The sequence below is a fragment of the Sutcliffiella horikoshii genome (genome assembly GCF_008180725.1).
Classification (GTDB): domain Bacteria; phylum Bacillota; class Bacilli; order Bacillales; family Bacillaceae_I; genus Sutcliffiella_A; species Sutcliffiella_A horikoshii_B.
The window spans coordinates 57,672-115,342 of record NZ_VTEV01000002.1 but is presented as its reverse complement, the minus strand read 5'-3'; the positions used below and the strand labels follow the sequence as shown (position 1 = coordinate 115,342).

Below are 57,671 nucleotides of genomic sequence, written 5' to 3'. Positions count from 1 at the left end.
TCCAGTAAACTCTTTCCGGATATTGAGCATCTCCACTACATAGTCCATAGAGTGATTCTCCCTTTTTTGTTTTTGGTTTTTTAGCAAAGGTTGCCGTTTATATGCTGTCCCGTTTCTTTTCGTTGCAGCCACTTGCTTTCATCGGGGAGGGCCGAGAGCCTCCTCGGCTTTGCCAAGGCCACTGAAAAAGTCTTTGAATCTAGATATTGTTTAAACGTCGCTGTGGATTTCCGCAATTGGCTTCGCTTTCCTAGGGGCGCTGCTGGAGCCTCCTCGGCTTCGCCTGCGGGGTCTCCACCTAGCGCTATCTCCCTCAGGAGTCTACGCCTATTGCTCCAATCTACAGCTCGAAAATACAAAATACTAAATAATATCAATTTTTCATTGGCCTTGCTTTGCCCTGGGTCTCTCGTTTCCCTCTATCTCCCGCAGGAGTCAAGTGGCTTCCACTACAATCCACTAACATCCAACACTTTTTAAATCTCGACAAACTTTGCCAAAACAGTTTATTTATCCCAAGAGGACAGACAACTAACCTCTTACATTTGCATTAAAAAAGGCGGGTCACCCCGCCTTTTCTTTATCAATCTGAATCTAGCAAACGAGTTTGCTTTAGAAGATTACGCCAGGTACTGCACGTATTACTTGATCAAATCGCCTTGCTCAGCAGATACTTCTACTTCACCGGATTTGATTAGTTCAAAGATCTCATTAACTTTAGTAGATGTTTCATCGCTTAAGTTTGGATTTTCTTCAGGAAGTCCAACACCATCGTTTTTCGCATCGAATGTAAGTGTTTCTCCACCTGGGAACTCTCCATCGATTTCAGCTTTAATCATATCAGCAGCAGCTGTGTCAATTTTCTTCATTGCAGAAGTTAGGATTACAGATTCACCGTTATCCATTTTACCTTCTTCGTATTGGTCAACGTCTACACCGACCATCCATACTTTGTCTCCGCCTGCTACACGAGTTTTAGCTTCGTTGATTGCCCCAACGCCAACTCCACCCGCAGCTGCGAAGATTACATTTACGCCACGGTCAAACATTGCTCCAGCAATTTGCTGACCTGCAGCTACATCATCAAATGTACCTTGGTACACAACGTTTTCTTCTTTAATGCTTACATTTGTATCTAGGTTTTCATTAGCATACGCAATACCTTGTTGGAAGCCCCAGTTAAACTTTTGAACTGGAGGAATTTCCATACCACCGATGAAACCAGCTTCGCCTTCTTTTAATTCAAGAGCCGTAGCAACACCAGCTAAGAATCCAGCTTCGTGCTCAGCGAAGAAGATAGATACTGTGTTTTCACCTACAACAGGGTTGAAGTCACCATTATGTGGAGATCCATCGATTAAAACGAACTTTGCATCTTCATATTGGCTTTGTGCTTGGAATACCGCTGTTTCAAATTTAAATCCAGGAGTAACAATAAATTTAAAGTCTGCATCATATAAGTTTGTAATTTCTTGCATGTAGTCAGCTTCTGTAGTACCAGCTGGCTTTAAGTATTTCTCTGTAATGCCGAAGTCTTCTTTAGCTTGAAGGATCCCATTCCAAGTTCCTTCATTAAAAGATTTGTCATCAATCGTTCCAGCGTCCGTTACCATTCCGACCATTAAGTCAGAACCGCTGCCATCGCCGGAAGCAGAGTCAGAACTGCCATTATTGTCTGTACCGCAACCTACTAAAAAGATCATCGTTGTTAAAACAGTGACGATCGTTGCAATTAAACCCTTTTTCATGCCATAATTCCCCCAAAATTATAAATTTATAGTAAAGTGAAAACCCTTACTATACTAACTATATTCGTAAACTTCCAATATTTCAATATATGTTTTTCAAAGATGAACATATTTTCATGATTAAAAATACCTAGATAAGAAATATGTCGAAAAATTTGCAGATAAATACTAGGTTTCTAGTATTTTGAATGGTAGAAATTACATAAAGAAAAAATAAAGGGGTCTGACCCGCTCTCCGTTAAAGCGTTAAAGTACCACAAAAAACCTTCACACTTCTATTAGTTCTATATTAGTTCTATCCTCTATTTGTAAGCGGTCCTTTGTTTATTGTATGATAGGGTACATATATAGAATTATTCCTCACTTCTTCCTATATAAGAGTGAGTTCATTTTTTCATATAAGGACGTGTACTAGAATGAGAATAAATAAATTTATTAGTGACTCTGGTGTTGCTTCAAGACGCGGAGCAGATAAATTGATCGAAGAAGGTAGAGTGAAGATTAACGGAAAGGTAGCCAAGATTGGTGGTCAGGTAAACCCTGGAGACGAGGTTTTGGTCAACGGACAACTTATCCGGATTGCCAGAGATAATGTTTATATTGCGTTGAACAAGCCAATTGGCATTACTAGCACCACTGAGAAAAAAGTAAAGGGAAATATCATTGACCTAGTGAACCATCCGTTACGTCTTTCTCATATAGGTCGTCTTGATAAGGAATCGGAAGGTTTGATCCTGCTAACAAACGACGGTGATATCATTAATGAAATTTTGCGCCCAGAAAACAAGCATGAAAAAGAGTATATTGTATCGGTCGACAAACCGATTACTCCGGATTTTGTGAAGCAGATGTCTGAGGGCGTTAAGATACTAGGTACAAAGACACTCCCATGTGAAGTTGAACAGTTATCGAAGTTTGATTTTAAGATTATTTTGACTCAAGGATTAAACCGTCAGATCCGTCGCATGTGTGCAGAGCTTGGGTATGAAGTTTTAAGGCTGCAGCGCACACGGATAATGAATATTGAGCTTGGAAATCTACCGATGGGACAGTGGCGCGACCTTAGCAAAAAGGAAAAACGCCAGCTGTTTGCTGAATTGAATTATGAGCCTAAGGAATGGTAAAGAAGATGCTTGTCTCAGCGACCATAAATTGGTTGTGGGACGGGCATTTTTTTATATTGTTTTTTCAGGCAATTCCTGTATAATTGTCCCGAATCATGAATTATTATGCTTAAAAATACATTTTGGATTCTGTTAATCACCGCTGGTCGTTTACTCGTCAGCTTAATGCTACTTTACTGGAATCATATATTAGAATTTTTTGTTTAGGGAGGTTGCTATGACTAACGCAATTATTCAGTTTAAAGATGTTCGCAAGCAGTTTGACAATGATCCTGCTGTACTCAACGATGTTAGTTTTGAAATAGAACGCGGGAAGTTTTATACCCTGCTCGGCCCTTCTGGCTGCGGGAAGACGACTATCCTTCGTCTGATTGCCGGCTTTACGGAGGCAACGGCGGGGGACATTTATTTTAACGGGAAGAAAATTAACGATGTACCTGCCAACAAACGCCAGGTAAACACGGTATTTCAAGACTATGCTCTTTTCCCTCACTTAAACGTATATGAAAATGTCGCATTTGGGTTGAAGATCAAGAAGATGAAAAAGGCGGATATTGAAAAAAAAGTGACCGAGGCGCTTAGCTTCGTCAACCTTGAAGGCTTTGAGTCACGTGAAATCAGGGAAATGTCTGGCGGTCAGCGCCAGCGTGTAGCGATTGCGCGTGCCATAGTAAATGAGCCGGAAGTAATTCTATTAGATGAACCACTATCCGCACTTGACCTTAAACTGCGCACGGAAATGCAGTATGAATTAAGAGAGCTCCAACAGCGTCTTGGCATCACGTTCATTTTTGTTACGCATGATCAGGAAGAAGCCCTTGCGATGTCAGATGAGATATTCGTCCTTAATGAAGGGCAAATTATTCAAAGCGGGACGCCGACTGATATTTATGATGAGCCAATCAACCGATTTGTGGCAGACTTCATCGGCGAATCCAACATTGTGGAAGGACGAATGATCAAGGACTTCCTTGTAGAATTTGCGGGCAAGCAATTTGAATGTGTGGACAAGGGACTAAAAGATGACGAGTGGGTAGACATTGTTATCCGACCTGAGGATTTAGCCATCACCACACCAGCAGAAGGGAAACTTCAGGTGCGAGTGGACTCTCAACTGTTCCGTGGCGTTCATTATGAAATAAGCAGCTATGACCAAGAAGGAAACGAGTGGCTTGTACATTCTACTAAAAAAGCTTCTGTCGGGGATCAAATTGGATTGTATTTTGACCCGGAGGCTATTCATGTTATGCGCCTTGGGGAATCAGAAGAGGATTTTGACAGACGTCTAGAGGGTTATTCCCATGCAAGCGGAGAGAGTCATGGAAAATAGACTGACAAAAAATCTTCACTTTATCCCCTATGCTCTTTGGATTGCGTTATTTGTCATAGCGCCGTTACTACTTGTTCTCTATTATTCTTTTTTTAATATAGAAGGAAATCTGTCACTGGAAAATTATCAAAAGTTCTTTACTCCCGTTTATTTAAAAATGACGCTGAGTTCGTTTTGGTATGCATTCCTCATAACCGCCATTACACTTTTGATTGCCTATCCGACGGCGTTACTGTTAACCAAAACCCGTCACAAATATTTGTGGCTATTGTTGCTTATTGTTCCTTCTTGGATCAATTTGCTCCTAAAAGCTTATGCGTTCCTAGGCATTTTCGGTACTTACGGGATGGCCAACAGTTTCTTGGAAGTCATCGGAATTGGTTCACAGCAGATATTATTCACAGACTTTAGTTTTGTTTTCGTTTCCGTTTATATATTTATTCCGTTCATGATCTTGCCTATTTTCAACGCACTAAATGAACTGAATCCAACACTGATAGATGCTGCAAATGACCTTGGTGCCTCCCGTTTTACAACGTTTTGGAGAGTCACGCTGCCGCTTACGTTGGACGGGGTAAAAGTCGGATGTCAGATTGTTTTCATTCCGGCGTTATCTCTATTCATGCTGACAAGATTAATAGCCGGTAACAGGGTTATCACTCTTGGAACAGCAATCGAACAACATTTCCTTGTGACGCAAGACTGGGGAATGGGTTCGACCATTGCCGTATTTTTAATTATCATCATGTTCCTTTTCATGAAATTGACGAGCAACAGAAAGCGAGGAATCTAACATGGGTAATAGAAAAACATCTCCGTTATCGACGTTATTTCTCGTCTTCATTTTCACTATTCTTTATCTACCTATTTTTTTCCTCGTGTTTTACTCGTTTAACAGCGGAGGAACGATGTATGATTTTGAAAGCTTTACATTCGATTGGTATAAAGAGCTGTTCGCTGATACGCGACTGCTTATTATCGTATTGAACACACTATTGATTGCTTTACTTTCCGCCCTAATTTCAACCATTATCGGTGTGATGGGAGCAATCGCCATTTATTCTTTTAAAAACAGGAAAATAAAAAGCACTTTATTATCTTTAAATAATGTATTAATTGTCAGCCCTGACGTGATTATCGGTGCTTCTTTCCTCATTCTTTTTACCATGGCTGGCATCAAGCTTGGCATGTACTCTGTCTTACTGTCCCACATTGCCTTTTGCGTACCTATTGTCGTATTGATGGTTTTACCGAAGCTCCTGGAAATGAGCCCAACCTTAATTGACGCGGCACATGATTTGGGGGCAAGCCGCTGGGATGTGATGAGAAAGGTTGTTCTGCCGTATATCACACCAGGGATATTTGCCGGTTTCTTTATGGCACTGACCTATTCTTTGGATGATTTCGTTGTGACATTCTTTGTAACAGGGAATGGATTCACCACCCTTTCTGTTGAAATTTACTCCCTTGCCCGCCGTGGAATAGCGCTGAACATAAATGCACTATCCACCTTGTTGTTCTTGTTCACCATTGTTCTTGTGATTGTTTACTACTTCATCACGGTGCGCAATAAGCCTACTGGAATGGGGGTTAGACGATGAAAAAACTTATACAGTTCATGATTGCGATTGTGTTGGTATCAGCAGTCCTTTGGTACGCGATTACAGAATTGAACTCTGCTCAAGGATACTCTGGTGGAAACACGTTGACGATTTACAACTGGGGCGACTATATCAATATGGATGTGGTCGAGCAATTTGAAAAAGAAACTGGTGTGAAAGTTATCTATGAAACGTTTGACTCGAATGAAGCGATGAAAACAAAGATAGAACAAGGCGGAACCACTTATGATATTGCGGTTCCATCGGAATATATGATTGATAAAATGATTAAAGAAGATCTGCTTATACCACTAGATCATTCTAAACTCCCGAATTTAGGAAACATTGACGATCGATTCATGGATCTACCTTTTGATCCAAAAAACAAATACTCTGTCCCCTATTTTTGGGGAACGGTTGGTATTGTTTACAATCCTTCCATGTTAGATGGGAAAGAAATTTCAAGTTGGAATGATCTTTGGGATGAAGATTTGAAAAATGAAATCCTCCTGATAGACGGTGCCCGGGAAGTGATGGGGATGGCCCTTAACAGTTTAGGCTATTCCTTAAACGACACAAATAAAGAGCACATGCTTGAGGCGAAAAGAAAGCTTGATACGCTTACTCCTAACATCAAAGCTATCGTCGGGGATGAGAACCGAATGTTGATTGAAAATGAAGAAGCAGCCATCGGACTCGTGTGGTCTGGGGTTGCTGCTGAAATAATGTGGGAAAATGAAGAACTTGAATATGTGGTTCCGGTCGAAGGGTCGAACTTGTGGTTTGATAACATGGTCATACCGAAAACGGCAAAGAATGTGGAAGCCGCCCACCAGTTTATCAACTTTATGTTAGATGCGGAAGTAGCAGCAGAAAACACAGAGTATGTGAGCTACTCTACGCCAAACAAGGCCGCCATGCCGCTTCTAGATGAAGAGCTGACAGGTGACGAACGTTTCTATCCGCCACCAGAGCTTACAGAGAAACTTGAGGTGTATGAGAACCTCGGGAAAAGAAATCTCGCTTATTATAATGAACTGTTTTTAGAGTTTAAGATGCATGGTAAATAATTTTGTAGGAAAGGGATTCATTCCTTTCCTATTTTTATGCCTCTTCAAGCCTTCCTAATCGTTGCAACTTAGAGATAAACGGCATTCCGTTCCAAATAATCTTGCTTGGAGCTTCCCTCTTTTTCACTTCTGGTTCCTCAAGCAGCAGCCAGAAATTTTTCGTCTCCAGCTCTCCTAGATTATGTTTTTCTGACAAGCGATCCAAGTAACATCTCATGCTACTTAAATCCTTGGACTGATTGCTATTTTCTTCAGAAAAATCATAAAGTACCCCTGCAACCTCTGATCTTGCAACGTTGAATTTTTCAGATACCCTCAAGAAAAAGTCCCAGTCCCAATAATTTTTCATTTGTGGATCAAACTTACCGATTCGATCATGGAGATAGCTTCTATAAAGGCAGCCGGATGGGACAAACGTAGAAAACTTTCTCATTGCATCTAAATCTAGCGCATAGGCGAACAGATGCCTGTTTTTTGCCTCCCGAACTCCATTCTTCCTTACATACTGCACAATCTCCACATCTGAATAGACCAGATCAACATTTTTTATCTTTTCTATCATTGTTTCCAGGTGGGTGGGGACAATCAGATCGTCATCATCTATGAGCATGATGTATTCCCCTTTGGCAAAAGAAACTCCAATATTCCTAGCCTGGACATGCTTTACATTCTCCGTCAAATCTATAATGGTAAGATCTAATTCTGGATAGTATTCTTTTAGACTATCCACTCTTCCCCCTCCATCATTAATTACGATAACCTCAAAATCTTTTCTTGTTTGCAGAACGAGAGCTTCCATCAACTCGGAAAGCATTGTAAATCGGTTATATGTAGGGATGATGACAGATACTAGTGGTAACAAAGATCTCAACTCCCCGAAATATTATTAAAACTAGTTCTTTTAACCTATTCATTATATTCTTTTTTCATTCTTATGACGACTAACAACTCTTTACGTTGAAAATGGGAATTACTTCTTATTGATTTTCTTTCTCAATTAGCCATTGACATCCTACTTTAATAGTCTTATAGTAATACTTGTAACGAAACTGATAATCATTATCAATAATGTAAACTTACTTTAAACTGGAGGTTACATAATGGTTCGCCTACATACAAAGGACCTGAACATTGGCTATGGTGAACGCTTAATCATCAAAGATCTATCCATAGAAATACCAGATAAACAGATCACGACGATTATTGGTTCTAACGGCTGCGGAAAATCCACGCTCTTAAAAGCCATTACCAGAATTATCTCCCACCAATCTGGAGCTATCCTGCTCGATGGACAAGAGATTGCCAAAGAAAACACCAAATCACTGGCAAAAAAAATGGCGATTCTGCCTCAGACACCTGAAAGTGTAAGCGGATTAACCGTTGGCGAACTGGTTTCTTACGGTCGTTTCCCCTATCAAAAGGGATTTGGAAGACTGACCAAAAAGGATTATGAAGTCATAGATTGGGCACTAGAGGTGACTGGAACAACCGAGTTTAAATACCGCCCGGTTGATGCCCTATCTGGGGGTCAACGTCAACGCGTCTGGATTGCCATGGCTCTTGCACAGGAAACGGAAATCATTTTCCTAGATGAGCCTACCACCTATCTAGACATGGCTCACCAACTGGAAGTGCTCGAACTGTTGCAACGCCTCAATCGTGAGCAAGAAAGAACCATTATCATGGTCCTGCACGATTTGAACCAGGCTGCACGATTTGCTGATTACCTGATTGCTTTAAAAGACGGCAACATCATCAAGTCTGGTAATTGCGAAGAAGTAATAACATCGGAAGTTTTAAGACGCGTTTTTCATATCGATGCTGAGATTGGGAGAGATCCAAGAACAAATAAGCCTATGTGCTTAACTTATAACTTACTTAAAGGAGACAACCAAGATGAAAAAATTAATGATTCCATTCGTATTCCTGCTATTGCTGGTCGTTAGTGCCTGCGGAAACACCAATAATAATGCTAGTAATAATAGTACTAATAGTTCTAATGAAGGAAATGCTTCCTCTTCTGAAACAATTACATATGAAGCAGAAACGGGACCAATTGAAGTACCTGCAGATCCACAAAGAGTCGTAGTATTGAACTCTTTTGTAGCTGGAAATGTCATGGCACTTGGAACTAATATTGTTGGGACGGATTCTTGGGCAATGGCAAATCCGCGTTACCAGGAGTACCTTAAAAATGCAGAAGAGATAACCGATCAAGACCTAGAGAAGATTATTGAATTAGATCCAGACTTAATTATTGCTGCCTCCAACACAAACAATCTGGAGCAATTAGGCGAAATTGCACCAACTGTCGCCTACACTTACGGTAAAGTGGACTATCTTACACAGCACGTAGAAGTTGGAAAGTTATTGAACAAAGAAGAAGAAGCTCAAAATTGGGTGGATGACTTCAAGACCCGCGCGCAAGAAGCAGGAGAAGAGATCCGCGCTAAAATCGGTGAGGACGCAACTGTTTCCGTTATCGAGAATTTCGATAAAGAGCTTTACGTTTTCGGCGATAACTGGGGACGTGGAACAGAGATTCTTTATCAAGAAATGAAATTGAAAATGCCAGAAAGAGTGAAGGAAGAAGCACTAGAAGCTGGATATTATACACTTTCTTTTGAAGTACTGCCTGAGTTTGCTGGTGATTATGTAGTATTCAGTAAGAATTCTGATGGAGATACTTCTTTCCAGGAAACAGACACGTACAAGAATATTCCTGCAGTGAAGAATGGTCAGGTTTTTGAAGCGGATGCGAAAGAATTCTATTTCAACGATCCGATCTCTCTTGATTTCCAGTTAGAGTTCTTTAAAGATAGCTTTTTAGGAAACTAAGACATTTTTGGAGGGATGCTTCTTTTAATAGAAGGTCCCTCTTATTCTATTGTTACTACCATTGTTTTTGCTTGAACCAGAGTTGATCTCCGTTCCAGGCGCTTCGCTTTCCGCGTGCGGTCCGGGAGCCTCCTCACTTCGTTGCGGGGTCTCCCCTGTCTCTTCCTCCCGCAGGAGTCTGCGCGCCTTGCACTGCGATCAACAATTTTATACATAATATTAAACTCCCATTCTAATATAGAAAAGATGAGGCACATGAAGATTGCGTTGGAACGGAGCATTCCTTTTACAATAAAATTTGTTGGGGCGGTCATCGTCTTTGCGGCGGTGTTTTTTGCTGCGATGGTTTTTGGGGCAGCTGATACCACACTTCGAGATGTTTGGCTGGCTTTAACTTCACCGGGAACGAGTGGGGATAAAATCTTAATAATCCGTGAGATACGCCTGCCACGGGAAGTAGCAGCTATTTTTGTGGGAGCTGGTTTATCCGTTGCTGGTGCCATTATGCAAGGGATGACAAGGAACCCTCTTGCAGACCCAGGCCTTCTAGGTTTGACGGCTGGAGCGAACGCGGCGCTTGCAATCACGCTGGCATTTTTACCTTCTATAAACTACTATGGCATAACCATTGCTTGTTTTATTGGAGCCGCAGTAGGGGCTATTATGGTGTTTGGTTTAGGCGCCATGAAAAAGGGCGGATTTTCTCCTCTGCGAATCGTTCTTGCAGGTGCTGCTGTTTCTGCATTTCTTTTCGCCATAGCGGAAGGGGTCGCGCTGACCTTTAAACTGTCACGTGATGTCTCAATGTGGACTGCCGGGGGAATTATTGGAACGACATGGGGCCAATTGCAGTTAATTATTCCATTAATTACTGTTGGCATGCTTGTGTCTCTTTACCTATCCAGACAACTGACCATTCTTAGCCTCAGCGAGGAAGTTGCAGTAGGGTTGGGGCAGAAAATTGCTTTTGTCAAATCGGTATTGTTTGTTGTAATTATTTTATTAACTGGTGCTTCTGTGGCACTAGTTGGAAATATGGCCTTTATTGGACTAATGGTCCCTCATATCGTCCGCGCCATCGTGGGAACGGATTACCGTTTTATCCTGCCAATGTCTGCGCTAGTTGGAGCTACCTTCATGCTTTTTGCTGATACACTGGGGCGTACCATAAATGCTCCTTTTGAAACGCCTGTTGCAGCAATCGTAGCAATGGTCGGTCTCCCCTTCTTTCTTGTTATTGTTCGTAAAGGAGGGAAAGCATTCTCATGATTCATCCGTCAATTGTTCGTAAACAACGTATTATTGTAGGGGCTTTGGCTTTACTTATTTTAACTACCATTGTTGTTGGTATTGGAGTTGGACCAGCATCTCTGTCGTTCGACAGGTTAATACCAACCATATTAGGTCAAGGAAGCTTTAAAGAAGAATTTGTTTTGTTTTCCATCAGGCTTCCTCGGATTGTCATTACGATACTTGCCGGCATGGCACTTGCATTATCAGGTGCTATTCTTCAAGGGATCACCCGTAACGACTTGGCGGACCCAGGAATTATTGGAATAAATGCAGGGGCCGGTGTGGCTATCTCTGTCTTCTTCTTGTATGTTCCTATTAACGTTGGTTCCTTTGTCTACATGTTACCAGCGGTTGCATTTTTTGGAGCGCTAATTACGGCTATGTTGATTTATTTGTTCTCTTATCAGCGAAATGGCGGTCTACAGCCTGTTCGTCTCGTGTTGGTCGGAGTAGGGTTTTCCATGGCACTCTCTGGTATGATGATTATCTTGATTTCCTCTGCGGAGCGTGTAAAAGTGGACTTCATTGCCAAGTGGCTGGCAGGTAACATCTGGGGCACGGATTGGCCATTTATATTGGCTTTGTTGCCTTGGTTACTTGTGTTGGTTCCTTTTACGTTGTATAAAGCCAACCGTTTGAATTTGCTTGGCATGAGTGAGCCTGTGGCAATCGGGGTTGGGGTATCTATTGAGAAAGAACGCGTCGTTTTGTTATTGACGGCTGTAGCATTGGCCGCTTCTGCGGTCTCGGTGACCGGTGGTATTGCTTTTGTTGGTTTAATGGCCCCTCATATTGCGAAATCATTGGTGGGACCTAGAAACCAATTGTTCCTGCCTGTGGCGATTTTGATTGGCGGCTGGCTGTTATTGTTTGCGGATACGGTAGGGCGTAACCTGATTGATAGCGGGATTCCAGCAGGTATCATGGTCGCGTTGATAGGAGCACCTTACTTTATGTATTTGTTGTTGAAGAAGTGAGGCTGGGAAATTATAAGGGGGCTCTGTTACCGTTTTTGCTTTCGCAGAGGCGTTTCGGGCTTTGAGACGTTAAAAAGGGGTCTGACCTTCAGTGCTTTAAAGCGCTGAGGGTCAGACCCCTCTTTATCTCTTTACCACTTTAACTCATCACCAAATCACACGCTTTATTCACCAGTTGTCCCTCATCAATGTATAATATTCGGTCGGCAATGGCTTTGGCGTCTGCAAAGTCGTGGGTGACGAAAATGGAGGTGATGCCTGTTTTCTTCAGGATCTCTTTTAACTCGTCTCGAATCTTTTCCTGAAGATGCGCATCCAGGTTACTAAACGGCTCATCCAGCAACAATAGAGACGGTGCCGGTGCCAAAGCTCGAGCCAGGGCTACACGCTGCTGCTGTCCTCCACTAAGCTCATATGGATAACGATGCCCGTAATCAGCCAAGTTGATTAAGCTAAGCATTTCTTCTAATCGCTCCTGCTTTTGCTTCCGGTTCATTTTCCGCAATCCGTACTTAATGTTTTGGGCTACTGTCATATGCGGAAACAAAGCATAGTCCTGGAACACGACCCCGATACCACGTTTTTCCGGGACAATGAATTTCCTTGGATCAAACATTACTTCTCCGTTTATTTTCATGCTTCCTGAGGTTGGATTTTCAAGCCCCGCGATGATGCGCAGCAACGTACTCTTCCCACTTCCACTTTTTCCAAGAATAGATATGATTTCTCCACGGTCAATGTCCACCTGAATATGATCAAGTGTATTCTTTTTTGTATTTTTATATTGAAACTGCAAGTCTCTGATCTGGATAAACATTAGTTTGCCTCCTTATCAAGCACACGGTGAAAAATGAAAATACATAATGCACTTATGAAGATAATCATCAGGGAAGCAATGGAAGCTTCCTGCACGCGTTCATCATTTGCATATTTAAAAGCTTGAGTCGCAAGTGTTGAAAAGTTAAAAGGTTGTAAGAACAAGGTTAACGGTAATTCTTTTAAAATATCCACAAATACTAAGATAAAGCCACTGGCGATTGCCCCGCGCAGCAACGGTAGGTCGACCATGAAGAACGTCCTCAATGTTGACGCACCAAGCATCCTAGAAGTTTCCGAATACCTGTTACCCACTTTTTCAAACCCAGCTTCAATATTATTAAAGCCAATAGCAAGGAATCGTATCACATAAGCAAAAATCAACATAACTAAAGTCGTTCGCAGCACAAACTCAGGTTTTAAGTTAAATTGCGCAAGGAACGTCACAATATACTGATCTAATGAAATAAATATCGTAATAACCGCAATCGCAATGGCAGCTCCAGGAATGGAGTATCCTAGTGTTGTCACCCTTGCGATAAACTTAGTCAACAGACCTGACTGCAACCTTGTGTAGTTCGAAATGATAAGTGCCACCAAAATAATCATAAGAGAAGCAATAGATGCTACAAACACGGAGTTTTTTGCAAGTATGATAAATTCTGCGTTAAATACTTTGTCATACGTCATGAACGCCCAGCTCAACAGCTGTAGCAAAGGTATGATAAATGCAATGGTAAACACTCCGAAACAATAAGCGAATACCCCCCATGCTTTTGCTCCAGTAAGCTTCTTCGGCTGAATGGGACGCACTTTGGAGGAAGGATCAAAGAATTTCTTTCTTCCCCTAACCACTCTTTCAAACATTAGGACAACCATTACCAACACCATTAAAGTTCCTGCCAACTTTAAAGCGGAATCAAGGTCCATCATTCCATACCAAGTACGGAAAATGGCCGTACTGACTGTTTGAATGCCAAAATAACTTGTAACTCCATAATCATTTAGCACTTCTAAAATAACTAGAGTGACACTTCCTACGATTGCCGCTCTTGAAATCGGCAAGGCTACCCGGAAGAACGTATCCACATCATTTCCACCTAGCAATCTAGCATTCTCGAGTACCGAAGCTGATAGGTTCTGAAAAAAGCTCCTCGTAATTGCATAAACGTAAGGAAACAAGGTGACGGTGAAAATGAAGATAGCCCCTTGCATACTCATGATATCGAAGTAAGCCTGATTCACCTGTATATCAAACGAGTTCCGCAGGGTGGTTTGTACGACACCTGTATAGTTTAAGATACCGTGAAACGTATAAGCAGCAATGTATGGCGGTATGGCCAATGGAAGAATCAACGCCCATTTTAAGAAGTTTCTCATCGGAAACTGATAAATGGTGATCAACCACGCAAGACTTGTGCCAATCAACATCGTTGCTATTGCCGTAAAAATAATGATTACCGCGGAATTTTGCAGATAATCCTTTAATAAGTATTCTCGTATATGAAGCCAGTTGTCGTTTCCTTCTGTAAAGAATTCAACGGCTATAAGTAGATTTGGAATTAAAATAATCGTTATAAAAAGAAGACTTGCAAGAGCCCATCCTTTATGATGTACCCTTGACCAATGAAACCGATTCACAGATGACACATCCTTCGTTGCCTCTTTGTTTCTCCATTCTAAATTATAACGAAAATCATTCTCAAATGGAACAAAAGATTCCAAATAAATAGAACCGAAGCACTATCTTGTATGCTTCGGTTCCAGGTTTGTTCATATTTAATTACTTCCAACCAACTTCGTTAAAGATGCGAATTGCCTCTTGTTGGTTTTCACCTAGTTTAGAAAGGTTGATATCTTGCTCTTTAAATTCACCCCAAGATTTTAATAGTTCAGAAGGTTCTACTTTCTCATTTACAGGGTATTCAGAGTTAGCTTCCGCAAATTGACCTTGTGCTTCTTCGCTACTTAAGAATTCGATGAATTTAATGGCATTTTCTTTATTTTTAGCATGCTTTGTCACGCCAGCACCACTGATGTTAATGTGTGCACCAGTTGTTTCTTGGTTCGGGAAGAATACGCCAATGCTTTCCGCTACTTTCTTCTCTTCTTCATCCGTACCATTTAACATACCACCAAGATAGTACGTATTCATGATCGCAACATCCGCTTCTCCTGCTGCAACAGCCTTCGCTTGGTCGCGGTCTCCACCTTCAGGGTCACGAGCCATGTTATCTGCAATTCCTTGTGCCCATGCTTTTGCTTCGTCTTTACCCATGATGTCAATGAAAGATGCTAAAAGAGACATATTGTACATATTCTCAGAAGTTCTGATAACTACACGGTCTTTCCATTCCGGTTCAGCCAAAGCCTCATAAGTGGAAAGTTCTTCTGGGCTTACACGCTCTTTATGATATACGATAACACGCGCACGCTTTGTTAATCCAAACCATTGATTGTCAACATCACGTAATTTTTCTGGAATATTTTCAACTAGTACATCACTCTCAACCGCTTGAAGTAATTCAGCTTCTTTTGCCTGATGAAGGTTACCAGCATCTGAAGTAATAAATACATCCGCTTCTGTAGCTTCCCCTTCAATGTTTAAGCGCTCCATTAGCTCGTCGCCTTTACCTTCTACCACGTTCACTTTAATACCAGTTTCTTCTTCGAACCTTTTGTAAAGCTCTTGGTCCGCTTCATAATGACGGCTTGTATATAGGTTAACAACTTCTCCTTGCTCGTTCGTTGCTTCGTCGTTGTTCCCTGCCCCATTGTTATTAGTGCTGCTCACACAGCCTGTTAAAGCTAACATTAAAGCTAGCATCATACTTAAAATGACAGTAAACTTTTTCACTATGTACACTCCTTATGTATGTAATTTCATTTGAAATGATAATCACTCTCATTAACTATTGTAGTGATAATCATTTTCAAGTCAATACTATTTGGAACATTTCCTCAAAATTTATTTGTGTTCCACGTGAAACGTATGAAGGTGCAACCAGTTTAACTGATTACACCTTAAATCATTTTATTGAATATCCTTTTGCCACCTTGCATATCCTCCAAGCATATTACGGACATCCTTCACCCCTTTTGCCTGCAGCAGACTAATTGCAATTGAGGACCTTACTCCAGAACCACACTGAAGTATTAGCGGCCGATCTTCCGGCACCTCATCCAACCTATCAAGCAAAGTGCCTAGCATCATATGTTTCGCGCCTTCAATATGTCCACTCTTCCACTCTGAATCATGCCGTACATCAATGACTTGCGCACCTTCTGCAAGCAATTCCTTTGCCTCTTTCGGTGTAATATCATGATAGGACTCAAGATTAGCGGTCATTCGGATTGCAAGGTCCACGTCCATACAAAAGTGGAGATTATCAATTCCTATTGAAAGAAGGGCTTTTTGTATTTCCTCAAGCTTATTAGGATGTGTCAACAAGTATAGCGGCTGTTCATAATCAATAATCCAACCAGCCCAGTTAGTAAAAGCCTGATTGAATGGGATGTTGATGGTTCCTTCTATATGCGCTTTTGAAAAGAGTGCCGCTTCACGAGTATCAATCACCTGTGCCCCTTCTTTTAATTTCTTTGTTAAAATATTTATATCATCCAACCGTTCGGGTCTCTGTAGTTCTAAGGTATAATTAGGCCCGACTTTATTCACATGCTTCATGATGCCAAAATACTTTGGAGGTTCCGGCTGTCCTTCCAACAACTCCGACGCAAAACTCTCAAAATCATCATGCTGGAATGCCCAGTTCACTCGTTTTTCATAGCCAACAGTCGAAGATGGAATGGCACCTAATGATTTTCCACATGCACTTCCTGCCCCATGGCCTGGCCACACTTGAACATAATCTGGAAGTTCCTTAAATTTATTCAAAGAGGCATACATGTCTTTTGCCCCCTTATCAGCTGTACCTTCCTTTTGTGCCGACTTTTCCAGAAGATCCGGTCTGCCGACATCGCCGACAAAAACGAAATCACCTGTAAAGATACCCATTGGATGTTTTGTTTTCGCTCCACCATCTGTTACTAAAAAAGAAAGGCTTTCTGGTGTATGACCTGGCGTATGTAACACCTGAAACACAATATTTCCAAGTACTATTTGATCCCCATCCCTCACCAATTGATGAGGAAGGCTTTCAATATTTTCATACTTCCAATCCTTATCCCCTTCATTTGACAGATACATTTTCGCACCTAAGCGTTTTGCTAGTTCCCTCGAACCCGCAACAAAATCTGCATGAATATGTGTTTCCAACGCTCCAACAATACGAAGCCCTTCTTTTGTTGCAGCCTCTATATATGGCAGGATATCCCTTGCCGGATCAATGATGAATGCTTCCTTGGACGCTTGACAGCCGACCATGTAGGAAGCCTGTGCCAATCCTTCGTCATAAAAATACTTCAGTAACATTCCTTCTCCTCCTGTTAAGCCGTTTTGCTTTTTATTCCCTTTTAAGGTTCTCCCTAACCAGTCAAATTATTTTGTTGAAACTATCTCTGGACCAGTTTCGTATAAAGGGTAGGAGCGTGAAAATAATGTATATGACCATTAAAGAGCCAAGCGAAAAAATCGCCATTCAAGCTGTACAAGTCTGGCGTATCTCCAACACCATTGGGCACGGTATCGCCCTCATTGTTTTAGGAATCCTGTTATACTGCAGCGAGCATTTTCAGTGGTATGGTTGGATCCAGGTTACCCTGTATATAATCCTTGGAATAATAGGCTTATCAGCAGTTTATTCTATTTTTATTGAACCGGTTTTTCTTCAAAAAACTTGGCGCTATGAGATTGATGAAGACTTTGTCCAAATGAAAAACGGGAAGTGGAACGAAAGTCATACATTGGTTCCAATGGAAAAAGTAGAGTTTGTTCGAACAGAGCAAGGTCCCATCATGAGAAGATTTGAACTATTTAACCTTATAATAGGCACCACTACGACCCAGCACACCATACCTGCCATCCATGCAGAAAAGGCGAAACGGTTAAAAGCAGAGATTGCACAGCTAGCAAAAGTAAAAGAGAGCGACCTGACAGAAAGGGAGGAAGAATAATGTCACAGGAGGTCAAAAGATTTCATCCCGCCTGGATAGCCGTTGAAGTATTCGCTCTACTGAAAAATTCAATCGCCATCTTCCTCTTTCTTTTTGTGTTAAAAATTAATTCTACTTCTGAGTGGATCGTATGGGGACGTTACCTATTTTTAATAGGTATTGCGTGGACGTTGATTGTCATCATATTGAAGTGGTTTCTTTACCGTTATGAAGTGGTTGGGGATTCTTTTGTTCTTAAAGAAGGTGTTTTCGTAAAAGAACAACGGACTGTTTCCTTTGATAAAATTCAGAACCATTATTCAAAGACCACCTTTATTCATAAATGGTTTGGACTCACTTCTTTGACCTTGGAAACAGGGACATCCCTGGAAGGTTCAGCTGTACATTTTCCGGTCTTGACTGTCTTTGAAAAAGAACGAATTCTTTCAAGATTGTTAGATAAAACTCCTTTAGAGGGGGAGGTTGACCATAATGAGGTAGGGTCTGGTGGCGATGTGACGGTCCACTTCCGCTCCAATAAAAAGGATTTATTTAAAGCCTCCTTTACATCGTTGAGCTTTTTGGCCATCTTTCCGTTGCTAACCACCATCTATTTCAACCTTGCCGACTTTTTCAATATAGAAGACACTGCGGAAGGCGCATTGGACTATCTGCTTCTGCACTGGTGGATGTTGATTATTCTTTTTGTACTGGCCATGGTTATCTCTGTGGGCATCGGCTATTTGCAGACAACCATCAAATATGGAAACTACGAAATAAGCGATGACGCTGAGCATATCTATATAAAAAAAGGTGTTGGCAGCACAAGCAGCTTTGCTATATCTAAAGAGAAAGTACAAGCAGTGGTGGTAGAGCAGTCTCTTACAAAGCGCCTACTCGGACTTGCATCTGTGAAGCTAATCAGTGTTGGTGAAATGAAAACAGAAGAGCAAGAAACAAGCTCCCTCTACCCTTTCATGCAAAAGCATGAAGCTTATCTACTGTTGGAGACCTTATTGCCCCACTATCCTATTCAGGAAGAGATGGAACGTTTTCCAATCAAAGTGCTATGGTACAAGCTCTTAGTGCCATACTACTTTACAATCATTGCAGCTGTCGGCCTTTTCTTGTTTAAAAAAGAGTGGCTCTGGGCTGCAGGCGTTGTCTTTGCTATCTCACTGGTCACACGTGTGCTTGATTACTTATTTACCAGTTATCTACGCCAAGGAAACACTGTCCAGATCCGAAAAGGCGGACTCACCAACGAAACATTTATCACCCACTACAACCGTATCCAACAGGTATCTGTCGAACACTCCTGGTTGCAACGCCGGTTCGGAATTGCCACCTTGTACTTTCAAAACCGTGCAAACCCGCTTCATATTAGCGAACTAAGCGGAGTATCAAAAGAGGAAGCCGGGGATTTTTATCACTGGTTTAAAGGGAAAAGGGAGAGCTTGGTTAGGCGGGAGAGGGTTTCTTAGAGTTATTATGGCTACTTAAAAAGCAAGGCTCAAGACGGGCCTTGCTTTTTTATTTATTATTCAAATACTCAACAGCCTCTTCAAACTTATCAGTATAAAATTCCGCGTTTTCGTAATCATACATGACCTTATCCTCTGCTATCATATACTCTTCTGGATGGATTGCATTAAACAGCCAGTCCCACCAGTTCTTCCGTTCCATCTCTTTTATCGCCTGATTCACTTTATCTTCATGAACTCTTAGGATTACAAAACGCGGAAACGAAGTAGGTTGTTGTTCAGGGAACTTTCTTTGCAATACTTCCCATTCCTTTACGTAATGACCAACTTTAATTTCACTGACAACCCCAACACCTATCTCGTCACTGAAGGGCTCGGCAAGCTTGTTATACTCCACTTGCGATAATTCATTTTCTACCAAAATGGCAACAGCGTAATCTTCATATTTCCTTTTCTTTTTAAACATGTACACCCTCCACCTTTCTGTTTTTACCATTGCATGCTAGGAAGGCTGTTTTGTTTTTACCCGCTGTACAACACCCAGTATTTCCTCCATAAGTGCCTGTCCCTGAGACTGCTTTGTCTCAAGCATTTCCTTTCCGTTTTTTTGGACCATCCTTAAAGTCCAGTTGGCAGAAGGAGAGGTTAATAAATGCATCCCTTCCACTCTCCACTGCTCGTCTTCACGGTAAAAGGTCATTAGCCGGTTGGTATATTTTTTTCTTTGTATGGCAAGCTCAAATTGCTTTATGAAGGAATCTTCTAATGTTAGAGCATGCCTTTCAGATAGCTCGTCCTTATTTTCAACTTTCATGGTCCCACAATAGATGGTGTATTCCTCTGGTGTAAGGTAGAGACTTTTCGTCTGACGGGCTGGAATATTCTCCACCCCCATCAGCATACGCGGAATGATTACTTGGTTCCAAGTCCAATCAGGGGCAGGATGGCTTTGAAGCTCATACTCCTCCTCGTTGCCCTTTATCACTTCCACGACCCTGTCCTCACTAAAATAAAATAGACTTTGAGTTGATTGGTCTGTCAAAATTTCAGTGATCATATTGGACCTTGCCATTACCCACAGCATTTGAATGAAATTTTCTTCAAATTTCAACTCGCCTTCCACCTGGTCAACCAGCTCCATTTTGTGCAGCTTCTTGAACGTAGCCTCCCATTCCTGCTCTATGTCCTCCTTCCGGTGTCTAAGGAATGGATTGGGAATGCCAACAAGGACTTTTGCTCCGAGCATTTTGGTTATAAGGTATAGGTCTTTTATTGTTAGGGTCCAGTTCATGAAGCCATTCCCCCTTGGTTATTTTTTCTTCTTCTTTTGAAACGTTTTTCGCTGATTTTTGGGGAGTCCGAAGTCCGGATACACCTTTTTCACCAAGTCAAAATTTCTTTTAATGTAAAAATATTTATGTACGAATGTGGAAAAGAATGCTGTCACAATCGAAAGTAAAGATATTAAGGAAACTAATAATATTACCGTAAAAGAGTCTGAATAGACGACGGACATAATTAATTGGGCCAAAAAGTACCCCATCCCGCAAGCTGCAAGGATAGGAGAAACATTTACGCTCGTTCCATTTTGTTGCATTTTTGCATAAAAACCTGAATACAGAGCCTTCACATTCAAAAAGTTAAAGATAATAAGTAATCCTCCATAAAGTATTGCTCCTACTATTAGTGGTATGGGGGAATTGATATTTAAATGAGCATACATCAGTTTTTGTGTTGCTAGAAAATAGACGTAAGTATTGATAAATCCATAAATCCCGAAAAACAAATAATAAGAGTTTTCAAATCTATATGGGTCAATAATATATAAAATTGCCCAAAGGTGAATGATAGCTACAGGAATGATTGCTGCAATAAAATATTCCCATGCATATGGATACGCAAGTAGTGGTAACAGGCCGATTAAATCTAGTGTTACGATGAAAAAGACCAAGATGTTCCCTCTGTTTTCTTGTGGGGTTTGCAGGTTTAAATAGGATAATGCAATTTTGTTTTCTCTTTGATGTTTTTTCAATAAGCTCACCTCAAAACGATACCGTTAGATTTTCCCCTCTATTTTCCAAACCAAGAACCAACTTTATTTATAATACCAGTCGTTCCCTTTTTAATTGCATCTCCAACGGAATCTTTCTTTCTATCGTTATCTACGTCCATAAATTTCAAGTCACTCAGCAAACTAGTAACAACAATACCTGCCACAGCACCTACAGCTGCACCTACAACTACACCGACGGGTCCTCCCAGAGCAGCTCCTGCCACAGCTCCTGCTTTTGCACCAAATGCCGCAGAAGCTGCAATGGAAGTACCTGCGACCACTACATCACCCGTTACATTCCCAGCAATCTCACTTGCAGATTGGTTGTTCTGTACCCCATGGACAATGTCTCCTGTTACGGTTGCCCCTACTCCAATATAACCTAATCGATTACTGGTCCATTTAAAGGCTTCTTTTACACTTGCGGCAGGGTTAACCATCTTCCACAGTTTAGGATGAGTAGTTGCATTTGTACCTCTATAATTTTTTTTATTAATCCCATCTAGATGAGGCTCACTTACCTTAATATGCGGTTTGGTCACGCCTTGGGCGGTTGTATAGCTGGTTAACTGTACGCCAAACCCTTGTCTGGCAAGATTAACTCGCTTAGAAGCCCCGTAAGCTGTTGCAGTAACCACCCCAAAATTGGTCGCCGCATTGATCGGTTGCTCTCTCCACTGATCAAAATTCAATCCAAGCGTCGGCGTCATGTCCCACTCAAACGGCACATCCCTTCCCGTATCTGATGCATCCACCCCGTTTGCGACAACGCGGGGATCTGTTGAAAATCCATAGTAAGGATCTCTGCTTCCACCATTTTGAAGATACTCGGGAGCATAGCAGAAGTTCCGATTATAGTTGCCGATGGAGACACTTCCGCTAGTAAAAAGTCCTTGCACTTGCTGGACGTACTGGTTCATAAACTGAAGGTTCTGCTCTACCGGTTCAAGTGCACTCGTCTGAACTTGATCAAATCGGTGCAATTTTTCTATCGTTTTGTCGACATGTTGTCTTGCTGCTTGTACCTGTCCTTGGAAAGAAGCATCTTGGATTCTCGGCAAGGATACAATATCTGATATGCTTTGCACCTTTTGATTGGTTTCGTCTGTCAGGTCCATTACAAAGTCTCTTGCTTGGTTCAATCCCTGCTCCATATCATGCTGCAGGAAATCTTCTTTAATGACGCCGTTTGAGGCCGATTCCACACCATTTAATTCATTTTTCAGACCATTTAAAGTGGACTCATACATTCCTATCACTTCTTTTAAAAATTGAAGAAAAGGCTGATGGCTATCCTGATAAAATCCGCGTATCGATTGTCCGGCTTGCCCTTTAAATGATTCGTTTAGAGAGGAGAAATTTTGGACCGCAGATTCTAACTGAGATACTTGCTCTCTATGTTGAGACAACTTTGCAAGTAATTGTTCCACACCAGACTGTAATGTTGATATTTCGAGAGTTTTCAATATGACACCCCTTCCCGCTACCTAAGCTGCATATTGGAGGAAAGCCGTTGATCTTTTTCCACCATTTGCTCTACAGACTGTCTAGTCATTTCTTCGTTATGCAGCAAGAGTGCCTTATAGTTTTCTGTCAGTTGTTCTAATGTGCGGTTTATTTCATTTAACTTATTGACGACATCTAAACGGTTGCCGTTTCCAATTGATGAGGGGAATGAGGATGTAAGAGCTTCTGAGGAGGATTTCATTTTTGCTAGGGCCTGCTCTATCTCACTTTTCTTTATTTTAATCTCTGTACTCATTTGGAGACCTCCATTGGGTTAATTGTAACGATTGACAGCTCGTTCTTCTGCAAGCTGCAACTCTAATGAAGCAATGGTCTGTTTTAGTGAGCGGATCTCTTGGTGAAGTTGTTGAATTTTATTATCGATACCGGAGAAGATTGCACTGAATTGGGTTTGCTCCATTTCTGAATAATAATGAAGCATTCCGTTTGTCCTGATGTCTTCAAATCGGTTGGCAAGAGTCCCCTGCCAAGTGAACGAGGAAAGTTCGGGACGAGTAACAGAAGCTCTAAAACTAGCAAACTCCTGTTGTTTGCCCCTCAGTTGACCTTCACAGTCTTGAAGACGCTGAAGATGCTGCTGCTTTTCCCTAAGCAGTGTATTGTAATATGCGATAGACAAGTTCATCACCTCATAAGCATTGTATTTATTTTATAGTGAGCCTCTATGGAGGAGGCTGATTGGATTTTGATTATTTCTCAATACCTTTTACTATAACATGGAAGAAAAATGCCAAAATGATGAAAACTGTTTATTTTTACGTTGCTTCAGATGGGTAATTTATACTGATTTATAAAAATGGGGTTTTATTGATGGGAGTAAGTAGATTTACATTCTACCGGACGAAAAGTACTAGTTATTAAATAGCACATTATTTGGAAAATGAAACATAAATTATGAGTTTACTATCAGAAGGAGTGAGCTCTATTAGACTTAATGACTGATTCTATGGGGGGTGGGGCGTTTAGAGTGAGTTCTATTAACTGAATTTCCTGATTACCCCGGGCTTCGGGTTTTTAGAAGCTTTCTATTTTACCGTTTACCCTGTTTCCTTAATCCTTCGGTCGTATAGAAGCCTTCTATTTTACCGTATACCTTGTTTCCTTAATCCTTCGGGCGTATAGAAGCCTTCTATTTTACCGTTTACCCTGTTTCCTCGTTCCTTCGGGCGTATAGAAGCCTTCTATTTTACCGTTTACCCTGTTTCCTCGTTCCTTCGGGCGTATAGAAGCCTTCTATTTTACCGTTTACCCTGTTTCCTTAATCCTTCGGGCGTATAGAAGCCTTCTATTTTACCGTTTACCTTGTTTCCTTAATCCTTCGGGCGTATAGGAGCCTTCTATTTTACCGTTTACCCTGCTTCCTCGTTCCTTCGAACGTATAGAAGCCTTCTATTTTACCGTTTACCCTGTTTCCTCGTTCCTTCGGGCGTATAGAAGCCTTCTATTTTACCGTTTACCCTGCTTCCTCGTTCCTTCGAACGTATAGAAGCCTTCTATTTTACCGTTTACCCTGCTTCCTCGTTCCTTCGAACGTATAGAAGCCTTCTATTTTACCGTTTACCCTGTTTCCTCGTTCCTTCGGGCGTATAGAAGCCTTCTATTTTACCGTTTACCTTGTTTCCTCGTTCCTTCGGGCGTATAGAAGCCTTCTATTTTACCAAACACCTTATTGCAAAAGCACTTGAGGCGTCCAGAAGCCCTTTAACAATAAATTATTCATATCATAACTATTCTCAATACCCCCTACTAACATCCACCCTATTCCGCAACTCACGCCCGCTCTCCAATGCCTCCAACGTTTCCAAAAAACATGCCACCCCTTCTTCAGGCGTCGTGATTGCGGAAATATGAGGGGTGACCGTCACACCTGGGTGGCTCCATAACGGACTGCCAACAGGTAATGGCTCTTCCTCAAAAACATCCAGGACCGCGGCTTTAAGACAACCGCTATCCAATGCTTTCAACAAAGCGTCATGATTCACAGTCCCTCCCCTTCCCACATTAACAAACACCGCTTGGTTCAGCTGACCAAAAAAGCGTTCATCAAACAATCGCTCCGTTTCCATCGTCAACGGCAGTGTATTTATGATAAAGTCTGCCTTCTCTAAACTAACTTCCTCCAATGACATCACCCTGCAAAAATGATCTTTGTCCGCCCCACTGCGGGATACACCTTCTACGTGCACACCAAAAAACGCTAGAATTCTAGCCAACTCCTGGCCGATCTCTCCTGTTCCAAAAACGACGACTTTCATCTGGTCCAAGGCACGCGGGGCAATCATCTTCCATTCCCCACGCACCTGCTGATCATGAAACGTATCATGATGTTGCAGGTCCTTTAACATATAACTAAGCGTGTACTCGCCAATTTTCTTCCCAAATGATGTAATTGTTCTAGTTAATAGGACTTCTTCTGGCCATCTTTCGCCAAGTGCCATGTAACGATCAACACCGGCACCTAGGGAGTGAATCCACTTTAAATTCCCAAAATGAAAGTTCGCCACCGGATGAAATGCCACATAAGCATCCGCCCAATCTAAGTCTTCCGCCGTTACATCTTCCTCCGATAAAAAACGAAGATTTCTCCCTTTCAACCTATTCTCAGCATCCAGTAATCTCTCTAATTTTTTTGCCAACCTACCTGTAAAAAGGAAATTAGTTAATTTCATAAATGAACGCTCCTCGCTAATCCGTATGTACACAATTTTACCATGATAGAGTACAAGTGTAGTAGCACACGAAACATTAAAAATAGGTGATTATAACAGTAAATCACCTAAATACTGGGTTAATGTTTGAAAAATGGCTGTAATATCTGTAAAATAGAGTTGTTAAATTAATTTTTTAGGGGGAGTTCGATGAAAAAGAATAGTTTTCTAGTCTTATCTATGGTTCTAGTACTATCTTTATTTTTAGCTGCATGTGGCGGCGAAGACAATGGTTCTAGTGGAGAAGGCGGCAGCGAAGATCCGAAATTAATGAGTATGCTGACAGGTGGAACGAGTGGTACATACTATCCACTTGGTGGCGCAATGGCAAAAGTAATTAAAGATGAAACTGGAATCCAAACAGACGCTGTTTCTTCCAATGCTTCTGCAGATAATGTTATCGCTCTTTCTGAGGGTGAAGCAGAGATCGCTTTCGTACAAACAGATGTTATGGCTAACGCAGTAGAAGGTACGAATGCATTTGAAGGGAAAGCGGTTGACAATGTTTTAGCAATCGGATCTCTTTATCCAGAAACGGTTCAAATTGTTACACTTGCTGATTCTGGGATCTCTAGTGTAGAAGATTTAAAAGGCAAAAAGGTTTCTGTTGGTGCTCCTGGTTCTGGTACTTATGTGAATGCTGAGCAAATCCTTGAAATCCATGGCATGACAATGGATGATATCGATGCTCAAAACTTAGACTTTGGTGAGTCAACTGGTGGAATTCAAGATGGTAACATCGATGCAGCTTTCATCACTTCTGGTACTCCTACAGGTGCGGTTGACGGTTTATCCGCTACAAACCCTGTAAGCATTGTGCCAATTGCACAAGAAAAAGTAGATGAGTTGGTAGAAAAATATCCTTACTATGCTGCAAATACAATTCCAGCTGGAACATACGGCATGGAAAATGAAGTAAACACAGTAGCGGTTCTTGCTATGTTAGCAGTATCCAAAGATCTTTCTGAAGATCTAGTATACAAAATCACAAAAGCAATCTATGAAAATACAGATGCAATCTCCCACGCTAAGGGTGAATTCATCACACTTGAAACAGCAACAGACGGAATCGGTATCGACTTCCACCCTGGTGCTGAAAAGTACTTTAAAGAAGAAGGTCTATTAGACTGATAATTTAAATGTTAGAGGTTCCTAGCTGTTGTTTGGAGCATAGGGCGAAGACTCTAATGGGAGGTAGCGCTTAGAGAAGACCCCGCAGGCAAAGCCGAGGAGGCTTCCCAAGCGCCCCTTGGAAAGCAAAGCCCGATGCGCAAATCAACAGCGATGTTTAAGGAATACTAAACTGGACCAAATTGGCCGACACTTAATTTTCATTATGCTGTCGGTCCTTCTTTTTTTATTTCTAAGCTTTTAATAGCTAGGTGGGTTACCATGAAAAAGAAAGTGATTGCCATTATATTATCCTCTACAACCGTATTACTTTTATTGGGGCTTTTTTTGCTTCCATTTCAAACCGCGCTAGTTTTCCATGTACAAAACACCGAACAAATACATGCATTCCTTCCCATTGATGAAGAGGACACATTTCAAATTATCTTTACACACTCCATCCATTTAACAGATGTGGTGGAAAAGTATAGAGTGCGAGATGATCACTACATCGTGCAAACAGAAATCATTTACGAAGAATTCGGGATAGGCATGCCATCGAATGCGGAAGAGGGAGAAGAGTTTGTATATGAAAATGGAAAATATCATATAAAAGATTTAAACAACGTATTCTCCTCCATGAATGTCCGAAACGGAAAAACCGTTTCCAAGAACCGCCTTGCCTGGGGCGAGAATGGAGAAAAGATGGTATGGTTTAACGAATACTTTACTCCAGGAGACTGGTATAATGTAAGAGTTAAAGAGTTGACATTATGGCAGTATATGAAAGGAATGAAAATACATGAGTGATAAAAACGACCGACAGGAATTAACGGCTGAAGAACAAGAAAAATTGCTAGAAAAATACGATCCGGATGCCCAAACAAGAAATCTCTCCGGTTACGCAGCAAAAGTTGTCTTCTTTATGTTGATTGCCTTTTCCCTTTTTCAACTATACACAGGAATATTTGGTCAACTTACAGCATACCTTCAACGTACTATTCACTTAGGTTTTGCTTTGACCTTGATATTCTTGCTATTTCCAGCCAGAAAAGGTGGAAATAAAACGAAAATAGCCTGGTATGATTACATTTTAGTAGGATTGACTGTTGTTGTATGCGGATATTGGCCTGTTTACTATGACACGTTAGTGCAACAGATTGGAAGCATTACATCCGCACAAGCTGTAATTGGTGGCTTGGCGATTCTCTTAGTTATCGAAGCAACAAGGCGTGCTATTGGACTTCCGATTACGATTATTGCCGTTGTGTTTATGGTCTACGCCCTTTTCGGTCCTTACATGCCGGGAATGCTAATTCATAAGGGACTTAGTCTTGAACAATTTATTCAATCTATGTTCTTTACAACAGATGGGATCCTTGGTACACCACTACAGGTATCATCCACCTATATTTTCTTATTCTTATTATTTGGTGCATTCTTGGTTCAAACTGGTGTCGGGAACTATTTCAATGATTTGGCGATTTCATTAGCAGGCAGACGTACTGGTGGACCTGCAAAAGTTGCTATTTTCTCTAGTGCTTTACAAGGTACCATTTCCGGAAGTTCAGTTGCTAACACCGTTACAACTGGGTCTTATACGATTCCTTTGATGAAACGACTTGGCTATCACCGTAACTTTGCTGGAGCGGTAGAAGCAGCGTCATCCACTGGTGGACAAATAATGCCGCCAATAATGGGTGCAGCAGCCTTCTTGATGATCGAATTTGCAGGCGTCCCTTATTGGGAGATAGCAAAAGCCGCAACTATTCCTGCAATCCTTTACTTCTCCGGTATTTGGATCATGACCCATTTAGAAGCAAAAAAACAAGGGTTACTCGGATTGCCGAAGGAAGAAATACCAAAGAAAATGGAAGTATTAAAAAAGATTCATCTCTTACTGCCGATCATCGTCATTGTTGTACTGTTGTTCCAAGGTTTCAGTATTGAGAGAACGGCTTTATTAGGTATTTTAAGTACAATTATTGTAAGCTTATTTAGAAAAGATACGAGAATCACACCAGCTAAATTTATGCTTGCTCTAACAAGCGGGGCACGCACCGCTCTTGGTGTCGCTGCTGCAACGGCATGTGCTGGTATAATTGTTGGGGTTGTAACGAAAACTGGTCTTGGACTTAAGCTTGGAAACAGTCTTGTAAGTATGGCTGCTGCCATTACGTCCACACCAACGTTGCTATTATTACTGACTCTATTCTTCACGATGATTGCATCTATCATCTTGGGAATGGGGTCACCAACGACTGCAAACTATATCATTACGTCTACAATTGCACTTCCTGCCATTTTAGCGCTTAACGATCAATTGGAAGTTGCAATACCGGTTCTTGCAGCGCATATGTTTGTGTTCTACTTTGGTATTGTTGCAGATATTACTCCACCGGTTGCCTTAGCCGCGTTTGCTGCTACGGGAATATCCAAAGGGGAGCCGATCCGTACAGGTATTAATGCATCTAAACTTGCCATCGCTGCGTTCATCATTCCATATATGTTTGTGTTCCAGCCGCAGCTATTGATGATTGATACAACAATTCCAGAGGTATCTTGGATTCTGGTAACGTCCATCATTGGAATGATCTCGATCGGAGCCGGGCTTATCGGATTCTGGTATAGAAAACTTCACTGGATTGAGCGAATTCTTACAGTTTCTACTGGTTTGTTGTTGATCTACCCTGAAGCCAATACAGACATCTTCGGATTCATTGCTTTTGGTATTATGCTTGCGCTGCAGATTTTCTGGAAGCGCGGGAATACTGGAAAAGGTGCCGGGAAAGCTGTGGGAGAAGCAAACTAAGCAGTCATAAAGACAAAGCCTGCCTCCATTCGATTGGAGGCAGGCTTTTTTCTAGTGAAAATTCATATCCTTCATGTCACTTTCTCTAACACACTAAAAAGTTTCGCTCTCTTCAAGTACAATGCTTGTGCTTCTTCCACCGAAACTTCCCTGAATCGGATGGTGGTTCCTGGCTGAGCTTGAGCTAAAAGTGGAATATCATAGGAAATGACCGTGGCAATCCTTGTATAACCCCCAGTCGTCTGACGGTCTGCCATTAAAAGAATCGGACGTCCATCTGCAGGAACCTGAATTCCCCCTAGAGGAATTGCTTCTGAAATTATATCTGCAGAAATTTTATGCTGAATTTTTGGTCCTTTCAATCTGTACCCCATGCGATCGGATTGTGGAGTAACTTCGTAAGTCGCTGACAAAAACGTTTCCACAGAAGTTTTATGAAAGGCATCAAGATGCGGTCCAAGGCACACTCTGATTTCCATCTCACTTTCATAAGACGGGATTTGGTCAGGACGGATGGACCGACCTGTTGTTGCCTCATGCGAAGGTTCCCCGTATAATACATCATCTTTCTCCAATGCCCTGCCTTGGAATCCACCGATTTGCGCTTTCAAGTATGTCGACTTACTTCCCATAACGATTGGCACGTCAAACCCACCTTCTACACAAATATAGGCGCGGGCTCCTTCCACAGGTCTTCCAAACTCGATAAGCTCCCCTTTTTTTACTTTGAAACACTTCCACATAGGTGCTTGCTTGCCATTAACTTTCGGGGATAGGTTTCCACCGCAAATGGCAACCACTACGTCCTCGAGTGCCTTTAATTCCGGACCCATGATGGTGACCTCCAGAGCAGCTTCTCCTTTTTCGTTTCCAACTAAAAGGTTCCCTACTTGAAGAGCATAATTATCCATTGCACCGGCAACTACCATCCCAAACTCCTGATAGCCTTTCCGGCCCAAATCCTGGAGAGTCGTAAGAAGGCCGGGTTTCATTACTTGAAAAAGCGGACTGCTCATGGTTGATCCACCGCCCCAAAAGCTTGAATCGCCACTTGGTTTTCCTCAAGTTTCGCTCTTAGTTTTCGCACAAACTCCAACGCTTCCGGTTCGTCTCCGTGCACACAGATGGTATCTGCTTGAATGAATATTTCTTCTCCATTAACCGCCGTCACTTTGCCTTCTGTAACCATTCTGAGAACCCTTTCCACAGCAAGGTCTGCATCATGAATCATCGCATTAGCATGAGACCTTGGAGTAAGTGTGCCATCAGGTTGATATGTCCTGTCGGCGAAAACTTCTTGCGCCACTTTTATCCCTACTTTTTCCCCTGCCCGAACAAGTTCACTACCAGCCAGGCCGAATAAAATTAATTTAGAATCTACCGCATGAACCGCTTCCGCTATTGCTGTAGCTACCACTTCATCTTTAGACGCGAGGTTATATAAAGCTCCGTGTGGTTTTACATGATGCACATACGTACCAGCTACCGTCGCAGCCGCTTTAATTGCACCTATCTGATAAACGACAAGGTTAAAGATTTCCTTTTTGCTCATGTGCATATCCCTTCGGCCGAAGCCGGCGAGATCAGGGAAACCTGGGTGAGCTCCGATAGAGACTCCAAGGTCCGCAGCGGTCTGGACCGTTTTCATCAAAACGTTATAATCTCCAGCATGAAAACCGCAAGCGATATTAGCAGTAGAAATATACTGAAGTACTTCCTCGTCATTTCCAATCGTATAAGCACCAAAGCTTTCCCCTAAATCACTGTTTAAATCAACGGTCTTCATCATGTGCTCCCCCTTTTGCATAACTTTTCACCTTGTATTCTCCACGTGAAACGGCTTCTTCTATCTCATCATATTCTTTTTGACCAACAGGAACGAAACGGATATAAGCACCGGCAGAAAGAAGGATTGGTTCCTCCTTCTCTGGATTATAAAGCTTTACAGGAGTCCTGCCGATAATCTGCCAGCCGCCTGGAGTTTCTAATGGATACACCCCTGTTTGTTCTCCAGCAATCCCAACAGAGCCTGTCTCAATTTTCGCTCGCGGATTCTCGCGTCTTGGCGTAGCTATCTCCTGTGGCATGCCACCTAGGTAAGGGAAACCGGGGACAAAACCCATCATGTAAATAAGGTAGGGTTGATTCGAGTGGATGGAAACCACCTCGTCCTCTGTCATATCGTTGTAGCTCGCCACTTCTGACAAATCAGGCCCCACATCTCCGCCATAAAGGACAGGAATTTCATAGACGGTGGCGCTCGATGGAACTTCTTCCTTCTGCAATCCTTTCTTAATATTCTTCAGCGTGTTGCACAAATCCGAGTAGCTGATTTTATCAGGACGATAAAAAACAGTTAGGGTCGTATATGCCGGAACCAACTCTGTAATACCCTCTACTTTGTATTTCTTAAGGTAATCCGCAAACATCCTGATCTGCTGATTGGTTTCCTCAGATATGTCGGACCCAAATAGAACCTGTATACCTGTATCCCCTAATGGGTGAAAATTAATTTTCAACTTGTTTTCCCCCTCAAGTTTTGTTTAGGAAAATAACTTTGGAACCTGGTTAATCAACGTAATTGCCGCAAGATACGCGGTTGCGATAAACACAATGGCACCGAAAATAGTTAACCATAGCGGATGCTTATAGTCGCCCACAATTTCTTTTTTATATGCAGCAATCAATAACGTCCCAAGTGCAACAGGTAAAATAAGGCCGTTAAACGCACCAGCTAGTATCAACAACAGAACCGGCTCGCCGATAAAAGCAAATATAATGGTAGAAACAATGATGAATCCTATAATAACCTTCGAGTTATTCTGATCAACTTTTTTGGATAATGTTCGTAAGAAGGAAACCGACGTATAAGCTGCCCCGACAACAGAGGTGATTCCTGCAGCCCAAAGAACAAGACCAAACATTTTATAACCAACCATGCCCGCAGCTTCCATGAACACGGATGCCGGCGGATTGTTCGGATCTAGCTTGAATCCCGTTGCCACCACACCAAGCACAGCAAGGAATAAGAAAATACGCATGATAGAAGCGATAACAATTCCGGATACCGAACTCTTCGTCACTTGGTGAAGGTTTTCTTTTCCACTGATCCCTGCATCCAACAGTCGATGGCCACCAGCGAACGTAATATAGCCACCCACTGTACCTCCAACCAGTGTGATAATGGCAAACACATCAATCGTTTCTGGTGCAAACGTACGGTAAACTGCCTCTCCAACAGGCGGATTACTTTGGAATGCCACATAAAGGGTGAGCAACACCATCATCAATCCCAAGTAACGAGCAATTTTGTCCATTGCCACCCCTGCCTCTTTGGATAGGAATATCCCTATGGCAATAGCAGCCGTGATGGCAGCCCCAATTCGCACATCAATGCCGAAAAGCACGTTCATTCCAAGCCCAGCACCACCGATATTCCCGACGTTAAATGCAAGCCCGCCCAATGCAACCGCGAAAGCGAGGAAATACCCAAGACCAGGCAAGACCATGTTCGCTATATCCTGGCCTCTTTTTTTAGATACAGCAATAATCCTCCACACATTTACCTGTACCCCGATGTCTAGAATGATCGACATTAATATAACAAAACCAAAGCTTGCTAATAGCTGTTCTGTAAAGACAGCCGTCTGCGTCAAAAATCCGGGTCCGATGGCAGAAGCCCCCATCAAGAAAGCCGCTCCCAGCAGGACACTCCAGTTACTCTTAGTAGGCTGTTGTAAATCTGTGTATGTATTCTTCTGTTTTGACGACATTTTTTAAAACCCTCCTTTAGTAAAATTCCCACTAATATTTTGATATATTTACACTACCATAAAAGAGTCAAGGATAAAAATTCACATAAAAAAACCACCTTTGGAGTAGGTGGTCATCCATTATTTTCTACAAAGAACATGGAAAGTGCTCCAAGTCCAACATGTGTTCCAACAGATACTCCCATCTGCATGATGTGGATGGTCCCTGTGAAATCTGTTTCATTTTCTATTTTTATTTTCAGATTCTCCGCGATCTTGATATCTGACGTATACCCGATAATGATAAAATCTGTCACCTTTTTGTCCATTCGCTTACTAAACTCTTCCACATAATGCTTGAGGACCCTTTTTAAGCCTCTCTCTTTTGCGACAATGGCCCCTTTACCATTTTTCATCGTCATGATCGGTTTCAGCATCAATAACTTTCCAAGGAATGCACTCGCATTCGTCAGCCTACCACTTTTGATTAAATGGTCCAGGTCATCCACGGACAGGAAGTGCTTCACATTGGTTTTGTGGCTCTCATTAAAATCTACTAACTCCTGAAAAGATGCGCCATTCTCCCTCATCATCGCACTCTTTAGCACAAGCCAGCCGCTTCCGTGACTCATACACTTTGAATCTACCACATGAATTTTCACAGGAGAATCTGGGTATTCTTCAAAGAAATATCCTTTGGCCAATTCTGCCGACTGATAGGACCCGCTTGTGCCGCTCGACATGCAAATGCACAGAATTTCTTTGTAGCCGCTCTCAACAGCCTCCTTAATAATTCCCAAATACTCCACCGGACTGGGCATACCCGTCGTCGGAAATTCCGAAAGCGCCTCCATCATTCCGTAAAATTCATCTGGCTCAATGTCCACTCGGTCCTTATATGTTTTTCCCTCAATATTTATACTTAAAGGTGCCAGACTAATGTCATACATCTCCAACACTTCGTTTGATAAATCACAAGTTGAATCCGCCATTAATTTAATCATTCAGTTCCTCCAATAAAACATACTTCATTCATCATAACTGAAAGGGTTTTAATAGACTATCAAAATTAGAGGGTAAAATAAGGAAATAGAATTGTTTGAAAATTCTATATTTTAATTAGGAGAACTGTTATAGTTAAGTAGACTATGAGAAAAGGATGTGGGATATGCTAGTTAAATCGCGTACTGTGTCTGTCGAAATGCAACTCTATTTAGCTCTGGCGGCGCGAATGACGCTTCTTGAGAAGGAAAAGCAATATTTGTGGAATATGGAGAAAGGATATGAAGGGGAGTGCATGTTTGATGTTTTGACCGAAAAGGTGGATGGCGACCATCTTGTGGTAAATGACCTTTTACTTAAGCATAATAACACCATTTTTCAGATTGACTCGCTTATTATTACCCCTCGGAATGCTTACCTTTTTGAAGTGAAGAATTTTGAAGGGGATTACATGTATGACGCTCGCACCGATCAACTTCACTTAAAAACAAACTCCAAAGATTATGAAGTTACCAACCCCCTGACTCAACTGAATCGATGCCACTCTTTGCTCCGCCAACTGCTAAGTAGTTACGGCTTTACCTTACCCATTCTTGCTTCCATAGTTTTCATCAACTCCGAATTCACCCTGTATCAATCACCTCCTGATAAACCTTTTATTCATCCTTCCCAAATAAACAGATACCTGAAGGGCTTGCAGAAGGAAACTTCTTTCAAGCTAAATAACATGCACGCTGCGCTTGCTGAGAAATTAACCTCTCTGCATATTTCGGACTCTCCTTTTAAGACTTTGCCGGAGTATTCCTATGATCAAGTTCGGAAAGGATTGGTGTGCGCGAGGTGTTCTTCCTTGTCTGTGGTGGTTGAGGGGCGGTCGGCGCGGTGTATGAGGTGTGATAGGGTGGAGACGTTGGAGGAGGTTGTGTTAAGGCATGTGGGGGAGTTTAGGATGTTGTTTCCGGAAAGAAAGATCACTACGAGTGGTATTTTTGATTGGTGTGGGAAAGGGGTTACTGAGAAGGTGATAAGGCGTATATTGGATAAGCATTTTTCTAAAATTGGTAATCGTCGTTGGAGTTATTACAAATGATTGTATGTTAGCTTTGATGAGCTTAATATAGCGCTTCTATTTGACCGAGCTACCTATTTTAACCAGGCTTCAGGCGTTTAGAGCGCTCCTATTTGACCGAGCTGCCTGTTTCAGCCAGGCTTCGGGCGTTTAGAGCGCTTCTATTTGACCGAGCTACCTATTTTAGCCAGGCTTCGGGCGTTTAGAGCGCTTCTATTTGACCGAGCTGCCTGTTTGAACCAGGCTTCGGGCGTTTAGAGCGCTCCTATTTGACCGAGCTGCCTGTTTGAACCAGGCTTCGGGCGTTTAGAGCGCTCCTATTTGACCGAGCTGCCTGTTTCAGCCAGGCTTCGGGCATTTAAGCGCTTCTATTTGACCGAGCTGCCTGTTTCAGCCAGGCTTCGGGCATTTAGAGCACTTCTATTTGACCGAGCTGCCTGTTTGAACCAGGCTTCAGGCATTTAGAGCGCTCCTATTTGACCGAGCTGCCTGTTTGAACCAAGCTTCAGGCATTTAGAGCGCTCCTATTTGACCGAGCTGCCTGTTTGAACCAAGCTTCAGGCAGATAGAGCGCTCCTATTAGCCAATTCCCTTGTTCCTAACAAGGTTTCAGGCAGATAGAGTGCTCCTATAATCCCTAAACCTTCCCACCAAACCGCCCCGCTCTAAAATCCTCAAACGCCTCCACAATCTCCTCCTCCGTGTTCATCACAAAAGGACCTCTTGCAACTATAGGTTCCCCAATAGGTTTACCTGTATAAATAAGCACCCGAGATCGCTCCTGAGCCACCGCCGTGATCTCCAGCGTATCGACCGCACCATCGTCAGCGGCCTCATCGTAAGTCAGCAACCCCACCTCGGTTTTCCCCAATGTTACAGCCCCCTCACCACCACCAAATGTCATCTCGCCTTGGAGCATATAAACATGACCGTTGTGATTTGCAGGCAATTCAAGAGAGTATCGCTCACCCGCGCGTAAATAAAGCTCAAACATATTAATGGGGACCAATGAGTTCATCGGACCTGTCACGCCCTCTGCACTTCCCGAGTAAACTCGTAAATTACCACCTTTTAACTCCACCCAAGGAGCTTCTTCCAAAAGTACATTCTGATAAGAGGACTGTGTCTGCTTCAAGCTTTTCGGCAAATTCAGCCAGAGCTGCAACGTATGAATGACATCCTCATCAACCGCTTCCTCCGCATGGCGAGCACCACTCCCGGCATTCATGTATTGAACATCTCCTGCATGCAACACAGAGTGTCCACCCTGATTGTCGGTATGCTCAAGCCTGCCATCCACCACATAGGTGATAGTCTGGAAACCGCGGTGAGGGTGGTCGGAGAAGGTTCCTCGTTTGAACCAATCGTCTGCCATCAGTATGAATGGATCGTACTCTCGCATTCGGTCTGGAGGCAAGATCCAACCTTGCTGAACATGGGGGTATCCTGGATTTTTATATTGCACCTTCCAATGGTCTCTGATATGCCGTTTACCTGTTTTCATAAAGAACACCCTCTCGTATCTTAATACTTCTAGCATACTGAAGTTTGAATCTCCAACTCAAGTTTCCCGCTCTGAAAAATGCAGGCTTGCTATCAAAAGGCCCCCTCCACCAAACAAAAAACCCTCAATCCCCAAAAGGATCGAAGGTTTTACCATTTAATCTAAACTTAATGAAAGGATAGCGCCTTTTGCTCCTTCCCGTCACTAAGAAAGAGGGTTTCCGCCGTGGATGCGAAAAGCTCATCAAATAGCGCAGGATTATCAACTAAAGATACGCCATAGCTAGGAATCATTTCTTGGATTTTCTCTTTCCACTCAAACATTTGCTCAGGGAAGCATTTTTCAAATACTTCGAGCATAACGTGAACCGCAGTGGAAGCTCCTGGAGAAGCACCGAGCAATGCCGCTATGGAACCATCGGATGCACTAACCACTTCAGTACCAAATTGAAGAGTACCTTTTCCGCCTGCTTCCGTGTCCTTGATGACTTGAACACGTTGACCTGCGACAACGATCTCCCAGTCTTCGCTTTTAGCGTTGGGGATAAACTCTCGCAGCTCATCAATGCGCTTTTCATTGGATAATAGCACCTGTTGAATCAAATACTTGGTCAGCGACATTTCTTTGAATCCAGCCGAAAGCATGGTCATGACGTTATATGGCTTTACGGAGCCGATCAAGTCTAGGTTGGAGCCGGTTTTCAGAAACTTCGGTGAGAAACCTGCAAATGGGCCGAACAGCAGGCTCTTTTTGTTGTTAATGTATCTAGTATCAAGGTGCGGAACAGACATTGGCGGCGCTCCTACCTTTGCCTTTCCGTATACTTTTGCGTGATGTTTTTCTACTACTTCAGGATTGTTGCATACTAGGAACAGTCCGCTAACTGGGAATCCACCGATATTTTTGGATTCCGGGATACCAGTTTTTTGCAACAGTGGCAGACTACCCCCACCCCCGCCGATAAATACGAATTTGGCATGGTGATATTCCACTTGACCAGTTTTCATATTACGAATTTTTAATTCCCATGAACCGTCGCTTGCACGCTTAAGATCTTCTACACTGTGCTCATAATGAACGTCTACATTGTTTTTCTCCAAGTGGTCAAACAGCATGCGCGTCAACGCACCGAAGTTCACGTCTGTACCAGAGTCGATCTTTGTTGCCGCAATTGGCTCCGTTGAGGTGCGGCCTTCCATCATAAGCGGCATCCATTCCTTCAGCTTTTTCGGATCTTCGGAGTATTCCATTCCTTTAAAAAGCGGATTTACTGATAGCGCTTCCATCCGTTTTTTCAAAAATGTAACATTTTCTTTTCCTTCCACAAAGCTGATATGTGGAATTGGCATAATAAAGTCCTGTGGGTTGCTGATTAGGTTTCGTTTGACTAAATAGGACCAGTATTGGCGTGAAAGTTGGAACTGCTCGTTAACCTTTACCGCTTTGCTGATATCCATCGTTCCGTCCGCTTTTAACGACGTATAATTCAGCTCGCATAATGCTGCATGTCCCGTTCCTGCATTATTCCACTCATTCGAGCTTTCTTCCCCTGCACTTGCTAGCTTTTCAAACACTTTAATATTCCAATCTGGTGCAACTTCCTTTAATAATGAACCTAAAGTTGCGCTCATGACACCGGCACCAATTAAGATAACGTCTGTTTTATTCTGCATGTTGCTCATCATTACACATCCCCTAAATTTATAAAAAAGAGCAGGCGCTATTGCTTCTAGCATCCTAAAGGCATAACGCTACCTAAAAACATACTTTGTCCATCTTAATCTCTATCATATCACATTTCGGGCTAACTTTTCACCAGATTACACCGTATTATCTGATTATTTTAAACTGTCTGGAGCAAAAAAGAGAACGGTACTGCAAGCCTCTACAAGTAGCTGTAGCTCACTGTACCGCTTGTGCTATTAATCTCTTTCTCTTGCGTTTTGCGTGTCTCGAATGTTTTTCTGGATGGTGATGGCTGCAAATAAGCTGAGTACAAAGGACATACCGTAAAATCCTTTTTCACTTAAAATGATACTTCCGGCATTATAGAGGCCGATTGCCATTAAGGAGATGGAAACAATAAGGGCAAACCAACTGAGCCCGTAATAGATGCCAGAAACAGGAATGTCCTCTTCCCGATCTCGTACTGCTTTTTGTAAGGACACGGCTGCATACAGGCCGAAAACCAATACGGCAAAGTAGTAGCCCTTCTCATTCAGTTCCATTGTAGCATTGAACAGGCCGATTAAATAAGCGGAAACACCAACCACAAGGGCTGCCCAACTTGCGCCTTTAAAGGCTGCCGTGGGTTCCCCTTCTTTTCTTTCTACTTTAACCTTTGGTTTATTTTCGTCTCTTTTTAATAACGGGTTATCATTCATCTCTGCCATCCCATTCTCCCCTTTACTGAGTTCACATATGGTTAATTATAGCAATATTTTACAAATAAGATATAGGGTAATGGTAAATTTCCTATGCTTCTTTCACAATCTTTTGTATATAGAAAACATAGCATTGTCGGTCTTCATCAATTTCGGTGGAATCGACATGGCATTCCCCAATTCCAGGGAGGTGAACAATATCCTTTAACAAAAATTTGATGGCTTCCCAGTGGCTTTCCAATGGTTGTGTGTGAAGGAGCGGCATATCTTGAAGGTATTTAAATTCGCGAAACTCCATGTGAATGCCGGCAGGGTATGATTTTTCCTTATAGAAATTCCTTGCTACCTCATCTTTTTCTACCGTAATTGTTTCGGTGCTGTTATCTAAGGAGCCCTCATTGCATATTAATTTATATTGAATTCCTTCTTTTATAAAAAAAGTGCACAGCTGTCTTGCAAATATTTCATCTTCGCTAATTTTTCCCTTTTTGTATTCGTAAATGGGGTCATAGTTGCCTCGATCGTGTAAGTAATAAATCAGTTCCATTAGGGGTACACCTACCTGTCTTTATTGTCATATATGTTCATCATAGCAAAATTACGTAGATTCTTCTGCCAAATTATTAAAATTTTCTCCTATTCATTTCCTATTTTTGTTACTATTAGTTTAGTCGATTAAGTAAGAAAGGAGTAATCCTCATGACAAAGACAAAAAAAGTATTAAGTAGTGTTTCTGCCACGATATTCGCTTTGGGTATGACAGGTTGCGGCTCCAATACGGAGGAAGTTAGTTCGCTGCCCCCAGAGCCATTAGATGACCGTTGTAATGAGTATGAGTGGGATAATGAAGAGGGCGTCTATCAATGCGACGATGAATCATCCAGCCATTATCGCAGCTATTATCACGGAGGGAGCTTTTTTGGGAGTAAGTCTTCCTTAAAAAAGGATTCGTCTTATAAGAATTATCGAAACAGCTCTTCTTTTCAATCCAATACAACACCAAGTAAGGGATTTGGCAGTGGTTCCTCTTATAGTGGAGGATGAGTTAGATGAAAGAGCAAGTATATCAAACTGCTCGAGAGGAGTTTTATGCAAAGTTCCCTGCCTTCTGGAGCAATTTGTATGGCCAGGAATACGCCCTCTATTCCCTTTATGAAATAGATGAAGAAGAAGCTGCGCACATTCGTAAAGTGACCAATAGAGTAGGGAGAATTTTTTCGAAAATGGCAAAGCTGCTGCGGGGACTTGAAGAAGAAACCCTTCTCGAACTTGGGTATCCAAAAGAGACCCTTCCATTCCTGTCAATCAAGGAGATGGAAGCTGAATCCGTAATCTCCCGAGTGGATCTGGTAAAAACGAAAGATACATATAAAGTTTTGGAGATTAATAGTGACACGCCAACGTTTATTAAAGAATTGTTTCAAATGAACGGGGAAGTTTGTAAAGAGTTTAATCGGTTTGACCCTAATGCCCAAGAAGAGGAGCGCTTAGGAAGATCTGTAAAGAATGCAATTTTTGAAAGCTATCAGGTTTTGGGTAAAAAGGAATTCCCAAACATTGTGTTTACTTCCCATGATGAAAATTTCGAGGATAAACAAACGGTCTTATATTTAAAAGATATTTGTAAGCTTCCTGCCCATTATGTTCCCCTGCACAAGCTGAAAATCATTGAAGGGGAAGCATTGTTGGATGAAGAAGGAAGGAAGATTGATGTCTTGTATCGCCAGACATTCCCGATAGAATCGCTCATATTGGATAAGGATCAGGAAACTGGTGCGAATGTTGGTCTGCAGTTGTTAGATTTGGTCCGCTTAAAGAAGCTTGCCATCGTTAATCCATTAAGTGCCTTTCTACTACAATCCAAGGCGGTGCAAGCCATTATTTGGGGGCTTCATGAACAGAATAGCGATTATTTTACACAAGAGGAGCATGAGTGGATTCGCGAGTATTTTCTCGCTACCTACTTAGAACCCACCCCTTTTCTGACTGCAGGGAAAAAGTACGTGGAAAAGCCGACCTTTGGGAGAGAAGGCGATTCTGTCAAAATTTACGCACATTCAGGGGAAAAGGTAGAGGAAGATCCAAACAATAGTTATGTAGATTATGTGCAGGTCTACCAAGAGTATATAGATTTGCCAAAAATTTCGTTTCAAACAGATAACGGGGAGAAAGACGGTCATATGATGATTGGTGCTTTTCTTGTGAATGAACAAGCAAGTGCGTTTGGATACCGTTTAGGAAAACAAATTATTGATAATTTATCTTATTTTATGCCTGTAGGGTTTAAACATACGAAGGAGTGATTGGAAATGGGTAGCTATTTAGCGTCTTTTGGTTTATATGCTGGCACAGCGTTTGTTTTACTGTTTATTGGTTTATTTTTGTTCGATTTAACTTCTAGGAATGAGAAAATTAAACTTGTTTCACAAGGAAATACAACAGCAGCACTGGTGATGGGCGGAAAACTGCTCGGTTTGGCATTTGTCATCGGATCCGCCATTGCACATTCTGTATCTTTCTTGGATATGGTTATCTGGGGAGTTATTGGGATCGTGGCGCAAATCGTCTTTTACGTACTAGCTGAAGTTGTCACCATCAATTACAGCATTAAGGATGCAATTAATGAGGACCGTGTGTCTGTGGGCATCTTATTGATGATGTTCTCCTTGTCCATCGGCTGGATTATTGCCAGTTCCTTAACCTATTAAAATAAGAAAGCTCAAAGCATTCGTCGTCGCTTTGAGCTTTTATCTATTTATACCACTTTAAACTTCGATTCATAGGTATGTTTATCACAGATGATATATAGTTTTGCGTCATTTGGAATCTTCTCATCCAGCCTTCTATTGATGTCCAGCTCTTTTCCACTCGATAATAATGTCGCTCCTTTATCAAGGATTTCATGAAATGCTTGCCTATAGGTGTTCCAAGCAGGGTCAGCAGCAATTTCATAAATATTATCTCCGTGCATTCTGCTGGTAAGTTGTCTAAATAAATGCGACGAACCGTGGTACATGGTAGCTTTTGCCAATAACCGAGACGCCGTTTCACCAGAAATGACAAATTCATCTACATTAGCATGGGAGAAGTTTGGGATACTTTTTTCTTTTCTAATTTCCACGATCGTATAGATATTACGATTATGTATCTTGGAAAGCCGTTCTACAGACGATGCGACTAACAATGTTTTTCCATCCGAAAGCGAAGCATCTTCTATCATGTCATCAGAGAAAATGGTCACAGATTTTGCCTCTAGAACGTTCGCCTTTAGCAGGATGGCATCTTCACTTGCATCTCCTTGTACATAATCAACTTCCAAATCACAAGGATTTGTTTTTTTAGAATCTATTAATACAATTTGCGCATTCTCGTTATCTTCTAATATCTCAGCCATTGCTCTTTCTGTCTTATCTGTCCACCCTACAAAAACAAGATGATTAGTTTTCTTACTACTCAATTTCCCTTCCCCCTTCCATTTACTATACAGTGATAATAAATTTACCACTTTTCCTATCAAGACACCGATAAGACCAATACCAAAGATAAATAAAAACATGGCAAAAGTCTTTCCTTCCACTGTTGTGGGAGACACATCCCCGTACCCTACAGTAGTAACCGTCGTCATCGTCCACCATAATCCTTCGAATACAGTTGGAAATGTGTCCGGCTCTAATAGATGCATAGTGAGTGAACTTCCTGCAATAACTAAAATGGACACAAGGACTATAGCAAAATTATTTGTTTTGATTACATTTTTAAAAAATCTCTGTAAAATCCACACTTCCTATCACCCCTTTTTTATCCAACCTCTGCTAACACAATCCGGTTTCTTCCACCGTTTTTTGCTGCATAGAGAAGTTTATCTACTTTTTCCACTAGTTGGTTCGGACGTTCTCCGTTTTGTTTAGCCGAACCAAAGCTCATGGTGACGGTGAATGCTTCCCCTTTGTCGTAAAAAACATGACTGGCTACTGCTTGTTTCATTTCATCAAGCACTTTTTTTACATCAAATTCTTCTGCGTAATAGAGAATAAGGGCAAACTCTTCTCCTCCATAACGGAAAGCTTTTCCCTCTTTGTTAGAAAGTACAGAAGTCAGGATTTCCCCAATTCTCCGCAGCACTTTGTCTCCCGTAACATGTCCATATTTATCATTAATAGCTTTAAATTTATCAATATCTGTTAGAGCGAGGTAGAAGGATTTTTGGTCAAGGAGGTCATTACGTAAGCATTCCTGAAAAGAACGGTGATTTGCTAGATTGGTAAGATAATCGCGATTTGCCGCTTCCACCAACAAGCTATTTTCCCACTGATGTTTACGCTCTCTAGAAACGATGATGCCTCCCAATCCACCAATGAGGAGTAGAAAAAGCACCGCACTAACATAGTGAATCATGCTATGTACGGAAGTGGCTTCTTGCGCTTGCACGAAAAAAATGACCGAGTACACTAGCGTAAAGAAACCAGCTGCAATCATACCACCTAGAAAGCGCCAATAAACAGCGACATGCAAAATAATTAAATAGGCTAAAGGAAATAGTGGACTATCCAAGCCACCGGTTAATGGGACTAAGGCTGAGAACGCAACAAAGTCAAAAAACGGTCCACCCTTTGTCATCATGACATACATCTTGGAGCCTTCAGGTGACTTATGCAAGTAGTAATCCGATATACCCATATATAGAAAGCCGAAAATAACTAATAATACAAATAAAGTAATCTTCCATTCAACAGGATTATTGATATGTTGAATAGCAAAGACTACAATCGATAGAACAAGAAAAAACCAACGCAAAGATGAAAAAATTATCTCCAGTGCATGATGCGACTGGTAAGCATTCTTTAAAAAAGCATTCATCTCATTCACATCCTGTATAAGCTTATTGACTTACGAGTTAAAGGGACAGACACTGCGACCAATAATGCATCGATATATTGGACAAGACATTTCTTTTAGAAAATGAGCTAATTTCCCCGTCAAAGTCTTCACCTCATAGTAAAAATATGATCACACCTGTCCATTCTAAACGGCTCTTATTGATATTTTATCTTCATCACTTCATAAGTATTGTCGCACACTCTATTTCTGCCTGTTCGTTTTGCCTTATATAAACACTCATCCGCAATATAAACCATTTCGTTTGTTTCACTTACGGTTTCTGGGTAAGTTGCTACACCTATGGAAACTGTTATGGATATTGATTCTTTAGCAGAAATATTAAATTTGTATGCTTCTACTGCTTTTCTGATACGCTCCGCTATTTCCATTGCATGAGGATGCGGGCTGTCAGGCAAAATAACGGAAAACTCCTCTCCTCCATTTCTAGAAACCACATCAAACGAGCGAGTAGTATTTTTTAGGATTTTCCCCAATTCGGATAGAATTGTATCACCTACTGGGTGTCCGTATGTATCATTCACAAATTTAAAATGGTCAATATCAATAATTAATAACGATAATTTTTCACCTTTTGCAATAGCATTACTACTCAACATATTCCAAATTGTATCAAACTGACGCACATTATTTAATCCGGTAAGAAAATCAATGGTAGATTCCTTTTCATACTTCATTAAGAGATATTGCGTTTTTCGTATATATTTTACAAAGAAAACAGATGTAAGCCCACCTATAATGGAGACTGCCCAATAAGAAGGGATTAATCTTGTCAAAACGCCGTAATCCTTAACCAGCAAGGAAATAATGATGCTAAATACCATATTGGAAAATATAATCATTACTAAACTTTTCCTATAAGAATGACGATCTACGTTATATTTAACACTCACTTTATTTATTAATACAAAACCGATAAGCAATATACCCATCAGGATGAACGCTGCAATAGCAGAAGTAGTGAATCCAAATATAAATCTGCCTATAATTATTAATACAGAACTAATAAGGGCTTGAGGGACTCCTAAAAACATAATAATTAGCATGACTGGAATGAAACGCAAGTCGACCATTGTTTCCTGTGTGACTTGAATGGAATAATACATTAGTATAAAACCCAACAATCCTCCTGCAAACCCATCTATTAAAATAGAAATTATCTTATTTCTTTTATCTAATTCAATTTTCCATCTTATTTGCAAATAGATAAAAATTAATGAAGTTAACACACAAAGATTGAAAAATAAATCATTAAATAAAACTAACAAAAACAAAATCCTCCTTTAATACTATCACAACTAGTCTTACCCACATGCAGAGTACTTTCCTGAGTTAGATTTTTAATATGCAATCTATGAGAATTAGTTCTTAAATTTTCTATTTAATTCCAATAACTTTCATTATTATAGCATCTAAATTAATAGAATTGCCTACTTTTTGGGAAAATCTTATTATCATCTGAAGGGAAATACCACCTAGTCCTCCCCCTAAAAACCACCTATCACCGTAACAGGAATACAATTCACTTGCTAATATTTCTTCCCTCCAAATTCCCCAAAATAATTTTAGTCCATTGGGCAAGACTAAATTTGTATATTATTACTGGTTAGAAACGAGTGATTGGTGAATGTTTTTAAAGTATAAAAGCTTTTTTGCAATTTTTGCTCAATGGAGCTTCTTTGGAGGCATAATTGGTTTATTAGTGGGCTCAATCACTACTTTCCTTTTGAAAACGAATGATTATCTCGGAGATGTACGATTACAAAACGATTGGCTAATCCTCCTTCTCCCCTTTGGAGGTATAATCATCGGTTACCTATATATGAATTATGGAAAAGTTTTTCTGAATCATACGTTAAATGACACTGCCGAATTAAACAACCTCGTAATCGACGCCGTTCATGGAGAAAAAAAAGTGCCGATGAGAATGGGGCCAATCGTCTATATTGGGACTTTTATTACTGTCATCTTGGGGGGCTCAACAGGAAGAGAAGGGGCAGCTATTCAAATGGGGAGCAGTGTAGCCTCGGCAGTCCACAACTTCTTTAAAGTAAACAGATTAGACACCAAAATTATCATCATGAGCGGAATAAGTGCTGGCTTTGGTGCTGCCTTTGGGGCACCCATAACAGGTGTTGTTTTCGGAATGGAAATGTCCGCATTAGGAAAATTAAAATTTGAAGCACTGGTTCCATGCCTTATGGCGAGCTTTGTTGCACATTATGTCACTATTGGTGCATGGGGACATAAACACGAGGAATTTATCATCCAAAGCGTACCAGAAATATCGTTTATTACGTTTATGAAAGTGATACTTCTATCCATGATCTTCTGCCTTGTCAGCGTTACATATTGTCAGTTACGGCACGAAATACAACATTTCTCTGAGAGGCTTTTTAATAAGAATCATATGAAGAGGGCATTTTTTGGAGGAATCTTAGTAGTAGCCATCACTTTAATGATTGGTACCCAAGACTACAACGGCCGGGGAATAGAGATGCTAGAACTATCCTTCAAAGAAGAAGTCCCTCCTTTCTCTTTCCTGGCGAAGCTTGCTTTGACTGCAATAACGCTTGGTAGCGGCTTTGTCGGCGGGGAAGCCATTCCTTTATTCTTTATGGGCGCAACATTAGGCAATGCCTTACATACTTTTGTTAACTTACCTCTGTCCTTTGTCGCTGCATTAGGTTTAATTGCCGCTTTTAGTGCAGGAACTAATACCCCGCTGGCAGCATTCCTTCTGGCAATGGAGATGTTTAACGGAAAGGGATTAGAATACTTTTTTGTTGCCTGTCTAATCAGCTATCTCTTTTCAGGACATCACGGGCTATGGCCTTCCCAAAAGATATATGAACCGAAAAGCAGGTTATTTCAACTGCCCTCAGGAGAAACCATTAAAAAGGCAGAAAAATAATTAAGTGTTACGTATTGGAGGCGTAACACTTTTTAGGTTGAGGTTTGGGGCAAGTCGAATCGTCAGGAGTTGGGGGCCTTTTATTTATCCAAAAGCTTATACTTCTCCTTCAACGAATTCGGTGCCATCTTCACGATCCGCTCCAATACAAACGTCACAACCATCACATCATCCAACACACCAAAAAACAGGAGATAATCCGGAATTAAATCGAACGGAAAAATCAAATAAGCAAGGAGGAGCACCACACCGACTATCTTTTTAGCCCCTGTTACTTCGTTTGACCTAAAATAATCTATCAGGAAAGGAATGAACCTCCAAAAGGTGAAGATAAACTTTAAACGCCTGACAAACTTCCGCATGCTGCTGCCTCCTTTGGGTAGAATGGACAGGTTCATTGCCCCGTCTACCCTTTAAACTGTAAACCGGCTGAAGGACCACGAGTTCGTGCCGAACACATTTTGTCCTGAACTTTGGAGTCAATCGAATTATCTACTCCTAAATATATCCCCTCGTACCATTCTTACTTATATTTTCTCAACAACTCTTCTGGAATATGACAATAATCATCCGGACATCTAGCTAACCTGTCTTGATGTTCTTCGGCGCTTCTCACATAGTTTGAAAGAGGTAAAACTTCCACGACGATGCTGTCATTATCGCCTCGATTACGAATAAACGCTCGCGCCTCTTCCAAATGTGTACCTTTTTCACTATACACTCCCGTTCTGTATTTCTCCCCTACATCCTCACCTTGTTGATTCAAACTATACGGATCAATGATCTCAAAGAAATAATCCATTAATCTCGTTACAGTTACAACATCCGGGTCAAACTCAGTTTTTACACACTCCGCATAGCCATCATACTCTCCATCAAGTGTATGACTTGTTCCATTCGCTCTTCCCGCTTCCGTAAACATAACACCAGGCAATGTTTTTATAAAAGCCTGCACGCCCCATAGACATCCACCTGCGAAATAAATTACTTCCATTGTTTGTTTTCACTCCTTTTGGGTTGGAAGGACAGGCACGCCAACCCGTCTACACTTTTTAGGACAAACGGGCTGAATTACCTGTCCCCTCCCCTTACCTCTTCGATTTCATTAAAAGATAGATAAAGTATGGGGCACCTAGGGTTGCTGTAAAGACCCCTGCAGGTACGATGGAAGGTAAGAACAGGGTCCGTCCGATTAAATCTGCTACCAATACAAGGTTTGCGCCGATAAATGCAGCGACGGGAAGTAGGGCTCCATACGAGGAACCTACCAGCTTGCGGGCAATATGTGGTGCCATGAGTCCGACGAACCCGATACCACCAGCAAATGAAACTGATATTCCTACTAATCCTGTACTGATCATGAGTAGTAGGAAATGATGACGTTGCACCGCGCTTCCTACGTTAGTAGCTATATCTTCTCCTAAAGACTGAACGTTTACATTCCGTGCGGAGAGAAAAGCTAGGATTAGGAGGATTACGGTGACAGGAAGGAGCACGTTTACATCCTCCCAAGTGATGCTATTAACGCTTCCTGTTATCCATATATTCGCTTGACTAGCCATATAAATGGGACCTAATACCATAAATGTGGTAGTTCCCGCCTGCATCAATGCAGAAATACCTATTCCAATAAGGATAAGTCGAACGGGAGTTACACCGTCCTTCCATGAAAGAAAGTAGACTGCAGATGCTACTAGAGATGCTCCAAGAAAAGCGGCAACAGGCAGCCATTTGATGCTGACGATTAAAGAGTAATTATCGTCGCTAAAAAGCCAGAGAAATGCCACGACTGCCATTCCAGCACCAGCAGTTATACCGATTGTGTCGGGGGCAGCCAGGCTATTTCGGATCATTCCTTGCAGAATTCCCCCTGCTACCGCTAATGCCATCCCGACTAAAACAGAGGCGATGATTCTCGGTAATCTAAATTGAAAGACAACGAGCTGTTCGAGCTCTGACCCGCCTCCAAAAAATAAATTTACCACTGTAAATGGGTGAATGCGAAGGTCTCCTAACCCAACACTTACAATAAAAATGATACACGTGATAATAACAAGTATTCCAAGTTTTAATAGTGCATTTTGATCTAAAAGCAGGGATACCTTGTCCTTACCAATCCGAAAGCTGCGATATCCCTTCATCCTTTGTTAAACCCCTTCCTTGCTATGTAAATAAAATACGGTGTCCCGATAAATGCGGTCATGACACCTACTGGCACCTCTTGAGGCATGACGATATACCTTGCTCCTATGTCAGCTGCCAAGAGAAGAACGCCACCTAGTAAACCAGCAAAAGGGACGAGCCATCTATGATCGGTACCTATAATACGTCTGGCAATATGGGGAATCACGATTCCGATGAATCCAATCGGTCCTGCCACGGCAACCGATCCGCCAGCAAGTAGAATGACAAGAACACCTACTATTAGTTTCAACAATCCAACCTTGACCCCAAGGCCTTTTGCGACATCATCTCCCATGGCCAAAACATTCATCATCGGGGTTAAAATCAGCGCTAACACCCATCCACCCAATAAATAGGGAAAAACAGACGCCAATACTTCCAGTTTTCTCCCTTGGATAGATCCAGATAGCCAGAACAAGACTTCATCCAGGGCGGCTTCATTAGTGACCAATATCCCTTGTGTAAAAGAGGAAAAAAGAGCGGTAATGGCAGCCCCAGCAAGGGTTATTTTCATAGGTGTTAATTCTTGCCTACCTATCCCACCAATAAAATAAACAGCTAGTGCGGCAACGGCAGCTCCTAGAAAGGATACCCATGTGAAAACACTCAAATCTGCCACCTTAAAGAAGGAAATGACAAATACTACCGCAAAGCTTGCTCCTGCATTAATCCCAAGTATGCCGGGAGATGCCAAAGGGTTCTTCGTCAAGGTCTGCATATACACACCTGCCATTGCCAGGGAGGCTCCGACAGATGCGGCAATCAGCGCCCTTGGCAAGCGAACCGATTGGATGATGATATGCTCATTACTTCCATTAAAGGAGGTAAACGCTTCATAAGCCAACTTAACCGTTGTATCTGTATACCCTAAAACAATACTCATCCCCATTAACAAGAGGAGCAGCAAGGTCACTACTACAAATTTCACTATACTTTTCCAATCCATTATTCTACTCACTTTTCGTACCATCCTAATTTATGTCTATTACTAGTTTAGAAGATATTAAAAAAAGCGTCAATGATAATGAGAATTATTTTCAATTTAATATTGACAGTAGTTTAATCATCCCATATTATAGTGAATGTAATAAGTAGTTGATAATGATTATCAACATTATTTATACATAATAAGTTTAGGGGGATAAAAGAAATGAAAAGAAAGTTTTGGACATTAGCTATTGCAATGTTAACACTAATTGTATTGGCTGCTTGCGGTAATACTAATAACAACGCTGCAAACAATACATCCAACAATTCTAATGAAGCAACAGAAGCAACAACAGAACCTACGAACTATACAGTAGAACATGCGATGGGTACGACGGAATTAGAAAAAACTCCAGAGCGTGTGGTTATCTTAACGAACGAAGGAACTGAAGCATTATTGGCACTTGATGTAAAACCTGTAGGTGCTGTAATGTCTTGGGATCAAGATCCTTGGTATGAGCACATCAGCGCGGACATGGAAGGCGTTGAGGTTGTTGGAGATGAAATCGAAGTAAACATCGAGAAAATCGCGGAATTAAAACCTGATTTAATCATCGGAAACAAAGTCCGCCAAGAAGCACTATACGATCAATTAAATGCTATTGCTCCAACTGTCTTCGCTGAGGACCTAGCTGGTGACTGGAAAATCAACTTTGAGTTATATGCTAAAGCTTTGAATCAAGAAGAAAAAGGGAAAGAAGTAATTGCAGCATATGATAAGAAAGTGGAAGATTTAACAGCAAAGCTTGGAGATAAAGTAAACCAAGAAGTTTCCGTTGTTCGCTTCAGCTCTCGTCCAACTCGTATTTACTGGACAGATTCATTCTCCGGAGTTGTACTTGACCAAATCGGTTTCAAACGTGCGGCGCACCAAGAAGAATTATTTACAGCTGACAACAAGATGGGTAACTTTGCTGTAGAAGTAGATAAAGAATTAATCCCTAAAATGGACGCGGATAAACTATTCTACTTCACTTATGCTGATTCAACTGCAGTAGAAGAAGAATGGACAAAGGATCCACTTTGGCAAAACCTAACAGCTGCTAAAGAAGGAAATGCTCACAAAGTAAGTGACATCATCTGGAACACAGCTGGTGGTGTAAAAGCTGCAAACATCATGCTAGATGAGATTGAAGAAATCTTCTCCGCTGAATAAGGATTGTAAAAAGGTACGGGAATTCCCGTACCTTTTTTTTATGCCCTAGGTTGTAAAAACTCCCTGTATACCGTGATATAATAATTCTTACTATTCATAAATATAAAAATACTTACGAATAGTTGTAAGCGTTCTCATTATAAGGGGGTTATGGTGTGGAGGTTGTTATAAAGAAAAGGTTTCGGATATGGCCTAGAAAAAGAAGATGGCAAGTCACCATTTCAATAGCATTGGCCATTCTATTTGTTGCTATCGTTACAGTAGGTTACTTGTTCTGGCTTCTAAATAAGAGCGTACCGCAAACAGAAGGCACAATTGAAGTAAGTGGATTAATAGAAGAAGTAAACGTCTATCGAGATGAGGCGGGAACCCCTCATATCGAGGCCAAAAATCAGCATGATCTTTTCTTCGCACAAGGCTATGTAACAGCACAAGATCGTATTTTTCAAATGGATTTAAGTAGAAGACAAGCATCCGGTATGCTAAGTGAGGTTGTAGGAAAACAAGCGCTTGACCGGGATAAATTTTTTAGAACGTTAGGGTTAAGAAGAGCTGCAGAAAAGTCGTTGGATCTTTATTCTGACGAAGCAAGAAAAGCATTGGAATCCTATGCTGAAGGAGTAAATCAATATATTAAACAGGCAAAAGCAGCCAATACCCTCCCTATTGAATTTACCATCATGGGGTATGAACCGGAAGAATGGTCTGATTTGGATTCCATTACGATTGGAAAATATATGGCCTTTGACCTTGGAGGGCATTGGGAAGGACAAGCGTTTCGCCATCATCTAATTCAAAACTTCCCGGAGGACAAGGCGCTAGAACTTTTTCCAAGCTATCCAGAAGATGGCCTTGCCATTATCCAAGCAGTAAAAGACTCTACCATTGATATTGGAAAAAGCTTTGCCGGAGCCGTTATCCCTCACGAATTTAACGGAAGTAATAATTGGGTAGTAAGCGGCGAAAGATCTGAATCGGGCTTCCCGTTACTAGCGGATGACCCTCATCTTGGGTTAGCAACACCAGCAATATGGTATGAAACACATCTGCAGTCCCCAGAGATTAACGTTAGTGGTGTTATTTTTGCAGGAATTCCTGGTATTATACTCGGCCGAAACGAAACAATTTCTTGGGGTGTGACAAACGTTGGACCTGACGTACAGGATCTCTATATAGAAAAGCGCAACCCAGATAACAAGCATGAGTTCCTGTATAACGACAAATGGGAGCCTGCTGAAATAATAGCGGAAAAGATTTTTATTAAAGACGAGGAACCACTAGATCATGAGGTAGTAGTGACAAGACACGGCCCCATCATGTCTGAGTTCGCACATTACGAAGATGCGAATACCGCACTTGCCATGAAATGGACGGCACTAGAACCTTCCACGGAGCTCGAAGCTGTGCTGAAGTTTAGCAAAGCAACAAACTGGGAGGAGTTTAAAGAAGCCTTAACATACTTTCATACGCCAGCACAGAACTTCGTCTTTGCTTCTACAGATGGAACCATTGCGTACCGCGCGAATGGACTTATCCCTATTCGAAAAAAAGGAGATAGCTTACTTCCGGTACCAGGATGGACGGATGAATATGAATGGGAAGGATATATTCCGTGGGAGGAGCTTCCAACCGTTGTAAATCCCGCAGAAGGCTACATCGCAACAGCAAACTATAAAATAGCGGGAGAGGAGTATCCGTACCATATATCCAACATCTGGGCTCAACCCTACCGTCAGCAAAGAATTCAAGACGTTTTAGAATCTAAAGAGAAACTAAATGTAGAGGACATGATGCAACTTCAATTCGACCATTATAATCTCCAAGCAGAAGAGTTTGTCCCTATTTTATTAAAAAATACAGATGTCTCTAATCTTCGAGAGATTGATAGAGAGGCCTTAGAGACGTTTGAAGATTGGGACTTTACCGATAGCACTGATTTAGCCGCCCCCCTGCTCTTCCACTTTTGGATGGAAGAGATCGCTAACGTGTTGTTTCATGATGAGATTAGTGAAGACGTGCTAAAACTCTTTGCAGGAAAAGGAAACGTGGTAGACCAACTGATACGGGAAGCACATCAAGGTAAGGAAGGAATCTGGATTACTGAAAATGGTGGTTTACAGAAAGTTCTACAGGAATCTCTCACAAATGCCGTTAATCGAGCAAGTAATTTCCAAGGTGAAAATCCAGCGGAATGGAAATGGGGAGAAGTGCATGCAGCCGAGTTTTCTCATCCATTGTCAACCGTTAATCCTTTGCACCTCCTCTTCAATAGAAAAGGGTCTATTCCAATGAGAGGAAGTAGGGTGACGGTAGGAGCTGCTGGCTGGAATAGTGAAACAGGAAAAGTAAACCACGGTGCCGCCTGGAGAACGATTGTGGACATGAAAAACCCATTAGAGAGTTATAATGTCGTCGGTCCAGGTCAATCTGGACATGTGATGAGCCCTTGGTACCATGATCAGATGGATGATTGGACACAAGGAAGATATCATCAGACATTGATGAGTGATGAGTATCGCGAGGAAGCTAAGAGCCTAGTTTTACAACCAAAATAAATAGTAATGGATATTGAAAGCGAGTAAACTTTAATTTTCTAGTTTTACTCGCTTTTCTACTATTTATTTTAAAGGCTCTGTTAAGCACCGCTTTTGATTTCCGCAAATGGCTTCGCTTTCCTAGGGGCGCTGCTGGAGCCTCCTCGGCTTAGCCTGCGGGGTCTCCACCTAGCGCTATCTCCCTCAGGAGTCTTCGCCTTTTGCTCCATTCAACAGCTAGGAATCAATAAAAACTTTACGTTATCAGTTTTTCAGTGGCCTCGCTGCGCCTGCTGGGTCTCCCCTAAACGATATCCCCCTCAGGAGTCTACGCCTTTTGCTCCAATCAACAGCTAGGTTGCTGCAAAAATCAACAATTTTAAAAACAAAGCATAGGAGCAAAACCTATTCCCTGCCCGGCTGCTGCTCTCCTTTACCCATATTTCTTCTGGTGATCTTTTTTTTTTTTTAGATAATCCTTATTCTCTCTCGCTAGCTTCCATTTTTCTTTAAAGATGGCTGCTGATTCAGCCTTCACAGGGTCAATCTGTCTTTCGTTTACCTTGCCATTCTCGTCATATTTCTTTCCGCCTTTATAATTGGTGTAACGGCGGGCACGGGTATAACCCATCTGCAGAAATTTTCTTGCCATGTCCATCCCGACAAAATCTTCTTTCTCCTTATAATCAAGGAACATCTGATAAATCTTATTAGATGACTTCTCTGCAATATCTGGGTTCTTAAAGCGCCAATGCTGCAGGATTTCACTTTTATAAGGCTCCACTAGCAAGACACCCTGTTCTCCCCTGCCAACCCTATAAAGTTCAGGGTTCTTCCGAAAATCTATTTTTTCAAAGTCCAAATTATAGTCGAAAGCCATGGCTGCCATCCTTTTTAATGGAGGAATACCCTTTGGAACATATTTGTATGCACAGAAAGTTCATTTCGTACTTTTAATCTTGGTCTTCCTCTATTATTAGTCTAATTTCTAGATCGTTATCTAAAATTACCTCCTGATACTTTAACATTTAAAAACATCTTGACCTCAACTTAGGTTTAGGTTGTATCTTTAAAAGTGGAAACAGACTTTACTAACCAAGGAGGAATAATGGATGAAATATATTACTCTTCCTTAAGACCATTTATACCTGTTACATGATAAGAAGTATCTTTATGCATGGAAAAACTTTTGTTACAATTATTATAGTAAATGGAGTTTTCAAGTAGGAGGGGAGGATGAATTTTGTTAAATCCTCGAATAACTGCTATAATTCGCGAATTATTGAAAGCGGATACACCTTTAACAAGTGAGTATTTAGCAAGAGTTCTTGCAGTTACCTCCAGAACCGTGAGGAATGATATGAAAGAACTGGAAGCTATTGTTGAAGATTTTGGCGCTAGCATCAAATCAATAAGAGGAACCGGGTATCAGCTTCTGATTCATGAGGACTTAACTTTTCGTCAGTTCTTGCTTGAAATTGTAGAACAGGAGAACGAAAAATATGACGAGATTCCAACATTGCCGGAAGATCGCATCCGTTATATTATTAAGCGTCTTATACTTGCAGATGAATACTGCAAACTTGATGATATAGCAGATGAATTATATATTAGCCGGTCGACATTACAAAACGATTTAAAGAATGTTAAACATATTTTTCAACGCTATGGAATTACTCTTGAAAAACGCCCTAACTTCGGTTTGAAAGTAATCGGAGACGAATTTAAAGTGCGTCTTTGTATTTATTCCTACATTTTTCAGAAAAATGAAAATGTTTTAGACTTAGTGAATACAGATTGGCTCATTTACACAAAAAAAGACTATGCATATATTCGAAAGGTTATTATAGACCGAATTAACACTCATAATATTAGCCTGTCTGATATAAGTCTAAATAACCTGATTGTTCATATTGCAATAGCTTTTCATCGCATAAGAAAAGAGAAATATGTATCCTTGTTTCACAGTGATTTACTAGAGCTAAAGAGAGAAAAGCAATATCAAGTAGCAAAGGAAATTGTAAAAGAACTTGAAAAAGGATTAACGGTTCGATTTCCTGAGTCGGAAATAGCCTTTATTACCATCCATTTGCTAGGTACAAAAATGGTGACCGAGCTTCACTTAGATGAGAGTACCATTCATGAGATGATTGATAACCAAATTGGTAGTGTTGTCAATAAAATCCTTGAATCGATTGATTATGAACTTAACTTAGGAATAAAAGATGACAAGGAACTTTACGTGGCCATGTGCCTTCATTTGAAACCAGCGATTCATCGTTACCATTACGAGATTAATTTGCCTAACCCACTGCTTGACGAAATCAAATCTAATTATCCGGCAGCTTTTCAAGCAGCTGTGATTGCAAGTCTAGTACTAAAACATGAATTGGAAATTGACATTAATGAAAATGAAATTGGCTATTTAGCTATCCATTTAGGTGCCGCAATAGAAAACACCAAAATAGGGAAAAAGTTAAAAAGATGTTTGATTGTTTGTGCCACCGGTGTAGGTAGTGCCCGCTTACTAGCTTCAAAGATTCATTCAAAATTTACAGATAAAGTTGAAATTGTCGGGACGACGGATTATTATAAGCTAAATAAAATTTCACTGCTTAATATTGACTTTATTATTAGTACGATTCCAATTCTAACTGAACTTTCAATCCCTGTTATCCATGTGAATACCATTTTAGGTGGGGGAGATTTTGAAAAAATTGAAACGGTTTTAGCAGGGCGGTCTACTCAAAATCTTCCTTATGTTAAAAAGGAATTAGTATTTCTTCAGAAAGAATTTGAAACAAGGGATAAAGTTCTGAATTATTTATGCAGACAATTACAGTCTTTGGGGCTAGTAAGCGAAGATTTTTTAGAAAGTGTTTTTGCAAGAGAACAACTTTCTCCCACTAGCTATGGGAATTTTGTGGCAATCCCACACCCTATTACACCACAGACGGACTCAACCTTCTGGACAATATGTACGTTAAAAAAACCTGTTGATTGGGGCGAGAAGAGAGTACAATTTATATGTCTGCTCAGCGTTGAAAAGAATAGTACAAATGATTTACAGAATATGTACGACTATTTAGTGGATCTCATCGATGACCAACAGATTGTTCAGAGATTACTAAAATGTAAAACCTACCCCGAATTCGAAACGGTGTTATCGATTAAAAATAAACACTAAAATTAATAATAAAATTGATTACTCGGCATCACATGGCCGCCCTTAAAGATATGGAGGTAAAGGATGAATATCTTATTATGCTGTAGCGCAGGAATGTCTACGAGTTTATTGGTTTCCAAAATGAAACGATGCGCAGCAGAGCAGAAGCTAGATTATCATATATGGGCCGTCCCCATTGATGCTGTCAGCAGGGAAATTAATAATGCAGATGTTTTGCTGCTCGGCCCCCAAGTACGCTATATGTTTAATGAATTCAAAAATTTAGGAGAGGAAAAAGGCGTACCTGTAATCGTCATTGATACAGTTCAATACGGAAAGATGAACGGGCGAGAAGTTTTGCTTACTGCCGAGCAACTTTATCAAGATAAATAACTGGATCAGCCATCGGCTGGTCCAGTTTTACTTTCTTTAGATATATTTGAAAGTATTTTAAAACACTTAATCATTTCCGTTGCGCAACGGAAAAAGGATACATAGAAATGAAAGCGCTTTTACAATACACTTAAAGCATCAAGAGAGGGATTTGGCTAGAGCAATTATTCTTTTCTAATAAAAGCAT

54 protein-coding genes (1 of these 54 only partly in view) are annotated in these 57,671 nt (G+C 41.3%); 23 read left to right on the top strand and 31 right to left on the bottom strand.

Annotation, left to right across the window (positions count from 1 at the left end; translation table 11 throughout):
* A protein-coding gene (locus tag FZC76_RS04525) for an ABC transporter ATP-binding protein (RefSeq protein WP_148987086.1) crosses the window boundary here: on the bottom strand, nucleotides 1-48 show its start. Its footprint begins 1,476 nt before the window's first position; 48 of the gene's 1,524 nt are visible here — the first part of the coding sequence; the start codon lies at nucleotides 46-48; its stop codon lies off the left edge, out of view.
* Nucleotides 49-641: 593 nt separating this feature from the next.
* Nucleotides 642-1,748 (bottom strand): BMP family lipoprotein, encoded by a 1,107-nt coding sequence (locus FZC76_RS04520; RefSeq protein ID WP_148987085.1) that lies wholly within the window; start codon nucleotides 1,746-1,748, stop codon nucleotides 642-644.
* 416 nt (nucleotides 1,749-2,164) lie between these two features.
* Here FZC76_RS04520 and rluF point away from each other — a divergent pair, with 416 nt between their 5' ends.
* The 5 genes from rluF (at nucleotide 2,165) to FZC76_RS04495 (ending at nucleotide 6,873) form a co-directional block, all read left to right on the top strand.
* Nucleotides 2,165-2,872 carry a 23S rRNA pseudouridine(2604) synthase RluF gene (rluF, locus tag FZC76_RS04515; RefSeq protein WP_148987084.1) on the top strand — a complete coding sequence of 236 codons (708 nt, stop codon included), beginning with the start codon at nucleotides 2,165-2,167 and terminating at the stop codon, nucleotides 2,870-2,872.
* A 217-nt stretch (nucleotides 2,873-3,089) separates the two neighbouring features.
* On the top strand, nucleotides 3,090-4,202 hold the full coding sequence (locus FZC76_RS04510) for an ABC transporter ATP-binding protein (protein WP_148987083.1): 1,113 nt from the start codon (nucleotides 3,090-3,092) through the stop codon (nucleotides 4,200-4,202).
* The gene (locus FZC76_RS04505; RefSeq protein ID WP_148987496.1) at nucleotides 4,192-4,995 is read left to right on the top strand and encodes an ABC transporter permease; all 804 of its coding nucleotides are present in this window, start codon (nucleotides 4,192-4,194) and stop codon (nucleotides 4,993-4,995) included. Before FZC76_RS04510 ends, FZC76_RS04505 begins: the two co-directional genes overlap by 11 nt.
* Before the next feature lies 1 nt (nucleotide 4,996).
* Nucleotides 4,997-5,803: an ABC transporter permease gene (locus FZC76_RS04500; protein WP_148987082.1), complete on the top strand. Its 807-nt coding sequence runs from the start codon at nucleotides 4,997-4,999 to the stop codon at nucleotides 5,801-5,803.
* Nucleotides 5,800-6,873 carry an ABC transporter substrate-binding protein gene (locus FZC76_RS04495; protein WP_148987081.1) on the top strand — a complete coding sequence of 358 codons (1,074 nt, stop codon included), beginning with the start codon at nucleotides 5,800-5,802 and terminating at the stop codon, nucleotides 6,871-6,873. Before FZC76_RS04500 ends, FZC76_RS04495 begins: the two co-directional genes overlap by 4 nt.
* A 34-nt stretch (nucleotides 6,874-6,907) precedes the next feature.
* Here FZC76_RS04495 and FZC76_RS04490 read toward each other — a convergent pair whose 3' ends face one another.
* On the bottom strand, nucleotides 6,908-7,735 hold the full coding sequence (locus FZC76_RS04490) for a glycosyltransferase family 2 protein (RefSeq protein WP_148987080.1): 828 nt from the start codon (nucleotides 7,733-7,735) through the stop codon (nucleotides 6,908-6,910).
* Nucleotides 7,736-7,973: 238 nt separating this feature from the next.
* Between FZC76_RS04490 and FZC76_RS04485 the strand changes: the two genes are divergently transcribed.
* From FZC76_RS04485 to FZC76_RS04470, 4 genes are all read left to right on the top strand, one after another.
* Nucleotides 7,974-8,819 carry an ABC transporter ATP-binding protein gene (locus FZC76_RS04485; protein WP_148987079.1) on the top strand — a complete coding sequence of 282 codons (846 nt, stop codon included), beginning with the start codon at nucleotides 7,974-7,976 and terminating at the stop codon, nucleotides 8,817-8,819.
* Nucleotides 8,770-9,711, top strand: a complete 942-nt coding sequence (locus FZC76_RS04480) for an iron-hydroxamate ABC transporter substrate-binding protein (protein WP_148987078.1) — start codon at nucleotides 8,770-8,772, stop codon at nucleotides 9,709-9,711. The genes FZC76_RS04485 and FZC76_RS04480 overlap by 50 nt, the downstream gene beginning before the upstream one ends.
* Before the next feature lie 255 nt (nucleotides 9,712-9,966).
* Nucleotides 9,967-10,980: a FecCD family ABC transporter permease gene (locus FZC76_RS04475; RefSeq protein ID WP_148987077.1), complete on the top strand. Its 1,014-nt coding sequence runs from the start codon at nucleotides 9,967-9,969 to the stop codon at nucleotides 10,978-10,980.
* Nucleotides 10,977-11,981: a FecCD family ABC transporter permease gene (locus tag FZC76_RS04470; RefSeq protein ID WP_148987076.1), complete on the top strand. Its 1,005-nt coding sequence runs from the start codon at nucleotides 10,977-10,979 to the stop codon at nucleotides 11,979-11,981. Before FZC76_RS04475 ends, FZC76_RS04470 begins: the two co-directional genes overlap by 4 nt.
* 139 nt (nucleotides 11,982-12,120) lie before the next feature.
* Here FZC76_RS04470 and FZC76_RS04465 read toward each other — a convergent pair whose 3' ends face one another.
* From FZC76_RS04465 to FZC76_RS04450, 4 genes are all read right to left on the bottom strand, one after another.
* Complete coding sequence (locus FZC76_RS04465) at nucleotides 12,121-12,798, bottom strand: ABC transporter ATP-binding protein (RefSeq protein ID WP_148987075.1); 678 nt, start codon at nucleotides 12,796-12,798, stop codon at nucleotides 12,121-12,123.
* On the bottom strand, nucleotides 12,798-14,438 hold the full coding sequence (locus tag FZC76_RS04460) for an ABC transporter permease (protein ID WP_148987074.1): 1,641 nt from the start codon (nucleotides 14,436-14,438) through the stop codon (nucleotides 12,798-12,800). The genes FZC76_RS04465 and FZC76_RS04460 overlap by 1 nt, the downstream gene beginning before the upstream one ends.
* Before the next feature lie 142 nt (nucleotides 14,439-14,580).
* Nucleotides 14,581-15,654, bottom strand: a complete 1,074-nt coding sequence (locus FZC76_RS04455) for a Fe(3+) ABC transporter substrate-binding protein (protein WP_262372402.1) — start codon at nucleotides 15,652-15,654, stop codon at nucleotides 14,581-14,583.
* Between the two features lie 177 nt (nucleotides 15,655-15,831).
* Nucleotides 15,832-17,229 carry an MBL fold metallo-hydrolase gene (locus FZC76_RS04450; protein ID WP_148987073.1) on the bottom strand — a complete coding sequence of 466 codons (1,398 nt, stop codon included), beginning with the start codon at nucleotides 17,227-17,229 and terminating at the stop codon, nucleotides 15,832-15,834.
* A gap of 125 nt (nucleotides 17,230-17,354) precedes the next feature.
* On the opposite strand from FZC76_RS04450, the gene FZC76_RS04445 reads away from it, so the two are divergent.
* Together FZC76_RS04445 and FZC76_RS04440 are read left to right on the top strand one after the other, a co-directional pair.
* On the top strand, nucleotides 17,355-17,870 hold the full coding sequence (locus FZC76_RS04445; protein ID WP_148987072.1) for a PH domain-containing protein: 516 nt from the start codon (nucleotides 17,355-17,357) through the stop codon (nucleotides 17,868-17,870).
* A complete protein-coding gene (locus tag FZC76_RS04440) occupies nucleotides 17,870-19,333 on the top strand; it encodes a PH domain-containing protein (RefSeq protein ID WP_148987071.1) in 1,464 nt (487 codons plus the stop codon). Before FZC76_RS04445 ends, FZC76_RS04440 begins: the two co-directional genes overlap by 1 nt.
* 49 nt (nucleotides 19,334-19,382) lie before the next feature.
* Here FZC76_RS04440 and FZC76_RS04435 read toward each other — a convergent pair whose 3' ends face one another.
* The 7 genes from FZC76_RS04435 to FZC76_RS04405 all read right to left on the bottom strand — a co-directional run bounded on the left by FZC76_RS04435 (nucleotide 19,383) and on the right by FZC76_RS04405 (nucleotide 25,582).
* Nucleotides 19,383-19,799, bottom strand: a complete 417-nt coding sequence (locus tag FZC76_RS04435) for a hypothetical protein (protein ID WP_148987070.1) — start codon at nucleotides 19,797-19,799, stop codon at nucleotides 19,383-19,385.
* 36 nt (nucleotides 19,800-19,835) lie between these two features.
* A complete protein-coding gene (locus FZC76_RS04430) occupies nucleotides 19,836-20,624 on the bottom strand; it encodes a hypothetical protein (RefSeq protein ID WP_148987069.1) in 789 nt (262 codons plus the stop codon).
* Nucleotides 20,625-20,642: 18 nt separating this feature from the next.
* Nucleotides 20,643-21,365, bottom strand: a complete 723-nt coding sequence (locus FZC76_RS04425; RefSeq protein WP_148987068.1) for a hypothetical protein — start codon at nucleotides 21,363-21,365, stop codon at nucleotides 20,643-20,645.
* A 38-nt stretch (nucleotides 21,366-21,403) separates the two neighbouring features.
* Nucleotides 21,404-22,852, bottom strand: coding sequence for a ribonuclease YeeF family protein (locus FZC76_RS04420; RefSeq protein WP_148987067.1), 1,449 nt, complete (start codon nucleotides 22,850-22,852; stop codon nucleotides 21,404-21,406).
* A 17-nt stretch (nucleotides 22,853-22,869) separates the two neighbouring features.
* On the bottom strand, nucleotides 22,870-23,148 hold the full coding sequence (locus FZC76_RS04415; protein ID WP_148987066.1) for a YwqI/YxiC family protein: 279 nt from the start codon (nucleotides 23,146-23,148) through the stop codon (nucleotides 22,870-22,872).
* An 18-nt stretch (nucleotides 23,149-23,166) separates the two neighbouring features.
* Nucleotides 23,167-23,538: a YwqH-like family protein gene (locus FZC76_RS04410; protein WP_262372400.1), complete on the bottom strand. Its 372-nt coding sequence runs from the start codon at nucleotides 23,536-23,538 to the stop codon at nucleotides 23,167-23,169.
* A 1,108-nt stretch (nucleotides 23,539-24,646) separates the two neighbouring features.
* Complete coding sequence (locus tag FZC76_RS04405) at nucleotides 24,647-25,582, bottom strand: D-2-hydroxyacid dehydrogenase (RefSeq protein ID WP_148987064.1); 936 nt, start codon at nucleotides 25,580-25,582, stop codon at nucleotides 24,647-24,649.
* 189 nt (nucleotides 25,583-25,771) lie between these two features.
* On the opposite strand from FZC76_RS04405, the gene FZC76_RS04400 reads away from it, so the two are divergent.
* The 3 genes from FZC76_RS04400 (at nucleotide 25,772) to FZC76_RS04390 (ending at nucleotide 29,543) form a co-directional block, all read left to right on the top strand.
* The gene (locus FZC76_RS04400) at nucleotides 25,772-26,752 is read left to right on the top strand and encodes a TAXI family TRAP transporter solute-binding subunit (protein ID WP_148987063.1); all 981 of its coding nucleotides are present in this window, start codon (nucleotides 25,772-25,774) and stop codon (nucleotides 26,750-26,752) included.
* A gap of 261 nt (nucleotides 26,753-27,013) precedes the next feature.
* Nucleotides 27,014-27,541 carry a DUF1850 domain-containing protein gene (locus FZC76_RS04395; protein WP_148987062.1) on the top strand — a complete coding sequence of 176 codons (528 nt, stop codon included), beginning with the start codon at nucleotides 27,014-27,016 and terminating at the stop codon, nucleotides 27,539-27,541.
* Nucleotides 27,534-29,543: a TRAP transporter permease gene (locus tag FZC76_RS04390; RefSeq protein WP_148987061.1), complete on the top strand. Its 2,010-nt coding sequence runs from the start codon at nucleotides 27,534-27,536 to the stop codon at nucleotides 29,541-29,543. Before FZC76_RS04395 ends, FZC76_RS04390 begins: the two co-directional genes overlap by 8 nt.
* A gap of 71 nt (nucleotides 29,544-29,614) precedes the next feature.
* Here the strand turns inward: FZC76_RS04390 and FZC76_RS04385 are convergent, their stop codons facing one another.
* From FZC76_RS04385 to FZC76_RS04365, 5 genes are all read right to left on the bottom strand, one after another.
* Nucleotides 29,615-30,559 (bottom strand): 5-oxoprolinase subunit C family protein, encoded by a 945-nt coding sequence (locus FZC76_RS04385; RefSeq protein ID WP_148987060.1) that lies wholly within the window; start codon nucleotides 30,557-30,559, stop codon nucleotides 29,615-29,617.
* The gene (locus FZC76_RS04380) at nucleotides 30,556-31,329 is read right to left on the bottom strand and encodes a LamB/YcsF family protein (protein ID WP_148987494.1); all 774 of its coding nucleotides are present in this window, start codon (nucleotides 31,327-31,329) and stop codon (nucleotides 30,556-30,558) included. Before FZC76_RS04380 ends, FZC76_RS04385 begins: the two co-directional genes overlap by 4 nt.
* Entirely contained in the window at nucleotides 31,316-32,062 is a 747-nt protein-coding gene (gene pxpB, locus FZC76_RS04375) for a 5-oxoprolinase subunit PxpB (protein ID WP_148987059.1), read from the bottom strand. The genes FZC76_RS04380 and pxpB overlap by 14 nt, the downstream gene beginning before the upstream one ends.
* Before the next feature lie 24 nt (nucleotides 32,063-32,086).
* On the bottom strand, nucleotides 32,087-33,316 hold the full coding sequence (locus FZC76_RS04370) for an NRAMP family divalent metal transporter (RefSeq protein ID WP_148987058.1): 1,230 nt from the start codon (nucleotides 33,314-33,316) through the stop codon (nucleotides 32,087-32,089).
* Between the two features lie 113 nt (nucleotides 33,317-33,429).
* Nucleotides 33,430-34,299, bottom strand: coding sequence for a DegV family protein (locus tag FZC76_RS04365; RefSeq protein ID WP_148987057.1), 870 nt, complete (start codon nucleotides 34,297-34,299; stop codon nucleotides 33,430-33,432).
* A gap of 164 nt (nucleotides 34,300-34,463) precedes the next feature.
* On the opposite strand from FZC76_RS04365, the gene FZC76_RS04360 reads away from it, so the two are divergent.
* Complete coding sequence (locus FZC76_RS04360) at nucleotides 34,464-35,387, top strand: nuclease-related domain-containing protein (RefSeq protein WP_148987056.1); 924 nt, start codon at nucleotides 34,464-34,466, stop codon at nucleotides 35,385-35,387.
* Nucleotides 35,388-36,003: 616 nt separating this feature from the next.
* Here the strand turns inward: FZC76_RS04360 and FZC76_RS04355 are convergent.
* From FZC76_RS04355 to FZC76_RS04340, 4 genes are all read right to left on the bottom strand, one after another.
* Nucleotides 36,004-36,906, bottom strand: a complete 903-nt coding sequence (locus FZC76_RS04355) for a pirin family protein (RefSeq protein ID WP_392396811.1) — start codon at nucleotides 36,904-36,906, stop codon at nucleotides 36,004-36,006.
* A 131-nt stretch (nucleotides 36,907-37,037) separates the two neighbouring features.
* A complete protein-coding gene (locus tag FZC76_RS04350; RefSeq protein ID WP_148987492.1) occupies nucleotides 37,038-38,552 on the bottom strand; it encodes a malate:quinone oxidoreductase in 1,515 nt (504 codons plus the stop codon).
* Nucleotides 38,553-38,792: 240 nt separating this feature from the next.
* Complete coding sequence (yiaA, locus tag FZC76_RS04345) at nucleotides 38,793-39,263, bottom strand: inner membrane protein YiaA (protein WP_148987055.1); 471 nt, start codon at nucleotides 39,261-39,263, stop codon at nucleotides 38,793-38,795.
* A gap of 82 nt (nucleotides 39,264-39,345) precedes the next feature.
* A complete protein-coding gene (locus FZC76_RS04340; protein WP_148987054.1) occupies nucleotides 39,346-39,801 on the bottom strand; it encodes an RNA helicase in 456 nt (151 codons plus the stop codon).
* A gap of 152 nt (nucleotides 39,802-39,953) precedes the next feature.
* Between FZC76_RS04340 and FZC76_RS04335 the strand changes: the two genes are divergently transcribed.
* The 3 genes from FZC76_RS04335 to FZC76_RS04325 are packed head-to-tail and all read left to right on the top strand — an operon-like array spanning nucleotide 39,954 to nucleotide 41,962.
* On the top strand, nucleotides 39,954-40,298 hold the full coding sequence (locus FZC76_RS04335; RefSeq protein WP_148987053.1) for an aminotransferase yhxA: 345 nt from the start codon (nucleotides 39,954-39,956) through the stop codon (nucleotides 40,296-40,298).
* A 5-nt stretch (nucleotides 40,299-40,303) separates the two neighbouring features.
* Complete coding sequence (locus FZC76_RS04330; RefSeq protein WP_148987052.1) at nucleotides 40,304-41,557, top strand: glutathionylspermidine synthase family protein; 1,254 nt, start codon at nucleotides 40,304-40,306, stop codon at nucleotides 41,555-41,557.
* Between the two features lie 6 nt (nucleotides 41,558-41,563).
* Complete coding sequence (locus FZC76_RS04325; protein WP_148987051.1) at nucleotides 41,564-41,962, top strand: DUF350 domain-containing protein; 399 nt, start codon at nucleotides 41,564-41,566, stop codon at nucleotides 41,960-41,962.
* A gap of 47 nt (nucleotides 41,963-42,009) precedes the next feature.
* Here the strand turns inward: FZC76_RS04325 and FZC76_RS04320 are convergent, their stop codons facing one another.
* From FZC76_RS04320 to FZC76_RS04310, 3 genes are all read right to left on the bottom strand, one after another.
* Nucleotides 42,010-43,035 (bottom strand): potassium channel family protein, encoded by a 1,026-nt coding sequence (locus FZC76_RS04320; RefSeq protein ID WP_148987050.1) that lies wholly within the window; start codon nucleotides 43,033-43,035, stop codon nucleotides 42,010-42,012.
* Nucleotides 43,036-43,052: 17 nt separating this feature from the next.
* On the bottom strand, nucleotides 43,053-44,111 hold the full coding sequence (locus FZC76_RS04315; protein ID WP_148987049.1) for a GGDEF domain-containing protein: 1,059 nt from the start codon (nucleotides 44,109-44,111) through the stop codon (nucleotides 43,053-43,055).
* 176 nt (nucleotides 44,112-44,287) lie between these two features.
* Nucleotides 44,288-45,418 carry a GGDEF domain-containing protein gene (locus FZC76_RS04310; protein ID WP_262372394.1) on the bottom strand — a complete coding sequence of 377 codons (1,131 nt, stop codon included), beginning with the start codon at nucleotides 45,416-45,418 and terminating at the stop codon, nucleotides 44,288-44,290.
* Between the two features lie 359 nt (nucleotides 45,419-45,777).
* Between FZC76_RS04310 and FZC76_RS04305 the strand changes: the two genes are divergently transcribed.
* Complete coding sequence (locus tag FZC76_RS04305) at nucleotides 45,778-47,064, top strand: chloride channel protein (protein ID WP_148987047.1); 1,287 nt, start codon at nucleotides 45,778-45,780, stop codon at nucleotides 47,062-47,064.
* 80 nt (nucleotides 47,065-47,144) lie between these two features.
* Here FZC76_RS04305 and FZC76_RS04300 read toward each other — a convergent pair whose 3' ends face one another.
* The 4 genes from FZC76_RS04300 to FZC76_RS04285 form a co-directional block, all read right to left on the bottom strand.
* Nucleotides 47,145-47,426, bottom strand: coding sequence for a YkvA family protein (locus tag FZC76_RS04300; RefSeq protein ID WP_148987046.1), 282 nt, complete (start codon nucleotides 47,424-47,426; stop codon nucleotides 47,145-47,147).
* A gap of 161 nt (nucleotides 47,427-47,587) precedes the next feature.
* Nucleotides 47,588-48,058 (bottom strand): peptide-methionine (S)-S-oxide reductase, encoded by a 471-nt coding sequence (locus FZC76_RS04295; RefSeq protein WP_148987045.1) that lies wholly within the window; start codon nucleotides 48,056-48,058, stop codon nucleotides 47,588-47,590.
* A gap of 94 nt (nucleotides 48,059-48,152) precedes the next feature.
* On the bottom strand, nucleotides 48,153-49,205 hold the full coding sequence (locus FZC76_RS04290; RefSeq protein WP_148987044.1) for a FecCD family ABC transporter permease: 1,053 nt from the start codon (nucleotides 49,203-49,205) through the stop codon (nucleotides 48,153-48,155).
* Nucleotides 49,202-50,194, bottom strand: coding sequence for a FecCD family ABC transporter permease (locus tag FZC76_RS04285; protein WP_148987491.1), 993 nt, complete (start codon nucleotides 50,192-50,194; stop codon nucleotides 49,202-49,204). The genes FZC76_RS04290 and FZC76_RS04285 overlap by 4 nt, the downstream gene beginning before the upstream one ends.
* Nucleotides 50,195-50,398: 204 nt before the next feature.
* On the opposite strand from FZC76_RS04285, the gene FZC76_RS04280 reads away from it, so the two are divergent.
* Nucleotides 50,399-51,391 carry an ABC transporter substrate-binding protein gene (locus FZC76_RS04280; RefSeq protein ID WP_148987043.1) on the top strand — a complete coding sequence of 331 codons (993 nt, stop codon included), beginning with the start codon at nucleotides 50,399-50,401 and terminating at the stop codon, nucleotides 51,389-51,391.
* A 155-nt stretch (nucleotides 51,392-51,546) separates the two neighbouring features.
* Nucleotides 51,547-53,946 (top strand): penicillin acylase family protein, encoded by a 2,400-nt coding sequence (locus FZC76_RS04275; protein WP_148987042.1) that lies wholly within the window; start codon nucleotides 51,547-51,549, stop codon nucleotides 53,944-53,946.
* Nucleotides 53,947-54,358: 412 nt separating this feature from the next.
* On the opposite strand, the gene FZC76_RS04270 is transcribed toward FZC76_RS04275, so the two are convergent.
* Entirely contained in the window at nucleotides 54,359-54,805 is a 447-nt protein-coding gene (locus FZC76_RS04270) for a DUF4385 domain-containing protein (protein ID WP_148987041.1), read from the bottom strand.
* A gap of 363 nt (nucleotides 54,806-55,168) precedes the next feature.
* Between FZC76_RS04270 and FZC76_RS04265 the strand changes: the two genes are divergently transcribed.
* Together FZC76_RS04265 and FZC76_RS04260 are read left to right on the top strand one after the other, a co-directional pair.
* Nucleotides 55,169-57,112, top strand: a complete 1,944-nt coding sequence (locus FZC76_RS04265; RefSeq protein WP_148987040.1) for a BglG family transcription antiterminator — start codon at nucleotides 55,169-55,171, stop codon at nucleotides 57,110-57,112.
* A gap of 63 nt (nucleotides 57,113-57,175) precedes the next feature.
* On the top strand, nucleotides 57,176-57,484 hold the full coding sequence (locus FZC76_RS04260; protein ID WP_148987039.1) for a PTS sugar transporter subunit IIB: 309 nt from the start codon (nucleotides 57,176-57,178) through the stop codon (nucleotides 57,482-57,484).
* The last annotated feature ends 187 nt before the right edge of the window (nucleotides 57,485-57,671 follow it).

What these genes read in the sequence shown, in the direction of transcription:
- FZC76_RS04520 (WP_148987085.1), bottom strand. Translation starts at nt 1,748, where the DNA reads ATGAAAAAGGGTTTAATTGCAACGATCGTCACTGTTTTAACAACGATG.
- rluF (WP_148987084.1), top strand. Translation starts at nt 2,165, where the DNA reads ATGAGAATAAATAAATTTATTAGTGACTCTGGTGTTGCTTCAAGACGC.
- FZC76_RS04510 (WP_148987083.1), top strand. Translation starts at nt 3,090, where the DNA reads ATGACTAACGCAATTATTCAGTTTAAAGATGTTCGCAAGCAGTTTGAC.
- FZC76_RS04505 (WP_148987496.1), top strand. Translation starts at nt 4,192, where the DNA reads ATGGAAAATAGACTGACAAAAAATCTTCACTTTATCCCCTATGCTCTT.
- FZC76_RS04500 (WP_148987082.1), top strand. Translation starts at nt 4,997, where the DNA reads ATGGGTAATAGAAAAACATCTCCGTTATCGACGTTATTTCTCGTCTTC.
- FZC76_RS04495 (WP_148987081.1), top strand. Translation starts at nt 5,800, where the DNA reads ATGAAAAAACTTATACAGTTCATGATTGCGATTGTGTTGGTATCAGCA.
- FZC76_RS04485 (WP_148987079.1), top strand. Translation starts at nt 7,974, where the DNA reads ATGGTTCGCCTACATACAAAGGACCTGAACATTGGCTATGGTGAACGC.
- FZC76_RS04480 (WP_148987078.1), top strand. Translation starts at nt 8,770, where the DNA reads ATGAAAAAATTAATGATTCCATTCGTATTCCTGCTATTGCTGGTCGTT.
- FZC76_RS04475 (WP_148987077.1), top strand. Translation starts at nt 9,967, where the DNA reads ATGAAGATTGCGTTGGAACGGAGCATTCCTTTTACAATAAAATTTGTT.
- FZC76_RS04470 (WP_148987076.1), top strand. Translation starts at nt 10,977, where the DNA reads ATGATTCATCCGTCAATTGTTCGTAAACAACGTATTATTGTAGGGGCT.
- FZC76_RS04465 (WP_148987075.1), bottom strand. Translation starts at nt 12,798, where the DNA reads ATGTTTATCCAGATCAGAGACTTGCAGTTTCAATATAAAAATACAAAA.
- FZC76_RS04450 (WP_148987073.1), bottom strand. Translation starts at nt 17,229, where the DNA reads ATGTTACTGAAGTATTTTTATGACGAAGGATTGGCACAGGCTTCCTAC.
- FZC76_RS04445 (WP_148987072.1), top strand. Translation starts at nt 17,355, where the DNA reads ATGTATATGACCATTAAAGAGCCAAGCGAAAAAATCGCCATTCAAGCT.
- FZC76_RS04440 (WP_148987071.1), top strand. Translation starts at nt 17,870, where the DNA reads ATGTCACAGGAGGTCAAAAGATTTCATCCCGCCTGGATAGCCGTTGAA.
- FZC76_RS04435 (WP_148987070.1), bottom strand. Translation starts at nt 19,799, where the DNA reads ATGTTTAAAAAGAAAAGGAAATATGAAGATTACGCTGTTGCCATTTTG.
- FZC76_RS04430 (WP_148987069.1), bottom strand. Translation starts at nt 20,624, where the DNA reads ATGAACTGGACCCTAACAATAAAAGACCTATACCTTATAACCAAAATG.
- FZC76_RS04415 (WP_148987066.1), bottom strand. Translation starts at nt 23,148, where the DNA reads ATGAGTACAGAGATTAAAATAAAGAAAAGTGAGATAGAGCAGGCCCTA.
- FZC76_RS04410 (WP_262372400.1), bottom strand. Translation starts at nt 23,538, where the DNA reads ATGAACTTGTCTATCGCATATTACAATACACTGCTTAGGGAAAAGCAG.
- FZC76_RS04405 (WP_148987064.1), bottom strand. Translation starts at nt 25,582, where the DNA reads ATGAAATTAACTAATTTCCTTTTTACAGGTAGGTTGGCAAAAAAATTA.
- FZC76_RS04400 (WP_148987063.1), top strand. Translation starts at nt 25,772, where the DNA reads ATGAAAAAGAATAGTTTTCTAGTCTTATCTATGGTTCTAGTACTATCT.
- FZC76_RS04395 (WP_148987062.1), top strand. Translation starts at nt 27,014, where the DNA reads ATGAAAAAGAAAGTGATTGCCATTATATTATCCTCTACAACCGTATTA.
- FZC76_RS04390 (WP_148987061.1), top strand. Translation starts at nt 27,534, where the DNA reads ATGAGTGATAAAAACGACCGACAGGAATTAACGGCTGAAGAACAAGAA.
- FZC76_RS04385 (WP_148987060.1), bottom strand. Translation starts at nt 30,559, where the DNA reads ATGAGCAGTCCGCTTTTTCAAGTAATGAAACCCGGCCTTCTTACGACT.
- FZC76_RS04380 (WP_148987494.1), bottom strand. Translation starts at nt 31,329, where the DNA reads ATGAAGACCGTTGATTTAAACAGTGATTTAGGGGAAAGCTTTGGTGCT.
- FZC76_RS04370 (WP_148987058.1), bottom strand. Translation starts at nt 33,316, where the DNA reads ATGTCGTCAAAACAGAAGAATACATACACAGATTTACAACAGCCTACT.
- FZC76_RS04365 (WP_148987057.1), bottom strand. Translation starts at nt 34,299, where the DNA reads ATGATTAAATTAATGGCGGATTCAACTTGTGATTTATCAAACGAAGTG.
- FZC76_RS04360 (WP_148987056.1), top strand. Translation starts at nt 34,464, where the DNA reads ATGCTAGTTAAATCGCGTACTGTGTCTGTCGAAATGCAACTCTATTTA.
- FZC76_RS04355 (WP_392396811.1), bottom strand. Translation starts at nt 36,906, where the DNA reads ATGCTAGAAGTATTAAGATACGAGAGGGTGTTCTTTATGAAAACAGGT.
- FZC76_RS04350 (WP_148987492.1), bottom strand. Translation starts at nt 38,552, where the DNA reads ATGAGCAACATGCAGAATAAAACAGACGTTATCTTAATTGGTGCCGGT.
- yiaA (WP_148987055.1), bottom strand. Translation starts at nt 39,263, where the DNA reads ATGGCAGAGATGAATGATAACCCGTTATTAAAAAGAGACGAAAATAAA.
- FZC76_RS04340 (WP_148987054.1), bottom strand. Translation starts at nt 39,801, where the DNA reads ATGGAACTGATTTATTACTTACACGATCGAGGCAACTATGACCCCATT.
- FZC76_RS04335 (WP_148987053.1), top strand. Translation starts at nt 39,954, where the DNA reads ATGACAAAGACAAAAAAAGTATTAAGTAGTGTTTCTGCCACGATATTC.
- FZC76_RS04330 (WP_148987052.1), top strand. Translation starts at nt 40,304, where the DNA reads ATGAAAGAGCAAGTATATCAAACTGCTCGAGAGGAGTTTTATGCAAAG.
- FZC76_RS04325 (WP_148987051.1), top strand. Translation starts at nt 41,564, where the DNA reads ATGGGTAGCTATTTAGCGTCTTTTGGTTTATATGCTGGCACAGCGTTT.
- FZC76_RS04315 (WP_148987049.1), bottom strand. Translation starts at nt 44,111, where the DNA reads ATGAATGCTTTTTTAAAGAATGCTTACCAGTCGCATCATGCACTGGAG.
- FZC76_RS04305 (WP_148987047.1), top strand. Translation starts at nt 45,778, where the DNA reads ATGTTTTTAAAGTATAAAAGCTTTTTTGCAATTTTTGCTCAATGGAGC.
- FZC76_RS04300 (WP_148987046.1), bottom strand. Translation starts at nt 47,426, where the DNA reads ATGCGGAAGTTTGTCAGGCGTTTAAAGTTTATCTTCACCTTTTGGAGG.
- FZC76_RS04295 (WP_148987045.1), bottom strand. Translation starts at nt 48,058, where the DNA reads ATGGAAGTAATTTATTTCGCAGGTGGATGTCTATGGGGCGTGCAGGCT.
- FZC76_RS04290 (WP_148987044.1), bottom strand. Translation starts at nt 49,205, where the DNA reads ATGAAGGGATATCGCAGCTTTCGGATTGGTAAGGACAAGGTATCCCTG.
- FZC76_RS04285 (WP_148987491.1), bottom strand. Translation starts at nt 50,194, where the DNA reads ATGGATTGGAAAAGTATAGTGAAATTTGTAGTAGTGACCTTGCTGCTC.
- FZC76_RS04280 (WP_148987043.1), top strand. Translation starts at nt 50,399, where the DNA reads ATGAAAAGAAAGTTTTGGACATTAGCTATTGCAATGTTAACACTAATT.
- FZC76_RS04270 (WP_148987041.1), bottom strand. Translation starts at nt 54,805, where the DNA reads ATGGCTTTCGACTATAATTTGGACTTTGAAAAAATAGATTTTCGGAAG.
- FZC76_RS04260 (WP_148987039.1), top strand. Translation starts at nt 57,176, where the DNA reads ATGAATATCTTATTATGCTGTAGCGCAGGAATGTCTACGAGTTTATTG.